33 protein-coding genes, 2 tRNA genes and 1 pseudogene are annotated in these 40577 nt (G+C 66.9%); 6 read left to right on the top strand and 30 right to left on the bottom strand.

Going from position 1 to position 40577, the window contains the following annotated elements; genetic code table 11:
- Positions 1-348: 348 nt before the first annotated feature.
- The 3 genes from ACULPM_RS09965 to ACULPM_RS09955 form a co-directional block, all read right to left on the bottom strand.
- A tRNA-Leu gene (locus tag ACULPM_RS09965) sits at positions 349-433 on the bottom strand.
- A 20-nt stretch (positions 434-453) separates the two neighbouring features.
- The gene (locus ACULPM_RS09960; RefSeq protein ID WP_445331925.1) at positions 454-1482 is read right to left on the bottom strand and encodes a Ppx/GppA phosphatase family protein; all 1029 of its coding nucleotides are present in this window, start codon (positions 1480-1482) and stop codon (positions 454-456) included.
- A gap of 1 nt (position 1483) precedes the next feature.
- Positions 1484-2056, bottom strand: a complete 573-nt coding sequence (locus ACULPM_RS09955) for a septum formation initiator family protein (protein WP_445331924.1) — start codon at positions 2054-2056, stop codon at positions 1484-1486.
- A gap of 334 nt (positions 2057-2390) precedes the next feature.
- On the opposite strand from ACULPM_RS09955, the gene ACULPM_RS09950 reads away from it, so the two are divergent.
- The gene (locus ACULPM_RS09950) at positions 2391-4133 is read left to right on the top strand and encodes an IS1634 family transposase (protein ID WP_445331923.1); all 1743 of its coding nucleotides are present in this window, start codon (positions 2391-2393) and stop codon (positions 4131-4133) included.
- Between the two features lie 239 nt (positions 4134-4372).
- Here the strand turns inward: ACULPM_RS09950 and lacB are convergent, their stop codons facing one another.
- Positions 4373-4900 (bottom strand): galactose-6-phosphate isomerase subunit LacB, encoded by a 528-nt coding sequence (gene lacB, locus ACULPM_RS09945; RefSeq protein ID WP_204831541.1) that lies wholly within the window; start codon positions 4898-4900, stop codon positions 4373-4375.
- A 12-nt stretch (positions 4901-4912) separates the two neighbouring features.
- Positions 4913-5341, bottom strand: a complete 429-nt coding sequence (gene lacA / locus ACULPM_RS09940; protein ID WP_445331922.1) for a galactose-6-phosphate isomerase subunit LacA — start codon at positions 5339-5341, stop codon at positions 4913-4915.
- A gap of 329 nt (positions 5342-5670) precedes the next feature.
- Between lacA and ACULPM_RS09935 the strand changes: the two genes are divergently transcribed.
- Complete coding sequence (locus ACULPM_RS09935; protein ID WP_241147222.1) at positions 5671-5985, top strand: PTS lactose/cellobiose transporter subunit IIA; 315 nt, start codon at positions 5671-5673, stop codon at positions 5983-5985.
- A gap of 109 nt (positions 5986-6094) precedes the next feature.
- Here ACULPM_RS09935 and ACULPM_RS09930 read toward each other — a convergent pair whose 3' ends face one another.
- A complete protein-coding gene (locus ACULPM_RS09930) occupies positions 6095-7075 on the bottom strand; it encodes a LacI family DNA-binding transcriptional regulator (RefSeq protein ID WP_417803018.1) in 981 nt (326 codons plus the stop codon).
- Positions 7076-7434: 359 nt separating this feature from the next.
- Here ACULPM_RS09930 and ACULPM_RS09925 point away from each other — a divergent pair, with 359 nt between their 5' ends.
- Entirely contained in the window at positions 7435-9309 is a 1875-nt protein-coding gene (locus ACULPM_RS09925) for a lactose/cellobiose PTS transporter subunit IIB (RefSeq protein ID WP_258340669.1), read from the top strand.
- Positions 9310-9447: 138 nt separating this feature from the next.
- Positions 9448-10881 carry a 6-phospho-beta-galactosidase gene (gene lacG / locus ACULPM_RS09920; RefSeq protein WP_204831545.1) on the top strand — a complete coding sequence of 478 codons (1434 nt, stop codon included), beginning with the start codon at positions 9448-9450 and terminating at the stop codon, positions 10879-10881.
- A gap of 73 nt (positions 10882-10954) precedes the next feature.
- On the opposite strand, the gene ACULPM_RS09915 is transcribed toward lacG, so the two are convergent.
- The 7 genes from ACULPM_RS09915 to ACULPM_RS09885 all read right to left on the bottom strand — a co-directional run bounded on the left by ACULPM_RS09915 (position 10955) and on the right by ACULPM_RS09885 (position 15864).
- Positions 10955-11560: a hypothetical protein gene (locus ACULPM_RS09915; protein ID WP_445331920.1), complete on the bottom strand. Its 606-nt coding sequence runs from the start codon at positions 11558-11560 to the stop codon at positions 10955-10957.
- 71 nt (positions 11561-11631) lie between these two features.
- On the bottom strand, positions 11632-12279 hold the full coding sequence (locus ACULPM_RS09910; RefSeq protein ID WP_445331919.1) for a PTS sugar transporter subunit IIC: 648 nt from the start codon (positions 12277-12279) through the stop codon (positions 11632-11634).
- Between the two features lie 11 nt (positions 12280-12290).
- Positions 12291-12614 carry a PTS sugar transporter subunit IIC gene (locus ACULPM_RS09905; protein ID WP_239459408.1) on the bottom strand — a complete coding sequence of 108 codons (324 nt, stop codon included), beginning with the start codon at positions 12612-12614 and terminating at the stop codon, positions 12291-12293.
- A gap of 85 nt (positions 12615-12699) precedes the next feature.
- Positions 12700-12849: a PTS sugar transporter subunit IIB gene (locus tag ACULPM_RS09900; protein WP_445331918.1), complete on the bottom strand. Its 150-nt coding sequence runs from the start codon at positions 12847-12849 to the stop codon at positions 12700-12702.
- A gap of 205 nt (positions 12850-13054) precedes the next feature.
- Entirely contained in the window at positions 13055-13198 is a 144-nt protein-coding gene (locus ACULPM_RS09895) for a hypothetical protein (RefSeq protein WP_445331917.1), read from the bottom strand.
- Positions 13199-13786: 588 nt separating this feature from the next.
- Positions 13787-14638 (bottom strand): nucleoside triphosphate pyrophosphohydrolase, encoded by an 852-nt coding sequence (gene mazG / locus ACULPM_RS09890; RefSeq protein ID WP_445331916.1) that lies wholly within the window; start codon positions 14636-14638, stop codon positions 13787-13789.
- A 200-nt stretch (positions 14639-14838) separates the two neighbouring features.
- Positions 14839-15864 (bottom strand): CobW family GTP-binding protein, encoded by a 1026-nt coding sequence (locus ACULPM_RS09885; protein WP_445331915.1) that lies wholly within the window; start codon positions 15862-15864, stop codon positions 14839-14841.
- A 192-nt stretch (positions 15865-16056) separates the two neighbouring features.
- On the opposite strand from ACULPM_RS09885, the gene ACULPM_RS09880 reads away from it, so the two are divergent.
- Both ACULPM_RS09880 and ACULPM_RS09875 read left to right on the top strand, forming a co-directional pair.
- Positions 16057-16311 carry a DUF4160 domain-containing protein gene (locus ACULPM_RS09880; protein WP_445331914.1) on the top strand — a complete coding sequence of 85 codons (255 nt, stop codon included), beginning with the start codon at positions 16057-16059 and terminating at the stop codon, positions 16309-16311.
- Between the two features lie 13 nt (positions 16312-16324).
- A complete protein-coding gene (locus tag ACULPM_RS09875) occupies positions 16325-16759 on the top strand; it encodes a DUF2442 domain-containing protein (RefSeq protein WP_445331913.1) in 435 nt (144 codons plus the stop codon).
- 74 nt (positions 16760-16833) lie between these two features.
- Here ACULPM_RS09875 and ACULPM_RS09870 read toward each other — a convergent pair whose 3' ends face one another.
- From ACULPM_RS09870 to ACULPM_RS09790, 17 genes and pseudogenes are all read right to left on the bottom strand, one after another.
- A complete protein-coding gene (locus tag ACULPM_RS09870) occupies positions 16834-17892 on the bottom strand; it encodes an NAD(P)-dependent alcohol dehydrogenase (RefSeq protein ID WP_167930763.1) in 1059 nt (352 codons plus the stop codon).
- Positions 17893-18271: 379 nt separating this feature from the next.
- Positions 18272-21709, bottom strand: a complete 3438-nt coding sequence (gene mfd / locus ACULPM_RS09865) for a transcription-repair coupling factor (protein WP_445331912.1) — start codon at positions 21707-21709, stop codon at positions 18272-18274.
- A gap of 435 nt (positions 21710-22144) precedes the next feature.
- Positions 22145-25333 (bottom strand): 4-alpha-glucanotransferase, encoded by a 3189-nt coding sequence (locus ACULPM_RS09860; protein WP_445331911.1) that lies wholly within the window; start codon positions 25331-25333, stop codon positions 22145-22147.
- 62 nt (positions 25334-25395) lie between these two features.
- Positions 25396-26895, bottom strand: coding sequence for a glycogen synthase GlgA (glgA, locus tag ACULPM_RS09855; protein ID WP_445331910.1), 1500 nt, complete (start codon positions 26893-26895; stop codon positions 25396-25398).
- Between the two features lie 18 nt (positions 26896-26913).
- Positions 26914-28008 (bottom strand): glucose-1-phosphate adenylyltransferase subunit GlgD, encoded by a 1095-nt coding sequence (gene glgD / locus ACULPM_RS09850; protein ID WP_445331909.1) that lies wholly within the window; start codon positions 28006-28008, stop codon positions 26914-26916.
- Between the two features lie 2 nt (positions 28009-28010).
- Positions 28011-29159, bottom strand: a complete 1149-nt coding sequence (locus ACULPM_RS09845) for a glucose-1-phosphate adenylyltransferase (protein ID WP_075279006.1) — start codon at positions 29157-29159, stop codon at positions 28011-28013.
- A 58-nt stretch (positions 29160-29217) separates the two neighbouring features.
- On the bottom strand, positions 29218-31650 hold the full coding sequence (locus ACULPM_RS09840) for a glycogen/starch/alpha-glucan phosphorylase (protein WP_445331908.1): 2433 nt from the start codon (positions 31648-31650) through the stop codon (positions 29218-29220).
- 122 nt (positions 31651-31772) lie between these two features.
- Positions 31773-33938, bottom strand: coding sequence for a 1,4-alpha-glucan branching protein GlgB (gene glgB / locus ACULPM_RS09835; RefSeq protein ID WP_167930757.1), 2166 nt, complete (start codon positions 33936-33938; stop codon positions 31773-31775).
- A 665-nt stretch (positions 33939-34603) separates the two neighbouring features.
- Positions 34604-35149, bottom strand: coding sequence for a rubrerythrin (gene rbr / locus ACULPM_RS09830; RefSeq protein WP_167930756.1), 546 nt, complete (start codon positions 35147-35149; stop codon positions 34604-34606).
- Between the two features lie 79 nt (positions 35150-35228).
- Complete coding sequence (locus ACULPM_RS09825; protein ID WP_445331907.1) at positions 35229-36116, bottom strand: adenine glycosylase; 888 nt, start codon at positions 36114-36116, stop codon at positions 35229-35231.
- Positions 36113-36604, bottom strand: coding sequence for an RrF2 family transcriptional regulator (locus ACULPM_RS09820; RefSeq protein ID WP_445331906.1), 492 nt, complete (start codon positions 36602-36604; stop codon positions 36113-36115). Before ACULPM_RS09820 ends, ACULPM_RS09825 begins: the two co-directional genes overlap by 4 nt.
- Before the next feature lie 40 nt (positions 36605-36644).
- Positions 36645-37337, bottom strand: coding sequence for an HAD family hydrolase (locus ACULPM_RS09815; protein ID WP_445331905.1), 693 nt, complete (start codon positions 37335-37337; stop codon positions 36645-36647).
- A gap of 136 nt (positions 37338-37473) precedes the next feature.
- A tRNA-Asp gene (locus tag ACULPM_RS09810) sits at positions 37474-37550 on the bottom strand.
- A 190-nt stretch (positions 37551-37740) separates the two neighbouring features.
- Entirely contained in the window at positions 37741-38571 is an 831-nt protein-coding gene (locus ACULPM_RS09805; protein ID WP_167930753.1) for a hypothetical protein, read from the bottom strand.
- A 16-nt stretch (positions 38572-38587) separates the two neighbouring features.
- A complete protein-coding gene (recR, locus tag ACULPM_RS09800; RefSeq protein WP_167930752.1) occupies positions 38588-39196 on the bottom strand; it encodes a recombination mediator RecR in 609 nt (202 codons plus the stop codon).
- 13 nt (positions 39197-39209) lie between these two features.
- Positions 39210-39545, bottom strand: a complete 336-nt coding sequence (locus ACULPM_RS09795; RefSeq protein ID WP_167930751.1) for a YbaB/EbfC family nucleoid-associated protein — start codon at positions 39543-39545, stop codon at positions 39210-39212.
- A gap of 34 nt (positions 39546-39579) precedes the next feature.
- A pseudogene (locus tag ACULPM_RS09790) lies at positions 39580-40577 on the bottom strand (hypothetical protein); the annotation flags it as partial.

Genomic DNA, 40577 nt, shown 5'->3' with positions numbered 1-40577 from the left:
CTCTCCATGCATCCTACACCTGCGACAACGCGGAGGGGAGGCCCCTGCCGGGGCCTCCCCTCCGTCTCGATAGGTGCGGAAACGCGCTATCGGCTCAAGGTGTTTCGCTGAGGTTGGAAATCAACCCTTCTCGCGCGAGCCGGGCATCATGGGAGTACGGCAAACGCGGAGGGGAGGACCCATGGGCCAGCAGGTGCCCGGCATCCCGGCGCGGGGGGGATGAAGTGGTTCAAGTTCGTCATCTACGCGCAGCTGTTCCTAAGCGCCGAGGCGCCGCACAGGAACGGCCGGCCGTAACGCACTGACGCAAAAATGCCCGGGAGGCCGTCCCGGGCATTGCGTTGCATCTGGTAGGGGCGGTGGGACTCGAACCCACAATCCTCGCGGCGAGAGATTTTAAGTCTCCTGCGTATGCCAATTCCGCCACGCCCCCATATGCGCGCTCATACCATCCTAGCGCAGCGGGCGCTCCGGGAGGGCATGCATCTCGGGGCGCCAGCCCACCGGCGAGGCCGTTCCGTCGAGCGAGGCCGCGGCCGTCAGGGCCAGGCCGAAGAGCAGGTCGGACTCGCTCGCCTGAAGCGTCGAGAAGGACGTCTGGCGCATGAGCTCGGAGATGGCGACCGCGCCGCCCAGAATCACGGGCGCGCGCTTGGCCTGGAGGCCCGGCAGCTCGGCGCGCTGCTCGACGGTGAGGCCGGCAAGGCGCCCCTCGAGCGCCTCGACCTTCTCGCGCGTGAGGCTGGCAAGGTGGACGCGCGCGGAGTCATAGGGCTCCATCTCGGCGTCCATGGCCACGAGGCTCGTGACCGTGCCGCCGCAGACGACGAGCGCCTCCGGAGCGCCCGCGACGGCGCGCTCGGAGCCGGCGGCCCAGAGCCCGCCCTCTTCGATCGCCGGGGCAAACCCCTCGGCGACGAACGCGTGGGCGGCGGACAGATCGTCGGCGGTCGGCAGCGGGGCAGCCTGGAGGTACTTCTCGGTCACCCGGCGGCAGCCCACGTCGACCGAGCGAACGTAGGAGAGGTCGAGCGCCCCGTCCTCCCCCAGCGACCCGAGCGCGAGCTCGGTGGAGCCGCCGCCGTTGTCGGCGACGAGGATGCGCCGGCCCCGAAAGTCCTGCGCAACCCCGAGAAACGTCAGCGAGCCCTCGATGCGGCCGGGGATGACGAGCGGCGAGAGCCCCAGGGACTCGAGCGCGGACACCATCTCGCCGGAGTTCTCCGCGTCGCGCGCCGCGCTCGTGAGGGTGCAGCACGCCGCGGGGGCGCCGGCCTCTACGGCCAGGGCAACGTAGCCGCGGACGCAGGAGAAGACGCGACCGATGGCGTCGTCCCTGAGCCTTCCCGTGGCGTCGACCCCCTCGCCGAGATTGCAGATCTCAGAGTGCTTGATGAGGCGGACCACGCGGCCGCCCTCGACGTCCGCCACGGCGAGGCGGGCGGTCACGGTCCCGATGTCGATGCAGGCGACGCGCGTCATGTTACTTCACCTCGTACTGGAAGACGACGTCGCCGAGGCTCACGTACCAGGGAAGCTCCTGGCCCTCATCGCCCGCGTCGCCCTCGGCCTCCTCAGGGGAGCCCTCGAGGACGACGCCCACCTCGCCCTCGCTCACGTAGCCACGCCTGCGAGCCTCGTCCTCGATGCCCTCGCGGGTCTGGAGGCGGTCGATGTCGCCCTGGTACTCCTCGATGCTCGCGTTGAGTCCGTCGAGGGTCTCCTGCTGCACGCCCTGGTCGCGCCATGCGCGGTAGAGGTCCTGCGCGGGGGGATAGATCGAGACGAGGACGAAGAGCGTCACGGCAACGACGGCAATCGGCACGCGGAAGCGCGAGAGAAGGCCCGCCGCGTCAACCTCCTGGATGTCGCGCAGGAAGGCGAGGCGGTCCGACGCGCCCTTGCGCGCGGCGCCCCTCTTCTCCTGCCCCCGCGCGGGGGTTCTTCTCGGCGCCGCCTGGGAGCGCGACACGCGCCGCCTGGGTGCTGCCGCGGATGCCCGCGACGCCCCCATGCCGATGCTCATGCTTGGTCTTGTGAGTGCTCTCTCGCTCATGCCGTTGCTTCGTTTCTGGTTCGTGTTTGGCTGGGCTGTACGCTGTGTCTGCCTTAGTTATACCAGACGGGCGGCGGCACGGGGGCGCACTCAGAGGTTCTCCTCCGCCTTCGCACGGTCCCAAAGCTTATTCAGGGCCGCAGCGTCAAGCTCGTCGAGAACAACGCCCAGCTCACGGGCCCTCCCGAGTTTTGCAGCCGTATCGGATAAATAGCGCGCTATCGGCCCTGCTAGAGGGCCTTTTTCTTTGTGTCGATCATATGACTATTATACTAGGTGCTTGTCGGTGTATGATATAATGGGACATATTGTTCCCGCAGGTCAGGGGCCGGATATGTACCTCAGGAAGTCAGAGAAGAAGAATGGGCGCGTGTACCTCACGATCGTGGAGGCCTACCGCGACGAGCGCGGCAAGAACATGTCCCGCACCGTCGAGAGCCTCGGCTACGTCGACGACCTGGAGCGCTCCGGGATCGCCGACCCGATCGGGCACTTCACCGAGGAGTGCGCGAGGCGCAACGAGGCCAGGCGCGCCGGGACCGAGCCGGTGATCGTGAAGATCGGCCCCCTGCAGAGGATCGACAAGCGCGACGAGGAGGCCCGCGTCGAGCTCGGGGCGGCCGTGGTGGACGCCTACCTCAACCGGGACCTGGGGCTGTGGTCGTTCTTCGAGCGCAGGAGGACGGCGAGGAGGGTCTCCTTCGACCCCTACCGCGTGCTCGAGCTGCTGGTGTGGGACCGCATCGCCCACCCGTCGTCCAAGAAGGGCGCCTGGGAGCGCAGGTCCGCCTTCCCGCGCAAGTGCCCGTTCTCGCTCGACGACGCCTACCGCGCGCTCACCTACCTCGACGAGAGGCGCGGCGAGCTGGTCGCGCACGCGAACGCCTCGCTCGAGGCGGCGCGCGGCCCCCGGGACACCCGCGTGCTCTACTACGACGTCACCAACTTCTTCTTCGAGGTCGAGGACGAGGACGGCTTCCGCATGCGCGGGGTCTCCAAGGAGCACCGGCCGAGCCCGATCGTGCAGATGGGGCTGTTCCTCGACGCCGACGGGATCCCGCTGGACTACGCGCTGTTCCCGGGGAACGCGCCCGACGTCGCGACGCTCGTGCCGGCGATGGAGGGGGCGGGCGTGCGGTTCGGGCCCGACAGCCCGGAGCGGGTCGTCGTGGTCGCCGACAAGGGCCTCAACGCCTCGGCGAACATCGCCCGCTGCATCCTGGACGGCAGCGGCTACGTCTTCTCGCAGAGCGTGCGCAGGGCGGACGCCGGGCTCAGGTCCTGGGTGCTGGCCGACGAGGGCTACGCCTCGAACGAGGAGGGGACGTACAAGGTGAAGTCCCGCATCGGCGAGAAGGCGGTCTACGTCACCGGCGAGGACGGCCGCAGGAAGAGGGTCATGGTGCCCGTCAAGCAGGTGGCGTTCTGGTCCAGGAGGTACGCGGAGAGGAGCCGCGCCGAGCGCGCCAAGGTGGTGGAGAAGAGCCTGCGCGCGATCGCGCGCGGCGACGCGGCGCGCGCCTACGAGAGGTCGAGCTCGCGCTACGCGAGGCCGGTGCCCGTGGACCCCGAGACCGGCGAGGCCGGCGCCACCGCCTGGGTCCTCGACGAGGCCCGGATCGCCGAGGACGCCCGCTGCGACGGGTACTACTGCATCGTCACCTCCGAGCAGGACATGGCCGACGGGGAGGTCATCGACTGCTACCGGGGCCTGTGGAGGATCGAGGAGTCGTTCCGCGTGGTCAAGGGGGAGGTGGACGCGCGGCCGGTCTACCTCTCCACCGAGGCCCACATCAGGGCGCACTTCCTGGTGTGCTTCATCGCGCTGCTCGTCATGCGCCTGATGCAGGCCGACGTCGGGCGGGCGACGGGGTCGAGGCCCTCGGCCGGCGCGGTGCAGGAGGCGCTCTCGGGCGTCGTTGGGCACCGCCTCGACGGGAACCACTGGCTCTTCGACTACCGCACCGACCTGACCGACGCGCTCGGCGAGGCGGCAGGCATCGACCTGACGCGCCGGGTCGCGTCCAAGGGCAGGGTGCGCGAGATCATGGCGTCCGTGAGGAAACCGAGGAGCTGAGGCGTACCACGTCGTGAAAAGTCATCGCGGAGAGGGCGGTTCTCCCAGCTAGACGGTGGAGAACCGCCCTTTTCAGCTGCAAAAGTCAGGTTATACGCCCACGGCGTTCGCGGCGTGCGGCACCATGTACCGCAGGGCGCCGGTGAGTTCGAGCGACCCGCGCCGCATAGCGCAGACGGGCCCGGGAGTCCCGGGCCCGTCTGATGGGGAGGTGCTATGCCACAGGACGCAAGCCCGCACTAGTCGTGATAGCCGCCGCGATCCCACTTCTCGATGAACTCATCGAAGAAGTGCGGATCGGCCTGAGCCTCGGCGTCGGCCTTGTTGACGGCGTCGATCTTGACCACCAGGGCGTCACGCTCGGGCGTGGACTCGTACTCGGCCTCGAGGAAGGCGAGCATGATATCGGCCATGAGGAACTCACCGGTGATCTTGCCGCCGAAGCCGACGACGTTGGCGTTGAGCTCGCGGCGGGCGTACAGGGCGCTCGTCATGTCACGGACCAGGGCGCAGCGGGCGCCGGGAACCTTGTTCACCGAGTTGGTGATGCCGATGCCGGTGCCGCAGAGCACGACGCCCAGGTCGGCCTCGCCGGAGGCCACGGCCTCGCCCACGGCCTTGCCGTAGATGGGGTAGTGGGTGCGGGTGTGGCTGAACGTGCCGCAGTCCAGCACCTCGTAGCCGGCCTCCTCGAGGCGGTCGTGCAGGTAGGTCTTCTCGTCGGTGACGATGTGGTCGCAGCCGAGGGCGACGATCTTCTTGGTCATTTCTTGTCCCCCTTAGGCCATCTTGTTGAGCATATCGACGCGGATCTGATGACGGCCGGCGGCGTAGTCGGCCTTCAGGAACTCACGGGCGATCTTCTTGGCGACCTCGGGGCCGACGACGCCGGAGCCCATGCAGACCATGCGGGCGTTGTTGTGCTCGCGGGTCATGTAGGCGCTGCGCTCGTCGGAGATGTTGGCGGCAACCATGCCCTTCACGCGGGTGGCGGCGAGGTAGCTGCCCACGCCGTACTCGTCGAAGCAAAGACCCTGGGAACCCTCGTTCTCAAGCAGGTCCGCGGCGACCGCGCAGGCGGAGTCCACGAAGTCCGCGGCAGGGGTCTCGGACAGGTCCACGACCTCGTGGCCGTCCTCTATCAGCGTCTCCTTGACGAGTTCCTTGAGCAGCATGCCAGCCGCGTCAGAACCGATGACAACCCTCATGTTGCCCTCCTCCTTTTCCCATGACGCTCACGTTGCGCGTCATTGGGCCTATTCACATTATTCAACATAATCAAACACTTCAATCATGCAAGAACTATTTCAAACTCACGTAATCTTCGAGGATATTCGTTCGAATCTTGCACTATCCACCGTTTACCGGCCTATTCATACCATCTATCCATCTCCATTCGTATAGCAAAGTGTTTACTTTTGTTGCTATGCTAGGCTGCGTTGTGCCCGGATGCTCTACGCATCTTTTATATCCACCAAAATGAGCACGTGCTCATTTAGAAAGGAGGAGCCTCGTGGCATCTAAAGAAGAAATCTCAATGATCGGTTTTGAAATCATCGCTTACGCGGGGGACGCCCAGACCGACCTGCTCACCGCATGCGAGAAGGCCAGCTCCGGTGACATCGCCGGGGCGCGCGAACTCCACGCCTCGGCGAAGCAGGCGCTCATCGACGCCCACAATGTCCAAACCCGGCTGCTTTCCCAAGAGGCGGGCGGCTGCGAAATGGACGTCACCTTCATCATGGTCCACGCCCAGGACACCCTCATGACCACCATGATGCTCGAGAAGCAGACCCGCTTCACCATAGACGCCTATGAGCGAATCGCCTCGCTCGAGGCGAAGCTCGCCTAGGCGGGCGCCAAGGTCCTATCGCCCCAGCACGGTCACACACGCTCACCCTGGGCTCGCGGCGAATCAAAACACTCCGAGCATCGCCCCAGGGTATGCGAATCCGAGCGCGCTACGGTCTCACCGCGACCGTGGCGCGCTCGACTATTGCACCCGGAAGACGCACCGCCTCGACGCGCTCCTCCCCCGACATCTGGGCGAAGAAGTGGTCGAACGTCCTCTTTCCCCGCTCGCGCAGGTCAAATCGAACCGTGGTCAACGTGTTGTGCGGCACCACGCCTTGCAGGGAGTCGTCCACACCCACGACGCTCACGTCCTCGGGCACCCGACGCCCATGGGTCCTCAGGGCGGTCATCGCCCCCATCGCCATCTGGTCGTTGCCGACGTACAGCGCTGTCATGTCCTTGTCCTGCGCAAGCTTGACGCCAAGCTCATAACCGCTGTCCGCCGTCCAATCGCCGCGCAGGGGCTCGAGCCGCTCAAGCCCGGCAACGTCGAGGGCGTCGGCCCAGCCGCGCAGGCGGAAGTCGGCCGTGATCGAGCCCTCGGGTCCGGCGAGGTGCCTGATGTGCGCATGGCCGCGCTCCCGCAGATAGTCGACGACCATGCGCGAGCAGCCGTACTGATCGGAGTCTATCGTCGTGCAACGAGGATGCTCCTTCATCGAGATGATGATCGTGGGCAGGCCGGGCACGGGCTTGAACTCGTCGAAGTCCTCCACCGCGCGGTTGGTGTTGAAGATCATGCCGTCAACGGGAAGCTCCGCCAGGCGGCGCGCGACGTTGCGAAGGCGCACCGGCCCTCCCTCGTCGAACTCGACGAGCGTCACCGCGTAGCCGCAATCGCGCGCAGCGGAGACGATGCCGTCGAGAGTCGCCACGTTGCCGGCGCGGGTGATGTCGAACATGCACAGGCCTATGCAGCCGTACTTCCCGCCGCGCAGGGACCTGCCGGCGAAGCTTGGGTAGAAGCCGAGCTCATCCATGGCGTCCTCGACGCGCTTGCGTGTCTCCTCGACGACGCACGCCTGATTGTTCACCACGCGCGAGACCGTCTGGCGCGAGACGCCCGCCAAGCGCGCGACGTCCGCCATCGACACCGCGCGGGTTCCGCGCCGGCCCGCCGCCGCACCCGTCTCTCCTGCTACCGACCGCCCCACTCGGGCACCCCCCTCGACTTGTTCAAGGTGCACTGGCCCACTCTATCATCATCGCCGCCGAGCGGCCAACGCCGCTCACGGACGATTTCACGCCCTTCACAGGCCGCCTCACGGCGGCTCGGTCGATCTCGCATGCCGTATGTTAACGTGCTCATTGTAGTTATGGGCACGTGCTCATTACGGGATCGCATCCGGGCAACAGGCCCGTCATGCAGCCGCCGCCCACCGCAGACACCTGTTTTCAGCTGGCTATTGACATCTGCGGAACAACCTGCCATGTGAACGGAGGATCCATGGAAAAACTCATCGCGCTCATCGAGAAGGGAAAGCCCTTCTTCAACGCCATCGCGCGCAACAAGTACCTCAAGGCGATTCGCGACGGCTTCATCTCCGTCATGCCCATCATCATCGTGTCGAGCGTCTTCCTGCTCGTCAGCGCCGTCCCCAACGTCTGGGGCTTCTACTGGCCCGCAGAGATCAACGACGTGCTCATGAAGGCCTACAACTACTCGATGGGCATCGTCGGCATCTGCGCAGCGGCCACCACGGCCAAGCACTTCTGCGATGCGCAAAACCGCGACCTGCCCAAGAACAACCAGATCAACTTCATCTCGGTCATGATCGCATCGCTCATCGGTTTTCTGCTGCTCTCCAGCGACGCCATCAGCTTCACGGATAACGGGGTCTCCATCTCCGGCCTCGCCAACGGCTACATGGGATCCAAGGGCCTGCTAACCGCCTTTATCTGCGCGTTCGCCACCGGCATCATCTACAAGTTCTTTATCAAGCGCAACATCACCATCAGGATGCCCGAACAGGTGCCGCCCAATATCTCCCAGACCTTCAAGGACATCATCCCCTTTGGCGTCTGCCTGGTCTTCTTCTGGGGCTTTGACTTTGCATTCCGCAACATCTTTGGCTTCTGTTTCGCCCAAGGCGTTATCCAGGTGTTCCAGCCGCTCTTCTCCGCGGCAGACGGCTATGTTGGCCTCGCCATCATCTACGGCGCCATGTCTCTCTTCTGGTTTGTAGGCGTCCACGGCCCCTCCATCATCGAGCCCGCAATCTCCGCCGCCCTCATCTCCAACCTCGAGCTCAACATGGCCATGTACCAGGCCGGCGAGCACGCAACCGCCGTCCTCACCAAACCGCTTCAGGATTTCGTCGTCGCCATGGGCGGCACTGGTGCCACGTTGGTGATCTGCTTCATGTTCGCCTTCCTCGCCAAGTCCAAAGAGATGCGCGCCGTGGGCCGTGCCTCAGCCGTACCGGTTTGCTTTGGCGTCAACGAACCGTTCCTCTTCGGCGCGCCCATGGTCTTGAACCCCATCTTCTTCATCCCCTTCATCTTCGCGCCCATCGCCAATATCTGGATCACCAAGTTCTTCATCGACGTCTTGGGTATGAACGGCTTCATGTTCAGCCTTCCCTGGACCACCCCCGCACCCGTTGGCATCGCCATGGGCCTGGGACTTCAGCCCCTTGCGTTCCTGCTCATCCCCGCCCTGCTGATTGTCGATTTCCTCATCTATTTCCCCTTCTTCAAGGTATACGACCGCGAGAAGTGCGCTGAAGAAGCCGAGGCCGATCAGGCTGAGGTCGCCCAGCGCGCCGCCCATAAGCAGGCTGCCATGAACGCCGCATTCCAGGGCAAGGCCGACACCGCAAGCGTCGCCACCGGTGCCGTCGCCAAGGCCGCTGCGAGCATGGCAGCAGAGAAAAAGCGTGCCGCCGGCCAGTCTATGGACGAAGAATCTGCGGGCAACGCCACCCCCGCTGCATCTGATAACGCCGTTGCCAGCGCCTCGTCCAGCACCATCGCCGCTGCGAGCGACCCCTATGCAGCGCTCAACGGTCGTCGCGTCCTTGTCCTGTGCCAGGGAGGCGGAACCTCCGGCCTGCTCGCCAACGCGCTGGCCAAAGCTGCCCGCGAGCACGGCATCGACCTTGAGACCGCAGCGGACGCTTACGGCAGCCATCTGGACATCATGCCGGACTTTGACCTTGTTATCCTGGCGCCCCAGGCAGCGTCCTACTTCGACGACCTCAAGGCCGACGGCGAGCGTATGGGCGTTGCCTGCTGCGTCACCCGCGGCAAGCAGTACATCGACCTCACCCGCGACGGCGAGGCATCGCTGGCATTTGTAGCCCAGCAGTTGGGCCTCTAGATCCCTGCACGTGTGACGGCGCGCTCGAATAGAGCCCCCCATTTCCGCGGTCCGGGGGCAGCACGCTCTACCGTCTTCTCCCGGACCGCCCCTAACCCCTTCAGCCCTAACAGCCCTTCAAACAAGATTGGATTCGCCATGAGCCACATGTCCCCCGCCGATACCTCCCAGCGCTTTCCCGACAGCTTTGTTTTTGGCGGCGCCACCGCCGCGTACCAAGTGGAGGGCGCCTGCCAAAGCCACGGCAAAGGCAAGGTCGCTTGGGACGACTACCTCGCCGAGCAGGGGCGTTTCTCACCCGAGCCCGCCTGCGATTTCTACAACCGCTACGACTCCGACCTTGAGCTGTGCGAGCGCTTTGGCATGAACGGCATCCGCGTGTCGATCGCCTGGAGCCGCATCTTCCCCGAGGGCGGCACCGGTCCGGTCAACGAAGAGGGCGTCCGGTTCTACCACGACCTCTTCGCCAGCTGCCGAGCCCACGGCGTCGAGCCCTACGTGACCCTCCATCACTTCGACTCCCCCGCCGCGCTCTATGCCGACGGCGACTTCCTCAACCCCGCCACCATCGACGCCTTCGAAGCCTACGCGCGCTATTGCTTTGAGGAGTTCCCCGAGGTCGCGAACTGGTTCACCTTCAACGAGATAGCGGCGGCGACCATCAATCGCTATGTCGAGGGCACCTGGCCCCTGGGAAAGAAGGTCTGCCTGCACGAGTGCCTCCAGGCCCAGCACAACATGATGCTCGCCCACGCGCGGGCGGTGCTCGCCTTCGAGGAGTGCGGCCATCCGGGCAAGATCGGCGTCATCCACGCACTCGAGTACAAGTATCCCTACGACCCCCGCAGCGCCGCGGATATCGAAGCCGCAGCCAACGACGACGTGCTGCAGAACCGCCTGCTGCTCGACGCCACCTTCCGCGGCGACTACGCGCCCGACACGCTCGCCCGCATCGAGGCGCTGTGCGCCGTGAGCGGCGGTACGTTCCGCGCCCCCGAGGGCGACCTCGCCATCATGCGGCGCGCCGCCCAGCTCAACGACTGCATGGGCATCAACTACTACCAGAGCCGCTTCCTCAAGGCCTATGACGGCGAAAACGACCTGCATCACAACGGCACGGGTGACAAGGGCACCGGCCGCTGGCGCGTTGCCGGCGTGGGCGAGCGCGCGCTGCGCCCCGGCATCCCCACCACGGATTGGGACTGGATCATCTACCCCAAGGGGCTCTTCGACCTCATGATGGACATCTCCCTGCGCTACCCCAACTACAAGGAACTCCTCGTCACCGAGAACGGCATGGGGCGCAAGGACGAGCTCGTGGACGGCGCGGTCGATGACTCCGAGCGCATCTCCTATGTCGAGGACCACCTGCGCTGGATCCTCAAGGCCGTTGAATGCGGCGTGAACGTCACCGGTTACTTCATGTGGAGCCTGCAAGACCAGTTCTCCTGGACCAACGGCTACAACAAGCGCTACGGGTTCTTCTACGTCGACTTCGAGACGCAGAAGCGCACGCCGAAGGCGAGCGCCTACTGGTTCAAGCGCATAGCCCAGACGGGACGACTGGCATAAAAAACGCGCCGCCGAGAATCACCCTCTCGGCGGCGCACGCCGTTGGAATCAGCGGTATCAAGCGCGAGAAGCCCTACTTGAGGGCGTCCTCGAGCACTCTCTCCGCGCGGGCCTGGTGCTCCTTGGCTCGCACCTCGTCCTCGCGGTTCTCGTACTGGATCGCCAGCAACTGGCACAGGCGGAGCTCCTCGGCCTGCCGGGCGCCCTTCAAAGCGCCCTCCATCTCATCCACGCATGCCGAAGACCCGCACAGGAAAATGTCGTACGTCTCGCGACTGCCCTTGGCCAGGGCCTCCGAGCCGCTCACCTCTATGCGCTTGAGCATGTCGTGGGCCGCCTTCTTGTCCTCCACCTCGACATACAAGCTGAACGCGCGGATCGCGAGGGCGAGCTCCTGCTTCTTGTTCATGCGCAGGGGCAGCATCCGCTCGATCACGCGGGTGGAATTCTCGTTGTCGCCGAGCGCGAGGTACGCGTTAAGGCTCATGTACAGGCGGTTGTACTCCGAGTACAGGGCCTTCGTGACTGGCTGATCGAGCAGCGCCAAGCACGCATCGAAATCCCGCTCGCCCAGGTTATGCTCCAGGCGGGCGAACGTCGTGCGCTTCTTCACCTCGACGAAGATGAGCGCCGCGCCGGACACGATGAGACTGATCATGCCGATCGTCTTCATATCCATGATGCCCCCCAACGCCCCGCCCCGCGAACCGAAAGGGGCGGGGCAACATGCCCCTTGACGGGATGACTTACCTATCGGTGCGCGGAACGCGGATGCTCGAGCACCTTCACGGGCGTGCGGCCAACGACCAGCTTCCCATCCTCGACGTACCCCTCCTCACGGTCCTCGAGCTCGTCGATGAGCAGGCCGCACAGTTCCGCGATGTGCTCGGCGCAGGCGGGGTCGTCGATGAGACCACGCGTCTCCCGCGGGTCCTCGTCCAGATTGAAGTACTGCTCGACGCCTGTCTGGGTGAACCACAGGTACTTATCGCGCTCGGTGACGATCCGCTGATTGGACTGATCGCGGTCGCGGCTCTGCTCGCCGTGCAGGTACGCGCGATCGAGCTTTTCGGCGCCGGCGAGCTCCTGCGCCAGCGACGACCCCTCGACCCCCTCGGGAATGGATAGCCCGCACAGATCGAACAGGGTGGGCATGAGGCCCATGAGCTCGACGAGGCTCTCGCTCTTGCCGGTGGCGCGACCCCCGCCGGGCAGGGCGATGCCCACGGTCGGGACGTTGAGGAAGGCGGCCATGATGAAGCCGAGCAGCAGGAAGATCCGCATGTTCTTCTTCATCATCATGGCGAGGAGCATGGCCAGGCCGACGGCGGGCATCATGCCGCCGGCGGTGGAGAAGCCGGAGAGGACCCACGGAACCTGGTTCTGCAAGAAGTTCACGATATCCTCGATCACGAAGAATCCGATGCCGCGGCGATGAAGACCTCGGCATCATGGGCGATGGCGGCCGCGGTGCTGCCACCGCCCATGATGCCGAGATCCGCGCCTACAATGGTGCCGGAGATGACATCCGGCTGAACATAGGCGCCGATGTTGTTGACGCCGAGCCACATGAGCTCCATGGTCACGCGGATCATGATGGCTGTCTTCATGTCACCGAGGATGATGCCGATGCCCACGGACGCCAGCAGGGGCTTACGGAAGCCCAGGTGAGGACCGAACTGGTCCCAGGTGCACAGGCCCGCCCAAATGGCGAGCAGAAGTGCCTGAAGCATACGCTCTACTTCCATATCCGCCCGCTCCGCTCGCGCTTCACGGGCACACCCCAGGCCCCTCTTGCCCAAAGCTGATTACCGGTGCCTAGTAATTCTTGAGGAGCTCGACCGCGGGGTCGTTGGGGACCTTGTCGGAAACGATGATCGCGGACTCGATGCCGTAGTCGGGAATCCAGGCGGTGGCGACCTGGCCGCGGATCAGGCGGTCATCGATGTCGACGAGCTTTAGTTCCATGAGGTTCTCCTTATCGTTCGCACTTGCCTTCTTTGCCGCATGGCTACCCCATCCCCTCACGCGGGCGTCGAGAGACGCGAGCTCCGCGCGGGCGATGTGTTGGGCGCGCGCCCCGTGGGGGCGTGGGCGCGCGCCCGGGATCGACGCGGCGTCCCTAGAGGTCGAGGTCACACTCGGCATTGAGTTCCTCGTACGCCGTGCGCCTCTACGCCACGAACGTCTCAAGGCTCTTCTCGGCGGTCGGACCGAGGGCGACGACGTCGGGCTGCTTGCCCGCGATCATCTCGACGGCGCCGAGGGCTGCTCGCGCGAACTCTCCATGGCTTGCGAGGATTACTCCGATGCGCATGCGCGGTACGTTCCCAAGCTCATGTTTGTTTAAAACGTTCTCCGTTGTTTTATTCTGTGATCTTATGATTCTCGATGTTTGCCGTATTATCAAGATTCGGATTTGCAGCAATACGATTAATCGCCCTTTTTACCAGCTCGTTTATTATTTTCTATCCGTAAACGGTAGCTTTTTACTAGTGAAAGATATGTTCATATTGAGGCATACTTGTCAGATAGTTTGATGTTCGTTTTAATTAAAACGAACATCATTAATAACATTCTAGGAGGCACTGTGAAGTCCGAGCGGCATCAAGCTCCTGGATGTCGCGCAGGAAGGCAAGGCGGCCCGAAGCGCCCTTGCGCGCGGTGCCGCGCCTTTCCCGCCCCTGCGCGGAGGCTCTTTTCGACGCCGCCTGGGAGCGCGACGCACGCCGCGCGGACGTTGACGCGGGTACCCGCGACGCCCCCCATGCCGACTCTCATGCTGGGTCTTGTGAGTGCTCTCTCGCTCATGCCGTTGCTTCGTTTCTGCTTCGTGTCTGGCTGGGCTGCTCGCTTTGATTGTCTGCCTTAGTTATACCAGACGGATGGGGCCACGGTGGCGCGCTCAGGCGTTCTCCTCCGCCTTCGCACGGTCCCAAAGGTCATTCAGGGTCTCCGTGTCGAGTTCGTCGAGAGCTACGCCCAGCTCGCGGGCCCTCTCCTCCATGCGGGCCCACCGCGCCCTGAACTTGCGGTTGGAGGCGGCGAGCGCCTCCTCGGCGTCAATTCCCTCCCAGCGGGCCACGTTCACGAGCGCAAAGAGCAGGTCGCCAAACTCCGCGGCGCGCTCCGGAGAGCCCGGCGCCTCGCGCTCCATCTCCGCGCGCTCCTCGGCGACCTTCTCCCACACGCCGCCCTCGTCGGCCCACTCAAAGCCCGCCTTGGCGGCGCGCCTGGAGATCTTCTGGCACTGCATGAGCGCGGGGAGGGAGCGGGGCACGCTGTCAAGAAGCCCCCTCGGCCGTTCGTCCTCGCCCGAGGCGGCGCGCTCGGCTGCCTTGACCTCGTCCCAGATGTCCTGGACCTCGCCGCCCCCGGCGGCAGCCGCATGCTCGCCAAAGACGTGGGGGTGACGCCGGACGAGCTTCTCGTTGAGGCCGCAGATGACGTCGTCGATCGTAAAGGCGCCGTCATCCGCGGCGATCTGCGCATGGAGCACCACCTGCTCCAGGACGTCCCCGAGCTCCTCCACCAGGTGGGCGACGTCATCCGCCTCGATGGCCTCAACCGCCTCGTAGGCCTCCTCGACCATGTTCTTGGTGATGGAGCGGTGCGTCTGCTCGCGGTCCCATGGGCAGCCATCGGGCTGGCGCAGACGCCACATCGTGCGCACGAGGCGGTCGAACTCGGGATGCGTAGTCGGCGCGTCCGGGCGGGCGGCGTTCTCGGCGTCAACGCGGTCGGCGATCTGGGACATGACGGCTCCTCTCTGCAAATTGGGGACAGCCCCCGATTTGCAGACGACAGGTTCTTCTCGGTTGATTCTAGCGCCGGGGGCGCCCCGCCGCCTGGTGAGTGGATCGTTTTGGACAGACGGCCGCCTCGCGCGGGCTCCATCCGTCCAAAACGCGTCACTCAGCTGGACGGGACGCGACAGCGCACGGCGAGAAGAACGCGCTACTCGTGATGATGGTGGTGATGCCCGTCGCGATGCCCGTGATGGTGCCCATAATCGAGCGACTCGTCGTCGGCCGCCTCCGCGTGACCCGCGGCCACGGCGTCGCGCACGAGCGGCAGCAGCGTCTCGCGCAGCCAGGGCCTGCGCACCTCCGGGCCGATGAACACCGCAAGCGCGCCGTCCTTCTCGCCCTCAGCGGGCGGCTCGGCACCGGTGACCGACCACGCCCGGTCCACCACGTCGAAGCGCAGCCACTGACCGCCGCAGGGCAGCACGCCCTTGGCGCGCACGACCTCGCCGAAGACCCCCGCGACCAGCGCGTCCAGAAACCACAGCAGGTGGTTCTCGGTGGGCAGCGCCACGCCCGCCAGAGACAGGCTCTCGAACTCGTCCTCCGCCGGCGCCGCGTCCGGGTGCGCCGCGGAGCGCTCCGGGTCCAGGTCACGCTCGAGCAGCGCCGAGAAGAACTCGTCGGGCAGCTGGTCGTACGGCACGTCCACAATCCGGGCCTCCGGGTTCTTCTCGGCCACCCACGCCCGAACGGCGGCGACCTGACCCGGCCCCGCATGCTGCACCTTGGAGAGCACCACCACCGGCGCCGTGGCAACCTGGTCGAGGTAGATGTCGGAGAAGCGCTCGCGCTGGCGCTCCCAGGCCACAGCGTCTACGATCACGAGCGGCGCAAGCAGCGAGATGCGCTCGTAGCTCACCTGGTCGACGTTCTCCAGCACGCTGGAGAGTCGCGCGACGCCCGTTGGCTCCACGACCAGGTACTCGGGGTCCAGCGTGTTGGCGATCGTGAGGACGGACGCGGCGAAGTCCTGCTTGCCCGAGCAGCAGATGCAGTTCTCGGTGGACTCCCAGACGGAGAGCTCGTCGGTCTGGGAGAGGACCTTGGCATCGATGTCCGCCTGGCCGTACTCGTTCTCGTACACCACGAAGTCGCGCCCGGTGCGCCGGGCGAGCTCCTGGATGAACGTCGTCTTCCCGGCCCCAAGGAAGCCAGACACCACCAGCACGCGCATGCGACCCTCCTCACAACCAGGCGCCCTATCAGCTGGAGCGCATCGATTCTCTCACATGTTAATTGAGCCCACGCCCTGGCCATTAATTCGCAGCGTCAGCCCGCCCACTCCGACCCCGATGTGCGCAACCATACTTTACGATATCACGATATCGTGATATACTCTCTTTACGATAGAGATTGGGGGCTCGCCATGCCCATCCTTGCACGCTTTTACGGAATCGTCATACGCATGTACTTCCTTGGCTCGGAGCACAACCCTCCTCACATTCATGCAATCTATGGGGACAACACGGCTGCGTTCGACATACGCACCGGAGGCGTACTTGACGGGGAGCTTCCAGCAAGGGCCGCCGCCATGGTCCGAGAGTGGATCGGGCTTCACCGAGATGCTCTCATAGAGATGTGGCAGACGCAGGAATTCAGAAGACTCGAACCGCTGGACTGAGAGGAGCGATGCCGTGTTTCATAAGATAAAGGACGTAACGCCCCTTCCCGACCTTCGCCTGCGCGTGCTGTTTGTCAACGGGACGACCAAGCTCTACGACGCCGCGACCCTCATCGAGCGATTCGCTGCCTTCCGAGAGCTCAAGAGGGGGCACCTGTTCGAGGACGTCGAGGTTGACGCCGGCGGATACGGTGTCTCGTGGAATGACGATCTCGACCTTTCCTGCGACGAAATCTGGGAGCACGGCGAGACCGTAACGACGGAGTTCGACGGACTGATGTCATTCGCCGACGCGAGCGAGCTCTGGGGGCTCAGCGAGTCCACGCTCCGCAAGGCAGTCTCATACGGCAAGATCGTCGCCGGCGTTGATGCGAGGAAGTTTGGCAAGCAGTGGGTCATCACCTCTGGCGCCATGTACCGGGAGTATGGGAAGCCGCTGAGCGCCTAGGCGCATGAGACCCCCAGACAAACGAGCGGGCGGGGGCCGAGAAGGACCCCCCGCCCGCGACTCACCATGAAACGCTAGTCGATGACGACGACCGGCTTGATGAGGTCGGCCGGCTTGTCGCGCATGAGGAAGAGCGCCTCCTCGAGGTGGTCCCAGCCGTGGAAGACGTGAGTGGAGAGCGGCGCCACGTCCAGACGACCGGAGCTCACGAGCGCGCCGAGCTTCTCCATGCGCAGACGGCCGCCGGGCATGAGGCCGCCGCGGATGTCCTTGTGACCCATGCCGACGCCCCACTCCACGCGCGGGATGGTGACGAAGTCGCCGCCGCCGAGGTAGTTGACGTTGCCGATCTTGCCGCCGGGCTTGAGGGCCTTGACGGCGTCCTCGAAGGTCTGGCAGCCGCCGCCGGCCACGATCACGCGGTCGACGCCCTTGCCGCCAGTCATCTCGAGGACCTGGTCGGCAATCGGGCCGTCCTTGTAGGAGATGAACTCGGTGGCGCCGTAGCCCTTGGCCGCCTCGACGCACTTCGGGCGCGTGCCGACGGCGATAATGCGGGAGGCGCCGCGCAGGTTGGCGCCGGCCACGCTCATGAGGCCCACGGGGCCGATGCCGATGACGAGGACCTCGTCGCCAAACTGCACGTCGGCGAGCTCGACGCCGTGGAAGCCGGTCGGGACCATGTCGGAGAGCATGCAGGCGTCGACGGGGTTGATGTTCTCGGGCAGGTGGGCGAGGTTGCCGTCAGCGTCGTTGACGTGGAAGAACTCGCCGAAGACGCCATCCTTGAAGTTGGAGAACTTCCAGCCCGCGAGCATACCGCCAGAGTGCATGGAGTAGCCGGCCTGGGCCTCGAGAGAGTTCCAGTCGGGGGTGATGGCGGGGATGAGGACCTTGTCGCCGGGCTTGAAGTCGCGGACGAGCTCGCCGACCTCGTCGACGACGCCACAGGCCTCATGGCCCAGAATCATGTTGTGGCGCTCGCCGATGGCGCCCTCCCAGAGCGTGTGCACGTCGGACGTGCAGATGGCGACGGCCAGCGGACGGACGATCGCGTCCATCGGCCCGCACGCCGGGCGCTCCTTCTCGATCCAGCCGGACTCGCCGATCTTGAGCATTGCGTAACCCTTCATGGGCGCACCCCTTTCGGTCGGTGGTTGCCTGCCCCCGCGGCACGGAGGCCCTACCGGGTCCAGTACCCACCTTCGCACCCCAGCAAACCTCCGGAGCGGCGAGCGATATATGCGGTGTCGCGAGTGGCAATTCACGCAGGTGAGCGCGAGTGCCGGGCACGGGGAGCGCCCGGGCCCGGGCACGCCCGTGGCCGAGTGACGGGTTTCGACCAGATGAGGGCCCGAAATCGGCCCCATCCGTCCAAAACGCGTCACTCGGCTCGGGGACGGCACGGGGACGTCACTCGGCGCGGGGGGCGGCACGCGGCTCGGGGACGTCACTCGGCGCGCCGGCGCGCCCACAGCGAGAAGAACGTCGGGCAGGCAGCCCGCGCCGGCGCTACTCCTCCGCCTCGTCGTCGCCGCCGATCTCCTCCAGCACGCCGAGCGCGGCGGGCATGACCTCCTCCTCGGTGCGATGGAAGGGGTAGGCAACCTTGTGCGTCTTGGGGTACACGAGCGCGCCGCGCTCCTTGAGCCGCAGCGCCACGGGACGCAGTACCTCGACGCCCTGGTAGATGAGCCGCCCGTTGGAGAGGCTGACGGAGGAGCACCCCAGCCGCTGCGCGCGGATGCGCACGCGGGCGCGGTCGAAGAGGTTGCGCCCGGCAAGCGGCAGCGCGCCAAAGTCCTTCTCGCACTCCTCCTGCAGGGCATCCACCTCGGCCAGGTCCACGGCGGCCGCCAGGCGCCGGTATGCGAGCACGCGCTTGTCCACGTCGGGCAGGTACTCCTCGGCGAGGAAGAAGTCCGCGGGCAGGTTGATGGTGACCTCGGCCTGCTCCACGTCGCGCGTCTCGCCGCGCGCCTCGGCCACGGCCTCTCCGAGCATCTGCGTGAAGAGGTCAAAGCCCACGCTGGAGAGGTTGCCGTGCTGCTCGGCCCCCATGAGCGAGCCTGCGCCGCGGATCTCCAGGTCGCGCATCGCGATCTTCATGCCGCTGCCCAGGTCCTGGTACTCGTTGATCGCCGTGAGGCGGTCGGTGGCCTCGGGCGTGAGGGGCTGCTCGGCCGGGAACATGAAGTAGGCGTAGGCCTGGGTGCGCCCGCGGCCCACGCGGCCCTTGAGCTGGTAGAGCTGCGCCAGGCCCAGACGCTGCGAGTCCTCGATGATGAGCGTGTTGGTGCGCGGGTTGTCGATGCCGCTCTCGATGATGGTGGTCGCCACCAGAACGTCGATCTCATGCTCCTGGAAGTGGAGCATCACGTCCTCGACCTCGCGCGCGCTCATCTTGCCATGCGCCACGCCCACGCGGGCCTCGGGCGCGGCCTCCATCACGCGCTCAACGGCGTCGTCGATCGTGTGGACGCGGTTGCTCACGTAGTAGACCTGGCCCTTGCGCGCGAGCTCCTCGCGGATGGCGGCGGAGACGATGTCCGGGTCCCACTCCCCCACCGTGACCTTCACGGGAAGGCGGCCGGGCGGCGGCGTCATGATGAGGCTCATGTCGCGCACGCCGCTCATCGCCATCTGCATGGTGCGCGGGATGGGCGTCGCCGAGAGCGTGAGCACGTCCACCTGCTCGCGCATGTTCTTGAGCTGCTCCTTGTGCTGCACGCCAAAGCGCTGCTCCTCGTCGATGATAACGAGCCCCAGGTCGTAGGGGTTGACGTCGGCCGAGAGCAGCCGGTGCGTGCCGATGAGCACGTCAACCGAGCCGTCCGCGAAGCCCTCGAGCGCCTTGCGCTGCCGGGCGGGCGTCACAAAGCGGGAGAGCACGGCCACCTTGAGGTCGAAGGGAGCAAAGCGCGAGAAGAACGTCTCGAAGTGCTGCTGCGCCAGGATCGTGGTGGGGCAGAGCACCATGACCTGCTTGGCGTCCTGGCAGCACTTGAACGCCGCGCGCAGGGCCACCTCGGTCTTGCCGAAGCCCACGTCGCCGCAGAGCAGGCGGTCCATCGGGCGGCGCGCCTCCATGTCCGCCTTGATGTCGGCAATCGCGGAGCGCTGGTCGGGCGTGAGCTCGTAGGAGAAGCTCGCCTCCATCTCCTCCTGGACGGGCGTGTCCTGCGAGAACGCGTAGCCGGGCACGGAGCTGCGGCGCGTGTAGAGGTCCACGAGGTCAAAGGCGAGCTTTTTCGCGGAGCGGCGCGCCTTGCCCGTGGCGCGGGACCAGTCGGCCGTGTTGAGGCGCGTGAGGCGCGGGGAGCTGCCGTCCGGCCCCACGTAGCGCGTGATGCGGTCGACCTGCTCGAAGGGCACGAAGAGCTTGTCGCCGCCGGCGTACTCCAGGAGGAAGTAGTCGCGCTCGCGGCCGGCCACCTCCTGGCGCACGATCTCCGAGAAGAGCGCGATGCCGTGCGTGGCGTGGACGACGTAGTCGCCGGGCTTGAAGGGGAAGGTCACGCTCGTGGGGTCCACGCGGCGGGCGCGACGGCGGTTCTTGGCCGTGCGCGCCGTGAGGTCGGAGACCGAGAAGACCGCGAGCCCCGCCGTGGGGATCACGATGCCCGCCGGCACCGGCGCGTCGATGAACGTGACGCGACCGCGCTCAAGGGGCGGGACCTGCGGGTCGTTGTTCTCCGCCGACGTGCCGAGCGACTCCACCACCGGGACGGACTCGTCGGTGAAGCGCAGCTCCAGGGCCTCGCGCGCCGCACGGTCCGGCACGGCGAAGAGCACCGAGGCCCTATCGTCCACGAGCTGGCGCACGCGCCCCATGAGCTTGGCGTCAGAGCCTGCGATCTGCGGCTGGCGCACGGCGAGCTCAGCCGTCGCCGCGCCTGACCCCGCGCGCAGGATGGACGAGAAGGACAGGCGCTGCTGGCTGCCGAAGTCCATCTCGCGGGGGGCGGTGTAGAGGCCGTCCAGCGAGACGTGTGAGGCGTTGGCCGCGACGGAGATCTCGTCGTAGGCGCGCATGCAGTCGTCGAAGAGGGCGCGAGGCTCGGCGAGGACCACGAGGGCGTCCGCGCTCATGTGCTCGAGCGGGCCCGACGTGGACCCGTAGAGCGCCGGGAGGTAGCGCTCCAGCGACGGGTCCGCCGCGCGCTGCCGGATCAGCTCGAGGTCCGCGGCTATCTTGCCGTTGTCCTGCGCCCGGTTGTAGAGCGCCCGCTCGGCGCGGGCCACGGTCTCGTCGGTGAAGGCGAGCTCGCGGCAGGGGGAGACCGTCACCTCGGAGAGCTCGCCGATGGTCTGGCCCGTGGAGGGGACCATGCGGCGCACGCGGTCGATCTCATCGCCGAAGAACTCCAGGCGCACCGGCGAGCTGGCCTGCGCCGGAAAGACGTCGACCGTGTCGCCGTGCACGTGGAAGGTGCCGGGGGCGTCCACGTCCCCGGCGTCGGTGTATCCCATGCCCACGAGCAGCGCGGGCACGTCCTCGAAGGGCACCTCCTCCCCCACCGCGAAGGTGCTCGAGGCGAAGTAGCCCGAGCCCCGGGGCGGCACGCGGCGCAGCAGGGCGTGCGCCGAGGCCACCACGACGCACCTCTCGCCCTCGGCGAGGCGCGCGACGGCGCGGCAGCGCGCCCCGATCACGGCGTCGTCCGGAGCGGCATCCGACCACGGGCGGTCCCGGCGCTCCGGATAGCGGCAGACCGCGTCCTGCCCGAGCCACGCGGCGAGCGCGCGGGCCGCGCGGTCGGCGGCCTCCTCGCCCGACACCACGAAGAAGCACGGGCGCGGGTCGCGCGCCCAGAGGGCCGCGAGCACGAGCGGGCGCGCGGACTGCGCCACGGCAAGCGTGGCGTCATGCCCGGCGTAGAGCTCGCGAAGCAGCGGCTCGAGCTCGGGCGCGGAGAGGAGCTTGCGAGAGACGCGGTCGATCAGCATGGGCATCCCTACATGAGGACGCGCCGGCCCCGGCTTCGGGGTCGGTGCGTGGCGGCTTGGTTTTCCCAGCTATTGTACCTGCGCGGGCGTGCGCACACAGGTTCTTCTCGCCCGGCGCCGACCTCCGCCCCAGAACGTCGCGAAGGCCCCGCGGAGTCAGCGTGCGGGGGCGCGGCGACATTTCCCCGCCGCAGAACGTCGCGAGGGCCCCGCACGTCGGCGCTGCGGGGGATTGGCGACACTTCGCCGCACAAAAACGTCGCGAGACCCCCGCACACCCACCCTGCGGGGGCCTCGCGACGTCTGTTATTTGGCACACGAGCCCGGGGGCGTGCCACTGGCGTCAGGTTTATTTGGCACACGGGCCCGTGTGCCAAATAAACCTGACGCCAGTGGCACAAATAAGCCCGACGCCGGTGGCACGCCCCTTGCACGCTAGCGGCCGGACTCCTTCGCGAGCTTGGAGAGCCGCTCGCCCGCGGCCTCCACGAGCTCGCCATCCGCACGCCAGGACCAGTTGCCGCCCGCGATGCCAGGCACGTTCATGCGCGCCTCGTCGCCGAGGCCGAGCACGTCCTGGAGGGGCACGATCGCCACGTCGGCCGCAGACCCCAGGGCGCGTCGCAGGACCGAATCGGCAAGCTCGGCGGCGTCCTCCCCCTCGACGCCAAAGCGGCTCTCGCAGAAGCCCAGGAGCGTCTGGTTGTCGTGCGTGCCGGTGTAGACCACGGTCTCGGGCCGCGACTCATAGGACGCGCGGACGTCGCCGTCGAAGAACTGGACCACGTCCATCCCCGCAAACCCGGTCGAGCTCATGAGCGCGCGGACCGCCGGCGTGATGACGCCGAGATCCTCCGCGATGAACGGCAGCGGGCCAAACTGGCGATACGCCGCCTCGAAGAGCTCCGCACCCGGGCCAAAGGCAAAGGAGCCCTCGCTCGCGGGCTTTCCGGACGGCACCGAGAAGAACGACGAGAACCCGATGAAGTGGTCGAGGCGCACGTGGTCGTAGAGCGCCAGCATGCGGCTGAAGCGGCGGAGCCACCACCCGTAGTTCTGCTCGCGCAGCATGTCCCAGCGGTAGGTGGGGTTGCCCCATACCTGGCCCTCGGGGGCGAAGGCGTCTCCGGGGGCGCCGGCCTGGCGGCGCGCGTGCCCCGACTCGTCGAGGTCGAAGATGTCGGGCTCGCTCCAGACGTCCGCGGAGTCGCCGGAGACGTACATGGGCATGTCGCCGATGATCTGCACGCCGCGGGCGTGCGCGTAGTCGAGCAGGTCGCGCCACTCGCGGTCGAAGGCGTACTGCAGGCGGCGGTGGTTCTCCACCGCGGCCGCGATGCGCGGGTTGCGCGTGAGCGCCGGGCTGTAGTGGCGGTAGCGCGCGGGCCAGCTCTGCCACGGCCCCTCGCCGAAGAGCTCCTTGATGGCGCGGAAGGTGGCATAGGGCGTCAGCCAGTAGTCATTCTCGTGGCAGAACTCGAGGTAGTCCTCAGAGGTGCCGACCTTCTCGAGGCTCGTGAGCGTCTCGGCGACGTCCTTCTCGAGAAGGTCCGTGTTGCCCGCGAAGGCCGAGACGCCCGCGTACGGCGAGCCGTACTCGTCCGTGGGGTTCACGGGGAGGACCTGCCAGTAGGTCTGCCCGTGGTCGGCGAGCCAGTCGACGAAGCGGCGGGCGGGGGCGCCGAGGGTGCCCGGCTTTCCGTCGTTGGGAATCGAGGTGATGTGGCAGAGCACGCCCATGCCCCGGCCGAGCGGAAGCTGGAGGCGCTGCGCGCGATGGAAGTGCAGGACCGCCGTGCCGAGCGGCCACAGGAACGTGGACGCCTGCCCGCCCTCGACCTTGGGCGCGCGACCTGAGACCACGTCCGTGACGAGGTCTCCCACCATCGGGACCTTGACGTCATGCGCCTCGGAGAGGCTCGCGTTGACGAGGACGCACACGCTCTCGTCCGCGCCCGTCCGCCAGAAGCCGAAGACGTCCTCCCCAAACGAGAAGGGCTCGAACTCGCCGTCCACGAGCACGGGGAGCGTGCGGCGGATGGCGATGGCGTTACGGTACGTCAGGAGGCAGTCGGCGTGCCCGCGGCTGCCGTCCCACGGGAAGCTCCCGCGGCAGTACGGGTCGCGCAGGCCCTCGAGGCCGAGCTCGTCGCCGTAGTAGACGCAGGGGACGCCGGGAAGCGTCATCTGCAGGAGCGCGGCCACCCACAGGCGTGCCTTCGCAAGCCCCACCTGGTCGTCCGCGAGGTGCCAGCCCGCACGCTCGCCCTCCGGGATGGAGTCCGGGTCCGGTGCCCCTCCGAGCACGGTGAAGAGGCGCTCACGGTCATGGCTGCCGAGGAGGTTGAGGGACGAGTAGAAGTTGTCGCGCGGGTAGTTCTCGCGCAGCTGCTCCAGGCGGGCGGCGAGCTCGGGGGCGCCGATCTCCCCCCTCAGGAAGGCGAGCACGCCCGTGCGGAACGGGTAGTTCATCGTGCCGTCGAGCTCCCGCCCCTGGAAGTACTGGCGGAGCTTGCCGTAGGCGAGCTTGTTGGAGGCGTCCTCCCAGACCTCGCCGATCAGCACGCCGTCGGGGCGCTCCGTGACGAGCGCACGCTTGATGTCCTCGATGAACTCGTCCGAGAGCTCGTCGGCCACGTCGAGGCGCCAGCCGCGCGCGCCGGCGCGCAGCCACTTGCGCACCACGCCGCGCCGGCCGCAGATGAGCTCGTGGTAGTCGGGGTTGTCCTCGTTGAGCGCCGGCAGGTCGCCGTTGCCCCACCAGCCCGCGTAGGTGCCGTCCTCGTTGAAGAAGTACCAGTCGCGATAGGGGGAGTCCGGGCTCTGATAGGCCCCGAGGTCGGGGTAGTTCCCATAGGAGTTGAAGTAGCGCGAGTCCTGGCCCGAGTGGTTGAAGACGCCGTCCAGAATGACGGAGATCCCCCGGTCCTCGGCGTCCACGCACAGGGCGCTGAAGTCCTGCTCGGTGCCCAGAAGGGGATCGATGGCGAGGTAGTCCGCCGTGTCGTAGCGGTGGTTGGAGGAGGCCTCGAAGATGGGGTTGAGGTAGATGGCCGTCACGCCGAGGTCCTCGAGGTACTCGAGCTTCTCGCGAATGCCCTCGAGGGTCCCCCCGTAGAAGTCCCACACGGCGATGCCGCCCTCCGGCGTGCGCTCGTAGTCGACGGGCTTGTCCCAGTCCACGAGCCGGTGCCCCGGGCCCTTCCTCGGCCGGTCGAGCGTCTTGGCGCGCTCCTCCCAGTCCTCGCCGCGCGCAAAGCGGTCGGGGAAGATCTGGTAGACCACCGCGTCACGGTACCAGCGGGGTTGCTCGGCGCGCGGGACGTAGACCGTGATCTGGAACGAGGGCGGGTCGCCGTACGCGAAGGCGCCCTCCCCCGTGGTCCAGCCCGGCTTGGCGCCGTAGCGCCAGACCGAGCCGTCCTTGGCCTCGATGTCGAAGCTGTACCAGACGACGCCGGTCTCGGCCGACCGATAGTTTGCCGAGAAGCGCAGGCAGTCCCCCTTGAGGGAGCCGTGCATCTCGATGAGCTCCTCGCCGTGTGCGTCCGTCCAGACGCGCAGCGTGCAGAAGACGACGTCGTCCCCCCACACGTCTATGGACAGCGAAACGGTGCCGCCCAACTGGACGGCACCGAAAGGACTTCTGTACTCCGGCTCGGATGTGACGTGACGTGCCTTCAAACTTACCTGTCTCTCCGCTTGTTGTACCGAATGATCTCCGGATGGAGGTCGTGGTAGATGTCCATGTAGTCGTTCGCGGCGCGGCGCCAGCTGAAGTCCGTCGCCATGGCCTGCTGCATCAGGTTAGACCAAGCGTCGGGATCGGTCCAGAAGATCTCGCACGCACCGAGGAGGGTGTCGGCCATCTCGTCGCCATTCATGTTGGCGAACGAGAAGCCCGTGCCCTCGCCGGTGAACTTGTTGTACGGGATGACCGAGTCGCGCAGGCCGCCCGTCTCGCGCACCACGGGAAGCGTACCGTAGCGCATGGCGATCATCTGGGAGAGGCCGCAGGGCTCGAACTCGGACGGCATGAGCAGCAGGTCGCCGCCGGCGTACATGCGGTGCGAGAGCGCGTTGTCAAACGCGATGCGCGCGCACATCTGGCCGGGGTACTTGGCCGCGAAGTAGCGGAACGCGTCCTCGTGGTCCTTGTCGCCCGTGCCGAGGATGGCAACCTGGACGCCGCGGGACATGAGGTGGTCCATCGCGTAGCGGACGAGGCCGAGGCCCTTCTGGTCCGTGAGGCGGCCGATCGAGACCACGAGCGGGCGCGTCGGGTCCTGTGCCAGCCCCAGCTCCTCCTGGAGGGTGCGCTTGCACTCGGCCTTGTTCCCGATCTCCTTGGCGGAGTAGTTGGCCGGGATCATCGGGTCCGTCGTGGGGTTCCAGATGGACTGGTCGATGCCGTTCAGGATGCCGCGCAGCTGCCCCGCGCGACGGCGGAAGATGTCGTCGAGGCCCTCGCCGTAGAACGGCATCTGCAGCTCGTAGGCGTAGCTCGGGCTCACCGTGGTGAGGAAGTCCGTGTAGAGCAGGGCGCCCTTCATGAAGTTGATGGATCGCTCGTCGCAGCGGAGCTGGTCGCGGGCGGCCGGGATGTGCGCGAGGCCGAGCACCTGCTCGAGCATCTCGTCGCTGTACTGGCCCTGGAACTTCACGTTGTGGATCGTGAAGATGGTCTTCACGTTGGCGCACTGCGGGACGTCCTGGTAGAACTCGCGCAGGAACACGCAGCACAGCGCGGTCTGCCAGTCGTTGCAGTGCAGCACGTCGCACTCGAGCTCGGGCACCTTGGCGATGGCCTCGCAGATGGCCTTCGAGAAGAACGCGAAGCGCTCGCCGTCGTCGAAGTAGCCATAGAGGCTGTCGCGCTTGAAGTAGGCCTCGTTGTCGATGAAGTAGAAGTCGAGGTCCTGCATCGTGAGCTTCTCGATGCCGCAGTACTCGTTGCGCCAGGCGAGCGGCACGTAGAACTCGGTGACGTGCTTCATCTGGTCGAGGTACTCCTGCGGGATCGTGGAGTACTTGGGCAGGATGACGGCGACGCGGGCGCCGGCGTGCTTCAGTGCGCGGGGAAGGGAGCCGGCGACGTCCCCGAGGCCGCCCGACTTGGCAAACGGGACGGCCTCGGAAGACGCGAAGAGCACCCTCAACTTCCTGCGCTTGGCATTGGTTGACACGGTGGTTCTCCCTCGGTACTAGTCGCGAGACTTCTCCTTGATGAGCACGTCCTCAGGGGTGCCCCTGAGCTCGGTGCCGGCGGGCACGACGTTGGCGCGGTCCACGATCGCGTTCTCGACGCGCGCCCCGCTCTTGACGACGCAGCCCTGCATCACGATCGAGTTGCGCACGGTGGCGCCGGCCTCGATGATGACGTTGCGGCCGAGGATCGTGTCGCTCACGCTGCCGTAGATGCGGTCGCCGGAGGAGACGGCCGAGTTGAGGACGTGGGAGCCGACCTCGAACTTGGCGGGCGGCGTGTCGTGCGTCTTGGTCTTGACGGTGCGGTCGTCGGGGAAGAGCTCGGCGGTGATGCGCGGGTCGAGCAGGTCCATGTTGGCGCGGAAGTAGGAGCGCTTGTTGAAGATCGGCGCGACGTAGCCGTCGTACTCGTAGGTGCGCACGTTCACACGGCCGAAGTCGCCGGTCATGGCCTCGAAGAGGTCGAGGTAGTCCGTCGGGCCGTACCAGTCGAACATGTCGAGCAGGAGCTGGCGGTTGATGACAAAGCAGTCGAGGAACATCGTCTCGCCGAAGTTGGCGCCGTGGTGCACGCCGCAGACGCGACCGTCCTCGACGTCGAAGGCGGTGACGTCGGCGTCCTTCTCGGTGGCGGTCTTGACGATCACCGTGACGTCGGCGCCGGACTCCTTGTGCGCGTCGTAGACCTTGTTGAGGTCGGCGTTGAACACGAAGTTGGCGGTCGAGAAGAACACGGCGTCAGAGGTGCTGCGCGTGAAGTAGGCCTTGTTGTGGACGAGGTCGCGCAGCAGGAAGCGGGCGCCGGTACGGGAGGTGCCGAAGGCGGAGCCGGGCAGGATGAACAGGCCGCCGTTCTTGCGGTCGAGGTCCCAGTCCTTGCCGGAGCCCACGTGGTCGATGATGGAGCGGTAGTTGTACGGCATGACCATGCCGACGGTGCGGATGCCGCAGTTCACCATGTTGGAGAGGGCAAAGTCGACGAGGCGGTAGCGGCCGAAGTAGGGCAGCGACGCCACGGGGCGGCTCTCGGTGAGCGCGCTCGACTCCTTTGCCGAGTAGTTGCAGGTGATAAGGCCGATGACCTTCTCCATGATTAGTTCTCCCCCTTTCCGACCACGACGTCGTTGCCGATGACGGCGGTGTCCTTCGTCTGGTCGACGCTGCCGACGCTAACGTTCTCCTCCACGACGGAGTTCTCGCCGAGGATGGCGCGCACGACGTGGGCGCCGTCCTTGACCCTCGCGCCCGGGAGCAGCACCGAGTCGATGACCGTGGCGCGCTCGCCGACGTAGGCGTCGGTCGAGAGGATCGAGTGCTTGGCGGTGCCGTAGACCTGGCAGCCGTTGGAGACGAGGCAGTCGTCGATGGTGGCGTCCTTGCCCACGAGCGCGGGCGGGCGGGTGGACGAGTTGCTCATGATGGGGAACTCGTTGCTGAAGATGTCGAAGGCGGGGTTGGGCCCGAGGAGGTCCATGCTCGTCTCGTGGTAGCTCGAGATGGTGCCGACGTCACGCCAGAAGCCCTCGAACTTGTAGGTGTAGAGGCGCTTGCCGGCCTCGAGGAGCTTCGGGATGATGTCGCCGCCGAAGTCGTGGCTCGAGTTCTGGTCGTTGGCATCCTCCTTCAGCGTCTCGACGAGAAGGTCGGCGGTGAAGATGTAGATGCCCATGGAGGCGAGGTTTGAATCGGGCTTCTTGGGCTTCTCGGTGAACTTGCTGATGCGGCCGTCCTCGTCGGCGGTCAGGATGCCGAAGCGGGAGGCCTCCTCCCACGGCACCGGCATGACGGCGATGGTGAGATCGGCGTTGTTCTTCTTGTGGGTCTCGAGCATGTCGTCATAGTCCATGCGATAGAGCTGGTCGCCGGACAGGATGAGGACGTAGTCGGGATCGTTGGTCTCGATGTAGCCCAGGTTCTGGGTCACGGCGTCGGCCGTGCCCTCGTACCAGGCGCCACCGGTCTGGGTCGCGTAGGGAGGGAGGATGGAGACGCCGCCGCCGCGCTCGTCGAGGTTCCACGCCTCACCCGTCCCGATGTAGCTGTGCAGCAGGTACGGACGGTACTGCGTGAGGACGCCCACCGTCGTGATGCCCGAGTTGGCGCAGTTCGAGAGGGCAAAGTCGATGATGCGGAACTTCCCGCCGAAGGAAACCGCCGGCTTTGCGACGTTGCTCGTCAGCGCACCGAGCCTGCTGCCCTGACCGCCTGCCAGGAGCATTGCGATGCACTCTTTCTTACTCATACCCCCACTCCTTTCGACTACCAGACGCGGGGGCCGCGGAGGGCCCCCGCACGTAAGCCTAAATGTGCCAGATATCCGTCATGTACTCACGGATAGTTCGGTCAGAAGAGAAATATCCGGCCTTGGCGGTATTGTGGAGCGCCGCCTTGTTCCACGCGCGACGGTCGCCGTAGGCTCCGGTGAGCTCCTCCCACGCCTGGACATAGGAGTGGAAGTCGCGCAGGACCAGATCCGGGTCGTTGTCGACCATCAGGTAGTCGTGGATGCTGTCGAAGTTGCCGGAGAGGCGCGCGAGCGTGCCGTCGGTCAGCATGTCCACGATGCGGCCGATGCGGTCGCGGTCGCCGTTGTACATGTCCCAGGCGTAGTAGCGGCCGCTGGCGCGCAGGGCGTCGACCTCGTCGGCGTGCAGGCCGAAGATCTTGATGTTCTCGGGGCCCACGAGCTCGGAGATCTCGATGTTGGCGCCGTCGAGGGTGCCGAGCGTGATGGCGGCGTTCATCATGAGCTTCATGTTGGAGGTGCCGGAGGCCTCGGCGCCGGCCACGCTGATCTGCTCGGAGATCTCCGCGGCGGAGTAGATGAGCTGCGCGTTGGAGACCGCGAAGTTAGGCACGAAGGCCACCTTGATCTTGTCGTTCACGCGCTCGTCGTTGTTGATGACGTCGGCCACCGAGTTGATGAGGCGGATGACCTCCTTGGCGAAGGTGTAGCTCTGGGCCGCCTTGCCGGAGAAGATGAAGGCCGTCGGGCGCGGGCTGTAGCTCGGGTCCTTGAGCATGCGGTTGTAGACGTCGAGCACCTTGAAGACGTTGAGGAGCTGGCGCTTGTAGGCGTGGAAGCGCTTGACCTGGACGTCGAAGACCATGTTGGTGTCAAGCTCGACGCCGGAGACCTCCTTGATGAAGGCGGCCAGGCGCTCCTTGTCGGCCTTCTTGGCGGCCTCCATGCCATCGAGGAAGCTCGCGTCCTCCTCGAAGGGCAGCAGCTTCTCGAGCTCCATCGCGTCGTCCATCCAGCCGTCGCCGATGGCCTCGGTGATGAGCTTGGAGTAGGACGGGTTGGCCTCGCAGAGGAAGCGACGGTGCGTGACGCCGTTGGTCTTGTTGTTGAAGCGGTGCGGCATCATCTCGTAGAACTCGTGGAAGACGCTGTCCTTGAGGATCTGCGTGTGCAGCGCGGAGACGCCGTTGATCGAGTGCGAGAAGATGATCGAGAGGTTGGCCATGCGGACCTGGCCGTCCCAGAGGATGGCGGTCTTGCTCAGGACGTCCGTCCAGTTGCCCTCGTTCGGCGAGAGGTGGGTGGACAGGCTGTCGCGGTAGCGACGATCGACCTCGTCGATGAACATGTAGAGGCGCGGCAGGAGGTTGCGGAAGGTGTTGATGGGCCACTTCTCCAGCGCCTCGGGCATGACCGTGTGGTTAGTGAAGGAGATCGTCTCCTTGGCGATCTTGTAGGCCTCGTCAAAGCCCACGCCCTTCTCGTCAACGAGGATGCGCATGAGCTCGGGGCCGCACATGGCGGGGTGCGTGTCGTTGGTGTGGACGCAGACGTGCTCGCCGAGGTGCTCCCAGTCGGGGCCGAACTCGCGCTCGTAGGTGCGCAGGATCGTCTGCAGGCCGGCGGAGACGAAGAGGTACTCCTGCTTGAGGCGCAGCATGCGGCCGTGCTCGCCGGCGTCGTTGGGATAGAGGATCGTGGAGATCGCCTCGACGTCGGAGCGGAACTTGTTGGCGCGCGCGTAGTCGCCGGCGTTGAAGGCGTCGAGGTCGAAGTCCTCGGTGTAGGGCTCGGCCGACCAAAGGCGCAGCTTGTTCACGACCTTGCCGCCGTAGCCGATGATGGGCACGTCATACGGGACGGCGCGGACGACCTCGCCGCCCTCCTGGGTGAACCAGAACTTGCCGTCCTCCTCGTGGCGGACGACCTGGCCGCCAAAGCGGACGAGCACGGCGCTGCCGTCCTTGCGGGTCTCCCAGGGGAAGCCGCCCGCAAGCCAGTTGTCCGTGCGCTCGACCTGGCGGCCGCCCTCGATGTACTGGCGGAAGAGGCCGTAGCGGTAGCGCATGCCGTTGCCGTAGCCGGCGATGCCCTCGTGGGCCATGGAGTCGAGGAAGCACGCGGCCAGACGGCCCAGGCCGCCGTTGCCGAGGCCGGGATCGACCTCCTGGCGGCAGAGGGCGTCGAGGTCGGCGCCCATCTCCTTGACGCCCTCGGCAACGAGGTCGCGGACGCCGAAGTTGATCAGGTAGTTGTCAAGCAGGGGACCGAGGAGGAACTCGAGGGAGAAGTAGTAGACCTTCTTGGCTCCCTTGGGGTGGGACTCCGGGAAGATGGCGCGGCCCTTGTTGGCGATGAGCTCGGCGAGGGCGTAGAAGCGCTCGTGGTCGGCAAGGCCCTCGAAGGGCGTGCCGTAGCGCGCGACGCACGCCTCGCGGTACTGCTCGACGAAGTCCTTCTCGTTCTCAAAGATCTTGTTGTCAGTCAAAGCCTCTCCTAGCGTCGGGCGACAAGAACTCGGGGGCGTGCGGGAGGGTCCCGCACGAGGGCGTCGGCTGTCGCTTGGCCGTCACCCGTCTGGGGCCACCCGCCGGGTGGCCCCATAAAAGTTTACTCCGCCTTCGTCGTTTTTCTAGCGGCGGGTTTCTTCGATGACGCCGTCTTTACGGAAGACGTCGCCTTCTTGGCCGCGGGCTTCTTTGCGGCGGGCTTCTTCGGCGCGGCCTTCTCGGCCGTCTTCGCCGCGGCCTTGGTGGCCTTGGCCGCGGGCTTGGCGGCGGCGGGCTTCTTCTTGGCCGGGCGGCGCAGCGTGCCCGTCTTCTTGAGGATCATGCCGCCGAGCGGCGGGACGCGCACCACGACGGACTGCTCGCGGCCGTTCCACGGCTCGTCCTGGCACTTGAGCTTGCCGGTGTTGATGACGCCGGAGCCGCCGTAGCGCTCGTCGTCGGAGTTGAAGAGCTCCTCGTAGACGCCCCACTCCGGGACGCCCATGCGGAAGTCCTCGCGCGCGTTGACGTCGAAGTTGATGAGGATGACGAGCTCGTCGCCGGGCTTGTCGCCCCTGCGGATGAACGAGATGATCGACTGGTCGGAGTTGTCCGCGTCGATCCACTCGAAGCCCTCGGAGGCGAAGGCGCACTGCCAGAGCGCGGCGTGGTCGTTGTAGAAGCGGTTGAGGTCGCGGACGAACTGCTGCTGGTGGCGGTGCGTCTCGTACTGCTCGGCGAGGAAGTACTGGATCCCCTCGTAGTAGCGCCACTCGATGAACTGGGCGATCTCGTTGCCCATGAAGTTGAGCTTGCCGCCGGGGTGCGTGACCTGGTAGAACGCCAGCGCCCTCATGCCGGCGAACTGACGCCAGTAGTCGCCGGGCATGCGGGTGATGAGCGAGCACTTGCCGTTGACGACCTCGTCGTGGCTGAGCGGCAGGATGAAGTTCTCATTGAACTGGTACATCGAGGAGAACGTGAGCATGCGGTAGTTGCCCGGACGCCACGGGAAGTCGGTCTGCATGTAGTGCAGGGTGTCGTTCATCCAGCCCATGTCCCACTTGAAGTGGAAGCCGAGGCCGCCGTCCTCGGGCGGATAGGTCACGAGCGGCCAGGCGGTGGACTCCTCGGCGATCATCATGACGTCGGGGTGGAACTTGCCCATGACCTCGTTGGTCTGACGGATGAACGCGGAGGCGTCGAGGTCCTCCTCGGTGCCCTTCTCGTTGAAGCGCTTCTGGCCGGGGTCGTCGATGCCGAAGTTCATGTAGAGCATCGAGGAGACGCCGTCCATGCGGATGCCGTCGGCGTGGAAGAGGTCGGCCCAGAAGAGCGCGTTGGAGACGAGGAAGCTACGGACCTCGCCGCGGGAGTAGTCGAACTGGTGCGTGCTCCAGTTGGGGTGGATCTTGTGCTCGTAGAGCATCTCGCCGTTGAAGGTAGCGAGGCCCTGGGCGTCGGCGCAGAAGCCGCCCGGCACCCAGTCGAGGATCACGCCGATACCCGCCTCGTGGCAGGCGTCGATGAAGTGCATGAACTGCTTGGGGTTGCCGTAGCGCGAGGTGGCGGCGTAGTAGCCGGTGGGCTGGTAGCCCCAGGAGCCGTCGAACGGGTGCTCGTTCACGGGCATGATCTCGATGTGCGAGTAGCCCATGTCCTTGGCGTAGGCGACGAGCTCGACGGAGAGGTCGTCATAGGAGTAGACGACGCCGCGCTGCGCGGGGAACGGGTCGCCGGGGCCGGGGTAGGTGCCGTCGGGGCGCGGCTCGCCCTGGGGCTCGTCGCCGTGGCGTCGCCAGCTGCCGAGGTGCACCTCGAAGATGTTGAGCGGCTCCTTGAACATGTCGCGCTTGGCGCGCGCCTTCATGTAGGCGCCGTCAGCCCAGTCGTAGCCGGCGAGGTCGAAGGTGCGCGACGCGGTGCCGGGGATCTGCTCGGCGTAGAAGCCGTACGGGTCGGCCTTGTAGAGCTTGCGGCCGTCCGCGGTCTCGATCAGGTACTTGTAGAGCGCCTCCTGGCCGATGCCGGGGATGAAGCCCTGCCAGACGCCGCCGGTCTCGGAGCAGGAGAGCGGGTTGGCCTGCTCGTCCCACCCGTTGAAGTCCCCGATGACGTGCACGCTCTTGACGTCGGGCGCCCAGACGGCGAAGTGGTAGCCGCTCGTCCCGGCATCGTCCACGGCGGGGTGGGCGCCCAGCTTCTCATAGCTCCGGTACCACTTTCCGCTCGCGAGCAGGAACAGGTCGTCGTTGCTCAGGTAGAGGGTGCTGTCAAGAGATTCCATGTCAGGCTCCTCGAAGGTCAGTGCACAGGACAACACTCATTGTGCGGCCTACGTCAACCGCGTGTCCACGAAAAGGCGGCGAGTGCGGGAAATGGGACGGCGAAGCAATGCGACGCTGGCAGGGCATCACGCCGTAAGCCCCTCTCGAGTGCGGCCGGTCGTTCTTGTCGCCAGCTCTGTGGCGCATGGGCGACAGCCTCGCTGCCCCGCCGCCCCGGCGCCCCACCGCCCCGGCGTCGTCGATTTGGGGGTTGTGGCAATTCCGTCCCTCCCGGCGTCAACGAATAGGGGGTTATGGCAGCGATCGGCCTGCCACAACCCCCTATTCCGCAGCGCGGCGAGAAGAACGCCCAGCTGGCGCCCGCCCCCGGCTGCCACAACCCCCGAAACGACAACGCCCGCGGCCCGGGAATTGCCATGACCCCAGATCCCGCAACGCGCTCACACAGCCGCCCCGCCGGCGCCTCAAATTCCCCGGCGGCAGGAGCGACATGAGACGGGCGGCCCCGGGCTCCTAAGCGAGGATTCCTCGAAGCGCCTCAAATTCCCGGCGGCAGGAGCGACCCTGCACGCGAGAGGCCCCCGACTTCCTAAGCAGGATCTTCCGCGAAGCGCAGTCCTGCGTGGAAGTCGGGGGCCTCCCAGGCGTGTGTCAGGTCAGGCGACTAGTAGTTCAGGGCCTGCTCCTCGAAGTAGGCCTTGGGGTGGTTGCACACCGGGCAGACCTCGGGGGCCTCGGCGCCCACGTGCAGGTGACCGCAGTTGCGGCACTTCCACACCTTGACGCCCTCGCGGGCGAAGACCTCGCCCTTCTCGACGCGCTCGGCCAGCTTGTTGTAGCGCTCCTCGTGGTGCTTCTCCACCTCGCCGACCATGCGGAACTTGGCCGCGATCTCGGCGAAGCCCTCGGCCTCGGCGGTCTCGGCGAAGCCCTTGTACATGTCGGTCCACTCGTAGTTCTCGCCCGCCGCGGCGTCCTTGATGTTGGTCAGGGTGTCGGGCACCTCGCCGCCGTGGAGGTACTTGAACCAGAGCTTGGCGTGCTCCTTCTCGTTGCCGGAGGTCTCGGTGAAGATCGCGGCGATCTGCTCGTAGCCCTCCTTCTTGGCCTTGCTCGCGTAGTAGGCGTACTTGTTGGTAGCCTGGGACTCGCCGGCGAAGGCAGCCTCGAGGTTCTTCTTCGTCTGCGAGCTCTCAAAGTCAACGGCCATTGGAACTCCTCTCCTGTCCCCTCTCGGGAACGCTCGACGTGCGCCGGGCCCTCTGCCCGGTATTAGGACATTGTATCATTTAGACGTACCAAACGCCACTCTCGTTATGGCAAAATCCCTCGCGTTCGAGCTCGTCGAGAAGTGCCCGGACGTCCGGCTCGCCTATGGCGCTTCTACCCGCCCGGAGCTCCGAGCTAACCAGCTCCTGGAAAATCGTCTCGAAGTCCGCGCCGCCGGCGCCGTCCCCTCGGTGAGCGAGAAGGACGCGCAGCAGCTCGGCGCGCTTCTGCCGGTGAGACCCCTCAAAGCGCGACTGACGCGTGTGCCCGCGCGAGCGCCGCGACGGGTTGGGGACGGTGCGCTTGAGGTAGGCGCCGTAGTCGAGCAGGGCGTAGTACCAGGTGCGCGGGTCGTCCTCGGGGTCGCTCGCATCCGGCGGGCAGGTGTCGCGCACGAGCGGCACGAGCTCGCGGTCGGGGACGGACTCGGCGTTTGGGTAGAGCTCGTGGAGAAAGACGGTGCGGACGTTGGTCTCGAGGTAGACGCCGGGCAGGTCGAAGGCGAAGGCGCGGATGCCCGCCGCCGTGGCCGGCCCGATCCCCGGCAGGGCCTCGAGCGCCGCGGTCTCCGCGGGCATCATGCCGCCTGCGGCCGAGACCGCCTGCGCCGCGCGCAGCACGGAGAGGGCGCGGCGGTTGTAGCCGAGCCCCTGCCACTCGTCCAGCACGTCGGCGGCATCCGCCGCGGCGAGCGCGTCCACCGTGGGGAACCGCTCGAGCCAGCGCTGCCAGCGGCCGTCCACGCGCGTCGTCTGGGTCTGCTGGAGCATGACCTCGGATATCCAGATGGCATAGGGGTCGCGCGTGCGGCGCCACGGAAGGTCGCGGTAGAGCTCGCGCCCGCGCGCGAGCACGAGGGCGCGAAAGTCCCCCAGGTCGAGGGTCCCGTGTTCCGAAGGCTCGCTCACGCGGCCCCCTCGATGTGCGCGGCGTCGCGCGCCGCGTCCTCGTCGACGAGCTCGAAGGTGCCCCGGAACATCGGCGAGCGGCGCTCGACAACGAGCTCGTGCAGGGTGACGGACGAGAAGAGCTGGCGCAGCATCCGCTCGGCGTTGCACCAGACCGACGTGAAGTGGCAGGTGCCCCGGCGTGGGCACGGCTCGGCGCCGTCGAGCGCGGTGGCGCAGCCCGAGACGATGATGGGGCCCTGCACCGCCTCGACGAGCTGGAGCAGGGTGGTCTCGCGCGGGTCCACGGCGAGCCTCATGCCGCCCGCGGCGCCGCGCGAGTTCTCGACGATTCCCGCAAGGGCGAGGTCGTGCTGGATCGAGCGGGCGAAGGAGTACGGGATGTTGTTCTCCTTGGCCGCCGTGCGGACGGAGATGATCCCGTCCGGGTCGCTCACGAGCGCGGCGAGCATGCGCAGCGCATAGTCTGTCTTTCGTGATATCTCCATGGTTCCTCCCCTCGGCGCCTCCCCCCGCGCCGATCGAACCCTACGCGTCCCAGTCGAGAATCTGCCAGCCGCGGCGCTTCGCGAGCAGCCTCAGCGTCTTGCCCGGGCAGACGGCGACGGCCGTCCCGGCGCGGGCGAGAAGGTCCTTGTCGCTGTGGTGATCCCCGTAGGCGCGGGCGAGCTCCCAGCGCCCGACCCCCAGATGGGAGTCGCACCAGGCCGCGGCGGCACGGTACTTCTCGTCGCCCGCCACCACGGGGCCGTCGACGGCTCCCGTGTAGTTGCCCTGGTCGTCGCGCTCCATGTGCGTGGCCGCGTAGCCATCGAAGCCGATCCTCTCGGCCGCGGCCGCGGCTATGGCGTCGAAGGTCGCGGACACGAGAAGGGTCACCAGGCCCTCGTCGTGGCAGCGGCGAACCTCGGCGAGCGCCTGCGCGCGGTAGCGCGGAACGAGCACCTTGTCGTGGAAGCGCACCATGAGGGCGTCCACCTCGCTGGCGCTGCGGCCCTTGAGGGAACCGAGCACGAGCTCTCTGGCCTCGTCCTGGCGATACGGCAGATGGAGCTTGTAGCGGATGCCCCACCAGATCAGCCTCAGCGCCCTGGGCAGGGACATCGCGCCGTTCAGGATCAGGTACTCGGTGAAGAGCGCGCCCGACTGCCCCCGGATGGAGGTCCCGTCAAAGTCGAATACGGCGACACGATATGTCAGCTGCTCGGCGCTGGGGTCCATCCTCGTTCCCTCGTCAGATTCAAAACTGATGTGAATATGATACTCCGAGATGAGCATTTGAGAGAGGAAAAACCGGAGACGGTTGATGTGCTTACCTACGAAAAAGGGGCCCCGAAGGGCCCCTCGTACGGTGCAATGGCGGGATGTAAGGGACTCGAACCCTCGACCTCCGACGTGACAGGCCGGCGCTCTAACCAGCTGAGCTAACACCCCGTTCGCCTTGCGCGGAAGCTATTCTTACATAGGTCCGCCCTCCTTGGCAAGAGGAATTTTGAAAAAATCTTCCGCCTGCCGATTTTTCGTGCGGAGGGGGAGACAAAGGGGGCAGGTTCATTTGTCTCATGCACCCCAATGAGACAAATGAACCTGCCCCCTTTGTCTCCCCCTCCGTCTCGCCGTGCACCTACTCGAGGGCGACCTCCGTGACCGAGCCCGACGCGTCCGTCACTCGGAGCGTGGCGCCGGAGAGCTCCACCGAGGTAGCCTCCCCCGAGCCCTGGACCATCGAGCCGTCAGGACCGGCGACGTACGTGGCGGAGCCGTGGCCGCCGATCACGTAGCAGACCACGTCCCAGCCCCCGTCGCGGTTCTCGGGGACGAGCAGGGTCTCCGCGCGGCGGACCAGGGCCACGGGCGTGCCCTCAAGCTCCGTGAGAACCTCGTCGGAGCCGTCGGAGCCAACGCGGACGAGACCCACCCGGCCGTCGTCGAGCTGTCGCAGGGCGTAGGTGACGCCCGCATACGAGACGGTGCCGTCGACGCCCACCTGCTCCGAGCCGGCGTCATGCTGCGTCTGCTGCTCCTGGTACTCGCGCTCCGCGTCGGTAAGGGCCGCCTGACCGTGGCCCTGCTGGGGCGCGCCCTCCTCGGGGGCGGGGCTCAGCACCGTGGCCACGCAGCGGCCGAGGAAGAAGACGAGGACCAGGGCCGCCACCGCCGCGAGGACGAGAAGGACGACGTTCTTGCGGCTGCGCTCGGGACCGCCGTGCGCGGCGCGGGCCTCGGGATGGCGCTCGTAGTAGCGCTCCTCGGCGTTGTGGCGCGCGCGGCCCGCCGCCTCCGCGGCGTTGCTCCTCGTGGTGACCCGTGCCCCCTGGCCCGCCCGGATGGTGGAAATCTGGTCGGAGTCGCTTGCCAGGCGCTGGCGCGCCCCGGACGTGCGGGACCCGCGCGCGCTCCGCTTCGAGGCCTGCGGCGCGCCGTGAGCGGGGCGCCTCCTCTGTCCGTCAGCCATTGCGTTTCCCCCTTAGCTAGACCTCCCGGCGCGCCTCGATGGCGCGGCCGAGGGTCACCTCGTCTGCATACTCAAGGTCCCCGCCCACGGGCAGGCCGCTCGCCAGCCGGGTCACGCGCACGCCGAGCGGGCGGATGACGCGGGCAAGATAGGTTGCCGTGGTCTCGCCCTCGACGTCCGGGTTGGTGGCGAGGATGACCTCGTCCACCGCGCCGTCGGCGAGACGAGCGAGCAGCTCGCGGACGTGCAGCTGCTCCGGCCCGATCTTGTCCATGGGGCTGATGACGCCGCCGAGGACGTGGTAGAGACCGTGATACGTGCCCGTTCGCTCGATGGCCGTGACGTCGCGCGGCTCCGAGACCACGCAGATGGACGCGCGGTCGCGCGTGCCGTCAGCGCAGACGTCGCAGGTGTCGCGCGTCGCGTACGAGAAGCAGACGGGGCAGAAGTGCACCTGCTGCTTCACGTCGAGAATCGCGTTGGCGAGCCGGCGCGCCTCCTCGGCATCCGCCTCGAGGAGGTGGTAGGCGATCCGCTGGGCGGACTTCGGCCCTATGCCGGGCAGCCTGCCGAGCTCGTCGAGCAGCCGCTGGAGCGCGCGACCATCGTTGACCGGGTCGATCATCGCGAAGGCCGCCCTAGAAGAGGCCCGGGATGTTGAGGCCGCCCGTGACGGCGCTCATCTGCTGGCTCGCCATGCGCTCAGCGGACTCGAGGGCGTCATTCACGGCGGCGAGGATCATGTCCTGCAGCATCTCGACGTCCTCGGGGTCGAGCGCGGCCGGGTCGATGGCGAGCGAGGTCAGGCGCATGTCGCCCGTGGCCGTCACCTTGACGGCGCCGCCGCCCGCGCTCGCGGAGACCTCGGTCTCGGCGGCCTTCTGCTGCGCGGCGATGAGCTGCTCCTGCATCTTGCGGGCCTGCGCCATCATCTGGTTGCGGTTCATGCCGCCCATGTTGAATCCCTTGGCCATCATGGCTCCTTTCGTCCTCCCGGGCGCCCCGGGATCAGTCGTCGTCCTCGTCCTCCTCGGGCTCGGCCGTGAAGCCGTCGTCCGAGGCGGGGTCACCATCATAGGCGAGCTCGGCCGCGGCGTCCTCGTCGGAGGTCGTCACCGCCGACTCCACGCTCACCTCGAGCGGCTGCCCGAACGCCTCAGCCAGCATGGAGGCGATGTCCGCGAACTCGGGCGTGAGCTCGCCCCCGCCTCCGACCGCACTGGGGCCTTGCCCGTCCGCTCGGCGCTCGTCGCTACGCTCCTCGCTCGTTTCGCTGGTCGCGGCGGGAGCGACGGCGGGGCTGTCGGCGGGGGCGGGCGCCGGGTTTGCCGGCGGGGCCGCGGGGGCAGCGGTTTGGGCCGGGAAGGTTACCTCGGGCTCGTAGGTCTCCTCGTAGACGGTGATGTCGGCATCTGAGTAGGGGACCTGCTCCGCGGCGGGCTCCTGGGGTGCGGGGGCTGCCTGGGCCGCGGGCTGCGGCGCCGGGGTAGGGGCGTCCCATGGCATGGGGTAGGCGGGCGCGGGGTCCGGGGCGCTCTGCGCGGGAGCGGGCGCCGCCGGAGCGGGCCGGGAAGCGGGCTGTGGCGCCGGCTGGGGCCTCGGGGCCGGAGCCGGGGCGGGCGCCGGGCGCTCGGAGCGGGAGATCGCCTGGTTGGCGAGGCTCGACTCCACATACACCACCTGGCGCGGCCCGAATGCGGCGGAGATCACCGGCTCCACGCTCTCGCGGACGTCCGCACGCTCGAGCATCCTCGCCGCGAAGTGCGAGCCCTTCGGCAGCGACACCGTGAGCTTCTCGCCGTCGTCGGAGACCGCCGTAGACGAGAGGAGCAGCGAGCCCTTGGCCGGCACCTGCGCCACGAGCTGGTCGACGACCTGCTTCCAGAGCCGCTGAAGGTTGCCGTTGGTGACGCCCTCGCTGGTCCCGCCGCGCCCTCGCCCAGCCGCTCGGCGCTCGTCGCTACGCTCCTCGCTCGCTGCGCGACTCGCGCTGGGCGAGGGCGCGG

The sequence above is a fragment of the Thermophilibacter sp. ZX-H3 genome (assembly GCF_052599055.1).
The sequence above is the reverse complement of the archived record's forward strand: the minus strand, read 5'-3'. Positions and strand labels throughout refer to the sequence as shown.

Excerpts from the sequence above, each read along its gene's own strand:
- ACULPM_RS09960 (WP_445331925.1), bottom strand. The coding sequence starts at position 1,482 with ATGACGCGCGTCGCCTGCATCGACATCGGGACCGTGACCGCCCGCCTC.
- ACULPM_RS09955 (WP_445331924.1), bottom strand. The coding sequence starts at position 2,056 with ATGAGCGAGAGAGCACTCACAAGACCAAGCATGAGCATCGGCATGGGG.
- ACULPM_RS09950 (WP_445331923.1), top strand. The coding sequence starts at position 2,391 with ATGTACCTCAGGAAGTCAGAGAAGAAGAATGGGCGCGTGTACCTCACG.
- lacB (WP_204831541.1), bottom strand. The coding sequence starts at position 4,900 with ATGACCAAGAAGATCGTCGCCCTCGGCTGCGACCACATCGTCACCGAC.
- lacA (WP_445331922.1), bottom strand. The coding sequence starts at position 5,341 with ATGAGGGTTGTCATCGGTTCTGACGCGGCTGGCATGCTGCTCAAGGAA.
- ACULPM_RS09935 (WP_241147222.1), top strand. The coding sequence starts at position 5,671 with ATGATCGGTTTTGAAATCATCGCTTACGCGGGGGACGCCCAGACCGAC.
- ACULPM_RS09930 (WP_417803018.1), bottom strand. The coding sequence starts at position 7,075 with ATGGCGGACGTCGCGCGCTTGGCGGGCGTCTCGCGCCAGACGGTCTCG.
- ACULPM_RS09925 (WP_258340669.1), top strand. The coding sequence starts at position 7,435 with ATGGAAAAACTCATCGCGCTCATCGAGAAGGGAAAGCCCTTCTTCAAC.
- lacG (WP_204831545.1), top strand. The coding sequence starts at position 9,448 with ATGAGCCACATGTCCCCCGCCGATACCTCCCAGCGCTTTCCCGACAGC.
- ACULPM_RS09915 (WP_445331920.1), bottom strand. The coding sequence starts at position 11,560 with ATGGATATGAAGACGATCGGCATGATCAGTCTCATCGTGTCCGGCGCG.
- ACULPM_RS09905 (WP_239459408.1), bottom strand. The coding sequence starts at position 12,614 with ATGCTTCAGGCACTTCTGCTCGCCATTTGGGCGGGCCTGTGCACCTGG.
- ACULPM_RS09900 (WP_445331918.1), bottom strand. The coding sequence starts at position 12,849 with ATGGAACTAAAGCTCGTCGACATCGATGACCGCCTGATCCGCGGCCAG.
- ACULPM_RS09895 (WP_445331917.1), bottom strand. The coding sequence starts at position 13,198 with ATGCGCATCGGAGTAATCCTCGCAAGCCATGGAGAGTTCGCGCGAGCA.
- mazG (WP_445331916.1), bottom strand. The coding sequence starts at position 14,638 with ATGTCCCAGATCGCCGACCGCGTTGACGCCGAGAACGCCGCCCGCCCG.
- ACULPM_RS09885 (WP_445331915.1), bottom strand. The coding sequence starts at position 15,864 with ATGCGCGTGCTGGTGGTGTCTGGCTTCCTTGGGGCCGGGAAGACGACG.
- ACULPM_RS09880 (WP_445331914.1), top strand. The coding sequence starts at position 16,057 with ATGCCCATCCTTGCACGCTTTTACGGAATCGTCATACGCATGTACTTC.
- ACULPM_RS09870 (WP_167930763.1), bottom strand. The coding sequence starts at position 17,892 with ATGAAGGGTTACGCAATGCTCAAGATCGGCGAGTCCGGCTGGATCGAG.
- mfd (WP_445331912.1), bottom strand. The coding sequence starts at position 21,709 with ATGCTGATCGACCGCGTCTCTCGCAAGCTCCTCTCCGCGCCCGAGCTC.
- glgD (WP_445331909.1), bottom strand. The coding sequence starts at position 28,008 with ATGGAGAAGGTCATCGGCCTTATCACCTGCAACTACTCGGCAAAGGAG.
- ACULPM_RS09845 (WP_075279006.1), bottom strand. The coding sequence starts at position 29,159 with ATGAGTAAGAAAGAGTGCATCGCAATGCTCCTGGCAGGCGGTCAGGGC.
- glgB (WP_167930757.1), bottom strand. The coding sequence starts at position 33,938 with ATGGAATCTCTTGACAGCACCCTCTACCTGAGCAACGACGACCTGTTC.
- rbr (WP_167930756.1), bottom strand. The coding sequence starts at position 35,149 with ATGGCCGTTGACTTTGAGAGCTCGCAGACGAAGAAGAACCTCGAGGCT.
- ACULPM_RS09820 (WP_445331906.1), bottom strand. The coding sequence starts at position 36,604 with ATGGAGATATCACGAAAGACAGACTATGCGCTGCGCATGCTCGCCGCG.
- ACULPM_RS09815 (WP_445331905.1), bottom strand. The coding sequence starts at position 37,337 with ATGGACCCCAGCGCCGAGCAGCTGACATATCGTGTCGCCGTATTCGAC.
- ACULPM_RS09805 (WP_167930753.1), bottom strand. The coding sequence starts at position 38,571 with ATGGCTGACGGACAGAGGAGGCGCCCCGCTCACGGCGCGCCGCAGGCC.
- recR (WP_167930752.1), bottom strand. The coding sequence starts at position 39,196 with ATGATCGACCCGGTCAACGATGGTCGCGCGCTCCAGCGGCTGCTCGAC.
- ACULPM_RS09795 (WP_167930751.1), bottom strand. The coding sequence starts at position 39,545 with ATGGCCAAGGGATTCAACATGGGCGGCATGAACCGCAACCAGATGATG.